Genomic DNA, 48,269 nt, shown 5'->3' with positions numbered 1-48,269 from the left:
AGGTTCATCATCGCGTCGGTCATCGGTGGTCCTTCAGGTAAAGGGTTGGTGTAAGCAACCAGACCCTACCGGAAAGCGCCGATGACTACCGCGCTACTCAGCTACACCACGTCCCGGGACACGACCTGTTGATCCGCGATCAGCCGCAACAACTGCCTTGATTTTGCTCAATAATACTATCGACTAGAACTCGGACCAGTCCTTGGAAACTGCGGCATTGCCGCTCGACAGATAAGACTTTGCCGCACTTTTGAGCTTGGCCTGCAAACCCCGCGCGCCGCTGGCCGCAGGTTCCGCCCGCTGCGGCGCCGTCGCCCTTCTCTCCTCGATCACGAAGATATCGACGATGGTATCAAGCGCATTGGCCTGCGCCTCGGTCTGCTCGATAGCCGCATTGGTTTCTTCAACCAAAGCCGCATTATGCTGGGTCATCTCGTCCATCTGCCGCACCGCGATGGCGACTTCCTCAATCGAGGACGCCTGCGAGCGGCTGTCATTGGCGATGGCCTCGAGCAGGCTGTTGTTGAGCCGTGCCGCCTCCAGCATCGAGCGCAGCTTGGCCGCCGCATCAGCCACCAGGCGCGAACCGCCGGTGACCTCATTGGCGCTTTGTTCGATCAGCACTTTGACGTCGGACGAGGCGCTCGCAGCGCTCTGCGCCAGACGCCGCACTTCCACCGCAACCACCGCAAAGCCCTTGCCGGCATCGCCGGCGCGGGCCGCTTCCACCGAGGCGTTCAGCGCCAGCAGATTGGTCTGGAAAGCGATATCGTCGATCAGGCCGATAATGTTGGAAATCTTGCCCGAGGAGGTGGTGATCCGCTCCATCGCCGCCGTTGCCGCATCCATCACCTGCCCGCCTTCCTCGGCGGTCCGGGTGACGACGCCGGCATTGGTGCTGGCCTCGCGGGCGCGGGTGGCGTTCTGCATCACCGTTGCCGCCACCTGCTCCATTGCCGCCGAGGTTTCCTCGATCGTTGCGGCCTGCTTGGTGGTGCGTTCGCTCAAGTCATTGGCGCCAGCCAGAATTTCCCCGGTGGCAGACTTGAGCGAGCGCGAGGTGGTGCGCAACTGCGTCACCACCTCGGTCAGCTTGTCGCCCACGGCATTGACGTCGGTCTTGAGCTTGGCGAAGGCGCCCTGATACTCGCCCTGCATCCGCTTGGTCAGATCGGTATCGGCCAGCGCCGCCAGCACCTGGCCGGTTTCCCCGACGCCGCGATCAACCGTTGCCACCAGGCTATTGACGCTGGCAGCCAGCGTGCCCAGCGCTGGATCGGTAAAGTTGGCCTCGATCCGCTGCGAGAAATCGCCTTTCAGCGCCGCGCCGACCACTGTGGTGATGCTCTGGTTCAGCGCATTGGCGTCAGCGACGCGCTCTTTATTGCTGCGCGCCGATTCTTCGCTCTGCGCACTCAACTGCGTCTGGTCGATCATGGCGGCGCGGAACACCGATACAGTCTCTGCCACGGCCGCCATTTCCGACAGCCGCTGTTTCTCGTCAACCTTGGCCGTGACGTCGCCATCGGCCAGTTGCCGCATCGACTTGGCCAAAGCGGTCAATGGCCGGATGATCAGCGTCCGGCCCGCCCACAAGGCGCCCAGCGCCAGCATCACGGTGAACCCAATGCCGCCCCAGTTGACCAAAGTGGCCATGGTGGACACGGCGGCAGCTTTCTCGCTCGCGGCGCCGTTCGCCGCTTCGATGGCGTCAGCCACGCCCGACATCTTGGTTTCAAGAGCCCCAAAGGCCTCTTCAAACTTCGGCAATTGCGCTTGTGCTGCCGCTAGATCGCCGCCGCTGGCGGTCCCAACAATCGCTTCAGCTTCCTTGAGATAGGCGTCGAGCGGCTCCTTGACGGAATCCAGCGCAGTCCGCGCGGTTTCGGGCAGGGTAAGGCCGGCCTGTGCGGCAACGGCGGCGCGGAAGGCATCGCCATATTCCGTCACTTCCCCTTTGGCCTCGGTCGCCATCGCGGCATCGGCAGTCGAGGCCGCATAAAGCGCCCGATACACCACGCCCCGCATCGAATCGTGGAACATGTCGGCGCTCATATGCTGGCGCATCGACACCATCAGGGTGTTGGATTCGGTCAGCACCGATTTATAGGACTGGCTGACCAGCATGCCCGGTCCGGCAAAGAGGACGCCCATGGTCAGGATAGCACCACAGGTGGTCAGCAACAGAGTTTGAAACTTGATCATCTTGACGCTCCGGCGCGATCAATGCTGCGTGCAAGAACTGCTCTGCACATCAAATCCGGCCCATTGGCCATGCAGCCGGATAAACATCGTTGTACCTAACCGTACAGGGCGTCGATTAAGGATCACTGAAACGATTTGTTAGCCATAAGCACAAAATGGCCGCGCCAACGAAAAAGGGGCGCCAAAGCACCCCTTTTTGCAACAATTCGGCGCCTGTGGGCTAGAATTCAGACCAGTCCTTGAGCGCCGCATTACCCTGACTCAGATAGGATTTTGCCGCTGTCTTGAGTTTGTCCTGCAATCCGCGGGCCCCCTTTTGGGGCGCTTCGACGGGCTGCGGGGCCAGCGCCGCCTGACGGCCTGCACCCTGCTGCCCATCCAGCGAGAAGATGTCGACGATGCGATCGAGCTCGGAGGCCTGCGCCTCGGTCTGCTCGATGGCCGCGTTGATTTCTTCGACCAGCGCCGCATTGTGCTGGGTCATTTCATCCATGGTGCGGACCGCGGTGTTGACCTCATCGATCGAGGACGCCTGTTCGCGGCTTTCCTTGGCAATGCCGTTCATCAACTCATTGGACGACCGCGCCGCCACCAGCATGGCCTGCAGCTTGTTGGCCGCATCCGCCACCAGGCGCGAGCCGCCCTTGACCTCATTGGCCGACTGCTCGATCAGCACTTTGACTTCCGAAGAAGCGCTGGCGGCCGATTGTGCCAGCCGGCGCACTTCGACGGCGACCACGGCAAAACCCTTGCCGGCGTCACCGGCCCGCGCCGCTTCCACCGAAGCGTTCAGCGCCAGGAGGTTGGTCTGGAAGGCGATATCGTCGATCAGTCCGATGATGTTGGAGATCTTGCCCGACGAAGCGGTGATCCGCTCCATCGCCTCGGTCGCCTGATGCATCACCGCGCCGCCCTCTTCGGCGGTCTTGGTCACGGTATTAGCCACGTCGCTGGCGCCGCGCGCCCGCTCCGAATTCTGCAGCACCGTCGTGGCCAATTGTTCCATCGTCGCCGAGGTTTCCTCGATCGTCGCGGCCTGCTTGGTCGTGCGTTCGGACAGATCATTGGCGCCGGCCAGAATTTCGCCGGTCGCTGATTTGAGACTCCGCGAGGTATCCTGCAACTGCCCGACGATATCGGTCAGCGTTTCGGCAACGCGATTGGTATCGGCCTTGAGCTTGGCAAAAGCCCCCTCGAAGTCGCCATGCATGCGCTTGGACAGGTCGGTATCGGCCAAGGCCGCCAGGACTTCGCCGGTTTCGCTGACACCACGATCCACCGTCGCCACCAGATTGTTCACCGAGCGCGCCAGCGTATTGAGTTCCTCATCGGGGAATTCAGCCACCACGCGCTTGGAGAAATCACCCGAAATGGCAGCGTCCACCACCGCGCCAAAGGCGCGCTGCAGCGTCTGCATCATGGTAGCGCGATCTTCGCGGGTGCGAATGACGCCGGCAGCTTCCGCCTCGGTCATTTCCGCCACCTTCAGCCCGCTTTCGCGGAACACTTCGACGGCACGGGCCATGGCGCCGATTTCATCGCGGCGGTTCGAGCCCTTGACGTCGATATCCAGATTACCCTGCGCCAGGGTTTCCATGGTCGCGGTCAAAACCGAAAGCGGCCGGCTGATCGAGCGGGCGAAGAAATATCCAAGCACTGCCGCAATCGCCAGCAGCGCGCCGCCAACCAGCAGGATCATGTTGCGCATATTGGTGATCGGCGCGAAGGCCTCGGCTTCGCCGATCGCGGTCACTACCGCCCAGTGCGCACCGGCGAATTCCAGCGGCTCGGTGGTCACGATCATATTCATGCCGCGATAGTTCGAGGTCACGCCACTCGCTGCGGTGCCGGCCAAAGCCGCATCAACGATGGGGTTCTCGAACGTCGTCACCAACGCATCGTTGTCCGGCGAGAAGCGTGAATCCGAACGCATCAGATGGTCGGGACCGACGAAGAAGGATTCGCCGGTCTCACCCAGCCCATCGGACGAACCGAGAATGGTGTTGATCGCATCGGTGGAAATCTGTGCCGCAATCACGCCGACCAGTTTGTGGCGATTGTCGAACACCGGAGTGGCCATGAAACTTTCAGCAGCGCCTGCACTGGGTGCGTAGGGGGCAAAGTCTCCGAACGCCACTTGGCCGCCTTCGGCCATCGCCGCAGCCGCCTGAAACGCTTGGCCCAGCCCTGTCGCTGCGCCCGCACCGTCCGCAGCGAAATTGGTGGCAAAGTCGGCCTTCTTCATCACCGAATAGACCAGGTTGCCCTTGATATCGAGCAGCATCAGATCGGCGTAGCCATGCGATTCCATCTGCCGGCGATAGACCGGGTTGATCTTGGAATGCAGGAAATCATAATTCGAGCGCTTGGCGTCGGTAGAAACGTCGAGCAGCTGGCGCTGACCTTCGGGGTTGGGGTTGTTGGCAATATAGGCTGTCTGCAATGCCGTCAGCGCATCGACCGGCGGCTTGGCCGTGGCGAACTGCCCCCAGGTGATCGCCAGATCGCGGAACGTCACCTGCGTGGCTTCACCCGCTGCGGTGATGGTCAAATCCTTGGCGACGTCATCAAAGAATGCCTTGAGCTGGTTGGATGACTGCGTCGCCACAGTCTGGATCTGCCGACGCGACAACTCATCCACCGTTGCCGAACCAATGAGATAGCTGGCGATCCCCACGCCCGCGCTTACCAGCAGTGCCGATCCCACCAGGGCAAACGGCAGTTTCTGGGCAATCTTGAAGTTCGGCAAAAATTTCATCTCTGTCCCCCCGAAATACTGAGACTGGCGTGATCGACATTTAGCCGTTTCTTGAAAATTATTTGAAACGTTGTCGATTCGGCACTGTCCTCTTAGTCTGGAAATTGGTCCGGACTGTTACGCAAACGATACAGTTCGCGCATTAAAAACTCCTTACGTGTTTACCGCTCGCAAACGATAAAGGCCGCCCGAGGGCAGCCTTCGCTTCAACGCATCAATGTTGCTGACGTCAGGAAAGCGCGCCGATCACGGCCTCGATACGCTTCTTCATGGTTGAAGCGTCATAGGGCTTGACGATGTAGTTGTTGACGCCAAACGAGATGGCTTCCTTGACCTGCTCCTTATCCGAACGGCCAGTAGCCATGATGAACGGCATGCCCATGGTCCGCGGATGCTTGCGGATCACCTTGAGCAGCGTCAGCCCGTCGATATCTTCCATGTTCCAGTCGGAAATGATCAGATCGACATTGGCCTTTTCCAGCTTGCCCAGGGCATCGCGGCCGCTCTTGGCTTCGATGATATCCTTGAAGCCCAGTTGCGTGAGAATGTACTTGCAAATGCCCCGCATCGACTGCTGGTCATCTACGATCAGAACGCTGACTGCGCTTGCTTTTGGCATTGTTGAATTCACCTGTTCAGCGCGACGGAATTACCCGAACCACTGGGTAACACTAGGCAAGAAGCGTTACGAATGTCTCAATCGGCGGGCACAACTATTGCGGACCCGGGATTAAGCGGCGGATTTGAGACGATTGAGCGCATTGGCCAGCCGAGCCGTGATCGCCTCGACCGGAGCCTGCTCCACCACGGCGCCCTCTTCGAAGGCCACGCGCGGCATGCCGTAAACCAGCGCCGAACTCTGGCTCTGGCCAACGGTATAGGCACCCGCATCGCGCATCATCTTGAGCCCGCGCGCGCCATCACGCCCCATGCCGGTCAGAATGCAACCAACCGCCATGGCGCCAACTGTTTTGGCAACCGATTCAAACAGGATATCGACGCTGGGGCGGTGTCCGCTTTCCAGCTCGTCCTGGGTCAGGCGGCATTTGAGTTGGCCCGAACTGCGCTCGACGCGCAAATGATAATCGCCGCGCGCCACATAGGCGTGGCCGCGTTCCAGCGGCATGCGGTCCTGCGCTTCCACCACCTTGATCGCGCACAGCTCATCGAGCCGCGCCGCAAACCGGCTGGTGAACCCTGCCGGCATGTGCTGGGCAATCACGATCGGCGGGCAATCGGTCGGCATACCGGTCAATACGGCGCGGATGGCTTCCACCCCGCCCGTCGACGCGCCAATGGCGATCAGCGACCCTTCGGGAGCAGCCGCAGTGCGCACTGCAACCTTGGGCGTATCGGCGCGCTGCGAACGGCCGCCGACATCGGACTTGGCGGCGGCACGGATCTTCTCGCGCAGCCCGGCGCCGAAGGCCTCGATGCCCCCGGTCAGGTCGGCGCTTGGCTTGGCAACGAAATCCACCGCGCCCAGTTCCAGCGCCAGCAGCGTTTCGCTGGCGCCCTTGGTGGTCAGGGTCGACACCATGACGACGGGCGTGGGCCGCAACCGCATCAGCTTGTCGAGAAATTGCAGCCCGTTCATATTCGGCATTTCGATATCGAGCGTCACCACATCGGGGTTCAGCGTCTTGATCTTTTCACGCGCCTCGATCGGGTCGGTGGCGGTGCCGACCACGGTGATGTCGCCCTCGCGGCCCAGCATGCGGGTCAGAACTTCGCGGATAAGTGCCGAATCGTCGACGACCAGGACCTTGATGCTCATGCTGCTTCTCGCTTCTGCGGTTTTGCGCGGTTTTGATAGATGGTCTTGCCGACGAGCTTGAAGCCCTCGCCGCCAGAACCCAGGTTTTCCGAGTGGCCGATATAGAGGAACGCTTCTGGCGCGAGCAGGCTGTTGAACCGACCAAACACCGCGCCCTGCGTCGGCTTGTCAAAATAGATTGCCACATTGCGGCAGAAGATGGCGTCGAACGGCCCTTTGACCGGCCATTGCTGCATCAGGTTGAGCGGCTTGAACGACACCAGGTTGCGCACCGCATCGGGTACGCGGATCATGCCATCAACCGGCTTTTCGATCAGCCGCGCCCGCTGCGGCGACAGGCCGGACAGTTCGGATTCAGGATAGGTGCCGCTCGCGGCCTTGGCCAGCACGGCCGTGTCGATATCGGTGCCCAGGATCTTGAAATCCCAGCGCTTCAATTCGGGCAGCGCCGACAGCAGATCCATGCCGATCGTATAGGGTTCCTGGCCGGTCGAACAGCCGGCGGACCAGATGCGCAGGCGGCTGCCGCGTGGCTTGTCCGCGATCAATTGCGCCACATGGTCACGCAGATGGTCGAAATGATGATCCTCGCGCCAGAAACGCGTCAGATTGGTGGTCAGTGCGTTGACGAACGCCTGCCCGTCTTCGGTTTTGGCGCCTTTTTCCAGATAATCGACATAGGCATCAAAACTGGACAGCCCCAGGCTGCGGACAATCTTGGACAGGCGCGACACCACCAGGGTCCGTTTGGCATCGCTCAGCGAAATACCAGCGACCGAATAGACGCGGTTCTTGATCCGCGAAAATTCCCGTTCGCTGAGAGAAACTTCTCCCTGTTCCATGCCGTCATACCCCAATCGCGCCAGGCGCTCGACCAATTGTCAGGAGGCACGGCTGGCGGTGATCCCCACCGCACGCCCCGCCGCATCGCCAAATTCGGCCATCCGTGCATCAAGCCGTTCCAGCGTGTCGCCGCCCCGGGTCATTGCCAGCGCGATAGTGTCGGTTTCATTACTTAGATTGCGTAAATGAATCTCGAGATCGGCAATCATTTTTTGCAGCAGCTGGGTTTCACCCACGCCGGTATCAGTCGTTGCGCGGCCGCGACTGACCACGGCGCGAATATCCTTGGCCGAGCGATTGGTCAGTTGCGCCAGCATCCGCACTTCATCGGCGACCACCGCAAACCCCGCGCCTTTGTCACCGGCCCGTGCCGCCTCGACAGCAGCATTGAGCGCCAAAAGATTGGTGCGGAACGAAACATCCTCGATCGCCGCCACCATCTTGTCGATCTCGCGGGTCATCTTGTCGAAATCCCCCACTACCGCATGGGTGCGCCGCGCCGCCAGATCCGCTTCGCCGGCCAGATTTTGGGCTTGCCGGCCGATGGTCCTGGCCTGCTTGATATTGCCGGCGCCTTCGGCAAACTGCTTGCCTGCCTCGCCGGCGTCTTTGCGCGAGGATTGGGCCAGAGCGGTCATCCGCTCGGCCTGGGCCTGGAAGCCTTCGACCAGCCGGCCGATCGCCACTAGCTTGGCTTCGGCGCCTTGCCGCAATTCGGTTTCATCGACCCGCGCCGCATCCAGCGCCTCGATCAGATCGTGCAGCGCCCGCACCTGCGTCCCCAGCCCGGAATTGCGCCCCAGCGCCCTGGTTGGTTCGCCCGCAGCCAGCCGATTGAGATCGCCGACGCTGTGGTCGATGGCCTCGAGCCCGGCATTGAGCGCTGCCAGCGCCGGACTGGTTTCGGCCATGTCGGCTTCAAAGCGGAACCCGGTCTGCCCCGCCGACAACGCCGTGGCAAAAGCATCCAGATCATCATCTTCGATAAAATGACCAGCCGGGATCAACTCCAGCAAGTATCGGGCCGTACCCACGGCGCGCCGCCGCACTTCAAAGCGCTTGCCGGCCAGTTGAATCAGCGACTCTTCGGCCGATCCGCCACCCGAGGCCAGGTAGCCAGCGCCAAACAGGCTATCAAGCGTATGGCCCTCGCTGATTTGTGGCGCCAGCCGGATGACGCCGCTGCTGGCCGCCAGAATTGTGCCACCATCGGCCACCAGCAGTACCGGTTGCTGGATGGCGGCAATGCCCGCCTTGAAATGATGTGCCCGTTCCAGCCGCTGTCCCAGCCGCGTCACAATCTCGGCAATGGTGAAGCGCTCGCCCACAATGTCATTGAGCCCGGCCGCACCGGCAATCTGCGCCAGCATCGCGCCATGCTGCCGATCCAGCAGGCTGGCCATCCCGAACGTAAACGCCGCGGCCACGGCAAACAGCACACCGCACGCCGCAAGCGCAGTAATCGTTGGACCAACGCCAACCAGCAAGCCAGCCGCAGCGGCGACGGCAACCAGCCACAGGCCACAAGCGATCAACGCTAGGCGCAAATGCTGCATGGCGCACGAAATCTGAAAATCGATAAAATACCGGTTGGCATGGTGCCCAACCTAGCCCCGGAATGGTTAACCAAGTCTATAAAAACCGGGCCGGCCGCTAACACTTTGATAGCATTGATTGCCCGAATGTTAACGTGATGTGGACGCCAATGGTGCGCTAGAACAATTCGATATCGTCGTAGACTGGTGCAACCACGGCGGCCTTGCGCACCGTCAATGCAATTTCTTCCTTGGCCACGCTGGCGCCCGCTTCGCTATCCAGGCGCTTGACGAATGCCCGGCCCGAATGCGGCTTGAACAGCACCCGGCGGGCATAATTGCCACCGAGATCTTCGCTGGACATCGAATAGCCTTCGGCATGCAGGAATTCGCGTACGAACTCGATATTCTTGGCCCCGACATCGTCGAGCGCGGCATTGATCTTGCCGCCGCCGAATACCTTGATTTCAAGATTGGACTTCTTGCCGGTGCCCTTGCTCAACACCTTGTTGATCAACTGCTCCATGGCGAAGGCGCCATAACGGGCCGATGCACCGTAACGATCCTTGGCCGAACCCGACTGCTCGGCGAGCAGGAAGTGGTTCATGCCCCCGACATTGGCCACCTTGTCCCGCACGCAGGCAGAGATACAGGAGCCCAAAACCGTCGAATAGGTGAGATCGGTTTCGTTGGAAACGTGGCAATCGCCCTGATGCACAGTCGTGACTACGCCCCGGTCGAACTCAGGCGGCAGAGAATTCGGCGTTGCCATTTTTTATGTCTGAACCCCAATGCAGCTCTGACCTGATGGTAGCCGCAAACTCGTTAGCCAATTGCTAACCACGACGATGAAGGTTTCTGGACTATGCATTTATGGCAAGGAGAGCTTTAGATTTGTTCGGATAGTCTGCTTCGGACGGGGGCTAGGAATCTACGAATGTCACTTCAGAAACTTGCACGAGAGCTGGACGAGACGGCGCGGCAGACCGCCGCCATGGTCGAAGGCATCAGCGATGCACTCGAAATGCTGTCCAGTAAATCAGTTGATGGCGATAGCGCCCGCATCCAGGCGATCCAGATGATCGTCACGGCGCTGCAGGGCCAGGACCGCATCGAGCAGCGTTGCCACAATATGGCACTGGCGGTGCGCCAGTTCGATCTGCTGCCGCTCACTGCAACCGAAGATGTGTATGACGAGATTTGGTCCAACCTGACCCTTGATGAACTCCGGGTTCCGTCGCTGTCGGGCATCGCTGCGCACTCGGCCCACGGCGACGCCGAACTATTCTAGCCTGCCCTCCCCCACAGGAGTCCAAAGGCGCCGCAAGGCGCCTTTTGCATTTCGGGGTCGCATGGCGGCGAATTGCCGAGGCGAGTATCGGAGTCCTGATCGCTGCAACGGCCATCTTTGCAACAAGGATGCCTGACCCTGGGATTTTACCCTTTAGACCCTAAAGCTGCCCTTCCCCAAGTGGAGTCCAGGGCCATATCGTGAGTCTGGCTGGAATGCCTCAAACCGCCGGTCGGCACCTCAATCGTTGAACTGGGTGGTCGGTTTCGTTCAATGGGGACGATGGCGCTATGGCGGCCAAATCATCAAATAGTCGAGCAAAACATCTTAAAAATCATACGGTTCGCAGGCGTCCAAAGGTTGTATTAACGCCCGCCACCTTATGCTTGCACGCAAAGAGGGAATGACTGAAGTGGTCCAGGTTGATGTGTTCTCACTCGCCGCCGCTGTCACCGCGTTGCTGCTGGCGGCCGCGCTGCTCGTCGCCTATGCGATCAATCGCCGGCTGAGGGCCTTTGTCTGGTGGGCGGGCAGCTTTGCCCTGCTGGCCCTGTGGCTGGCGACCGCGACACTGCGTCTCAACACTCCGGTCGTCCCGATCCTGTGGCTCAGCTGGGGGAGTTTTTACGCGGCGGCGTGTCTTGTGGCCTATGGGCTGCATCGCGAAGGCGCCACGCCCAACAGCCCTGGTGGCCGCATGCTGGCCTGTGGCGCGCTTTTCGTGGCGATGGCGATCCTGCTGACCGTGCTGCATGCACGGCCACATCACTGGTTTCTCATTGGCCCCCTTCCCACGCTGGTTTTCATGGGCTGGTCGGCCGTGCTGGTCTATCGCGCTCGTGCCTGGGGGCATGGGCTGACCCTGATTGCTGGTATCGCCATCGTCATCCTGCTGTCGCTGATCCATCCGGGTGGGCTGGCGCGGGCCCTGTCACCGGATCGGCCGCCATCGGCGCTGCGCGGCAGCTTTGGCGACGGGGTCGATCCTGGCGCTTCCATCTCCCTCGATCCGCGTGAGGCGCCAAGTGGCATCCTCGATTTTGCGCCGCCGCCAGGCCCGCATCCGCCGGTGGAGCAACCCCTGGCGGCGACGCTGATTACGGTGGTGGCGCTATTGGCCATGGCCGTGGCATTGGTCCTGCGCGACATGCTGACGGAGCTCGACCGGATGCGGGAGCGCTCGAGGATCGACGCCATGACCGGCCTGCTCAATCGAGCGACGTTCGAAGAAGCTGCCACGGACCTTTTGTGGGAGCCCGGCCGCCGTCCGATCTACCTGATTCTGTTCGACATCGACCATTTCAAGCGGATCAACGATACGGTCGGGCATGCCGCGGGTGACCGGGTTATTGCCGTTCTAGGCAGGCTGCTGCGCGACATGGCGGTGCCGCATGGCATAGCAGGCCGAGTGGGCGGCGAGGAGTTTGCCGTAATTCTCCCGGACAGCGATCTGGGCGCAGCGCGGCAGTTTGCCGATGCGATCCGTGCTGAGCTTTCGTCCGCCGATTTTGGCGACGACATTGGCTGGGACGTCACGGTGAGCGCCGGCATCGCCAGGCACCTGACCGACGAAAGCCTGCATGGCCTGACCGCCCGGGCCGACAAGGCCCTTTATGCTGCCAAGGAACGCGGGCGCGACACGGTCATTGTGGCGCTGGACGTTCTGGAGGAACGCAATAGACAGAGCCCGAGTATCAGGCTCGCTGCCAACGCGGAACACGTCGGACGCTAGCTGTCTACGCTGCAACCCATGCGTCCGCCTTGCGGCTGAGGATCAGCGCAACTTCATTATCGAGCACGCCGCTGTCGTCGGTAAAGCCTGATCGATGGCCTATTGAAACGCTTCCAGTTTCGCCTCGCTGGCCTGTCAACGGGCGGATAGGCATGGGCGTCCGCGTGAGCGCCGACAATTCAATTGCAGCTGGCAACCGAGCCGGGCGCGTCGGTGTCCTTCCCCTTGCATATCGCAATCAATGCTCTATAGTGAACTACATGGTTCAGTTTTATCAAACGCACTTCGATGCCTCATTCGCCGCGCTCTCGGACGTGACCCGACGCGGCGTTTTGGAACAGCTGGGGCGTGCAGACGCCTCGATCACCGACCTTGCCGACAAGTTCCACATGACCCTCACCGGCATGAAAAAACATGTCCAGGTGCTGGAGCGGGCGGGACTGGTCACGACCGAGAAGGTCGGGCGTGTCCGCACCTGCAGGCTTGGGCTGAGCCGGTTGGAAGAAGAGGCACAATGGATCGAGAGGTATCGCCAGCTTTGGGACGAGCGCTTCGACGCTCTGGATCAGGTTATTGAAGAACTCAACAGGAAAGAAAAAATCGATGGACGCGATAAATAACAACGGCGCCACCGCAGGCCGCACGCATGTGGAACGGACCACCGAGCTTGAGCTGGTGGTCACCCGAACCTTCGACGCCCCACCCCACATCGTGTTCCAGGCGTGGAGCAAGCCCGAACTGTTCAAGCGCTGGTGGGCACCCAAATCGATTGGCGTCCCCCTGCTGTCCTGCGAAATGGATGTTCGCACCGGCGGCAAATACCGCCTCGAGTTCGGGCTGGAGTCGGGCAAGACCTTTGAGTTCTACGGAAAATATCTTGAAGTGGTCCCAAATGTGCGGATCGTCTGGACCAATGACGAGGGTGCGCAAGGTGCCGTGACCACGGTGACCTTCGAGGAAAATGGCGGCAAGACCAATCTGGTTCTGCGCGACGTCTATCCCACTAAGGCATCCCTCGACGAGGCCATGGTCTCCGGCGCCACCGGCGGGTTCGAAGAGCAGTTCGCCCAATTGGACGAGTTTCTGCTCACCTCGGCGTAAGCCTCCGACTGCCATGACGATGCCGACGAGAACCCTGCGCTACACTGCGCGGGGTTCAGCTTTGAGGTGGGTCGGAACAGTGGATATTGGACGCCCCAAGCTCTGCCCGGTCAAGGCCGGGCTTGCCAATTTACCTGCCTGGGACCAATCTCCCTCAGCAACAGGTTCAGCGGTGCCCGCCAGTATTCTTGGTCGGCAACGGAAATGGGAAACTTCAAATCATGATCGTTGACGATGAGATGACCGCCGCAGCTCAGCCCGGGCTTTTGGGCCGCCGCTCATTTCTGTTGGGTTCCGCCGCCCTCGGGGCGTTGGCGCTGGCCGGTTGCAAGACCTTCGGTGGCATCAGCCTTGCCGAAGCGGAAAAGATGTACGGGTCGGCGCCGGACGAGAGATTCCCGATCCCTGCCGTCAACATGAACAAACTCGATTCGAAGTACTATCGCCAGACCGTGCGCTACAGCAGCAAGGAAGCGGTCGGTACGATCATCGTCGATCCCCGCAATCACTATGTCTATCGCATTGAAGGCGACGACAGCGCCACCCGGTACGGTGCCAGCGTCGGTCGCGCTGGCTTCCTGTGGAGCGGTGACGCCTATATCGGGCGCAAGGCCGAATGGCCGGTCTGGACCCCGCCCAAGGAAATGATCGCGCGACAGCCCGAGGCCGCCCAATATGCGGGCGGCATGAAGCCCGGCCTGGATAATCCGCTCGGCGCCCGTACGCTCTATCTGTATCAGAACGGGGTTTACACCCTCTACACGCTCTACAGCACCAGCCACCCCGAAACGATCGGCAAAGGCATTTCCAGCGGCTGCGTCGGCCTGCTCAGCCAGGATATGATCGACCTCTATTCACGCACGCCCGTGGATACCAAGGTGATCGTGCTCAAGGCGTAAGCGCCGGAAGCCTGTCGTTGCAGCCATGGCAGTTGTGCCGGTGGTAGCAGCCCTCCCCTCGAGGGGAGGGCGCTGTCCCCGGCGGTCGTTCACGCCACGCTCTTCACTGGCCGTGCATTTCCGGGATCGGCATTTCCTCGAGCACCAGGATCTCGCAGTCCGGCGCCCAATGCAGGTGGTGGTGGTCCTTGACCAGGCCCAGCGCTTCATCCATCGAGCTTGCGGCCATGATCGACATGCCGATGATGGTGCTGTCTGTCGGCTTGGCGCCGGCTGGCGTAACGCGCATGGCGTGGCCGAGCGGGCGGCCCGGATCGATCAGCGCCGAACCGAGCTTTTGCGCCCAGCTGATCCACATCTGCATGCCCTTCATCGCTTCTTCGGGCGTTGCCTGGGCGAAGCGTTCGGCCACCGACAGCGGCGCCTGATACAATACGATATAACGTCCCACGATCTCTCTCCTGTCAGGACGGAGAGGATGGCTCTCCGTCCGTATTGCGTGCGGCATCTGCCTGCACGACATCGCCAATGCCCTGCAGCGTCGCTGCAACGGCCTGCAATTGTTCGTCGCTGAACTGGCTGACGACGCGCCTGGACCACTCCAACTGCCGCAGATAGAGCGCGTTGAGCACGGCAAGCCCCTCCGGCGTCACCTCAAGCAGAAAGGTCCGCCGGTCATCTGGCTTCGCGCTGGCCATCAGCAGCCCTTCCTTGACCAGCGCATCGGCCAGCCGCTGCACGCTCTGGCGCGCATGGCCGATGTCTCGCGCCAGCTCAGCCACGGTTTGCGCGCGATAATAGAGGCGCCCCAGCACCTGCCATCGGGCGCTGCTTTGCCCGACCGGCGCAGTGATGCTTTCCCCGGCCTGCATCAGCAGTCCGTTGAGCCGAAAAATGCTCTCCGCAAATTTTGTCCAAGCGTCCATCGCCCGCCTCGATCATTCGACATTGTTATATTGACAGCGTGCTGTCAATATATTTCTGCGACCGGAAAACAAAAGGGCGCCCGAAGGCGCCCTGTGCAGAACCGATAATGGAGCGTTTAGGCGTCCATCTTGGCGCCCGAAACCACGGCGTGCAGATCGATCAGCCCGACCATGCGGCTTTCGTGGGTGACGATGCCGTTGAGCAGTTCGGTATCGATCGAATTGCCTTCTGGCACATTGTGGATATCGTCGCGCGACACGGTCAGAATGTCCGACACCGCATCGACCAGGATGCCGACCCATTTATCGCCAACGCTCATCACCACCACGACGTGGTTCTTGGTGGGCGAGGTCTGGCCGTCGCCAAAGCGGGCGCGCAGATCAAAGATCGGCACGATAGTGCCGCGCAGGTTGATCACGCCGCGCACGAATTCGCGGGTATTGGGGAGCGGTGTTGCACCATTCCAGGCGCGGATTTCGCGCACCGTGGTGATTTCCACGCCATACGTCTGCTCACCGATCGAAAAGGCGATCAGCTGCAGCGAATTCTGGGCGGCAATGGCTGACTTGTCGGCCATATCGTCCCGCAAACCAAGGGCTTCCATTTTTCTGCCTTCCTCCACCTTTTCTGGGTGGCTACGCGTTACAAGCCGCTAAGCGGCAGTCTAGACTAGGCGGCGATCAGGCCGCATTCTTGTGGACGACGGCGGTCTTCAGGCTCTGCACGTCCACGATCAGCGCGACATTGCCGTCGCCCAGGATCGTGCCGCCGGCAATGCCTTCGACCCGCTCGAAATTCTCTTCCAGGGATTTGATCACCACCTGCTGCTGGCCGATGATGTCATCAACGATCAGCGCCACCTTGTGGCTGCCTTCGGCTTCGCACAGCACTACGAAGCGATTGGCCTGCTCGGTCTCGGTTTCCATCGCAAAGCGCTGGGCCAGATCGATCACCTGCACATATTCGCCGCGCACCTGCAGCACCAGCCCGCCGCTTGGCACGCGCTCGAACGAAGCGCGGCTGCACTGGATGGTTTCCACGATCGAAGACAGCGGCACCACATAGGGCGACACGCCAACCTTGACCAGCATCACATCGAGCACCGCCAGCGTCAGCGGCAGGCGCAGCGTCATGCGGGTGCCCCGGCCGGTCCAGGAACGGACATGTACCGAGCCACCGATTTTCTTGATGTTGGACAGGACCACGTCCATGCCCACACCACGACCGGAAATATCGCTGATCGCCTCGGCCGTCGAAAAGCCGGGCGCAAAAATCAACTGGTCGATCTGTTCGTCGCTCGGCTGCACGTCGGCTGCAACGATACCCTTGTCGCGCGCTACCTGCAGCACGCGCTCACGATTGATCCCGGCCCCGTCATCTTCGACGATGATCAGGATATTGCCACCGGCCTGCTCCGCAGAAAGCCGGATGGTGCCGGTTTCGGGCTTGCCGGCCTTGAGGCGTTTTTCCGGGCTTTCGATACCATGATCGGCCGAATTGCGGATCATGTGGGTCAGCGGATCGCTCAGCTGCTCGATCACCGTCTTGTCGATTTCGGTGTTCTCGCCGATGGTTTCCAGCTTGATCTTCTTGGCGGTCTTCAGCCCCAGTTCGCGCACCAGGCGCGGCATGCGGGAGAACACCGATTTGACCGGTTGAGCGCGGATCGCCATCACCGAGTCCTGCAGGCCACGGGTGGTCTGCGCCAGAACTTCGAGGCCTCGCACCAATTCGGTATAGCGGGCCCGCAGCGTCTCATCCATCTGCTGGGTCAGCATCGACTGGGTGATCACCAGTTCGCCCACCATGTTGACCACGCGGTCAACCTTGTCGAGATCGACGCGGATCGACTGCACGCCAATGCTGCGGCGTTCGCCCTCTTCGCTGCCTTCGGCCGGGCCGGCGGCGGGCGGTGCATTGCGGGCCGGCGCGGCAACGGCGGCAACCGGCTGAGGGATCGCAAACTTGGTCGGCACGATGGAATCGGCCAGCTCAGCAAAGCTCAGCGACGGCGGTTCTTCAAACGCGTCCTGCTCGGCCACCGCGACTGGCGCGACAGCAATCGGGGCAACCGGTTTGGCTGGCTTAACAGGAGCCGCAGCCACGGGGGCCGGCGCAAAATCGGTCAGCCCAGCCATTTCATCGTCGCTTAGCGACAGGAAATCTTCGATCGCCGGATCAAGCCGGTCATCGCCCTTTGCCGCGGGCGCTTCAACGGCCGCCGAAGCACCGGCACCAAGCTGCACCACGGAAATATCGCAGTCGCCTTCGACAAATTCGAACACTTCACGGATCGCCGCTTCGGTTGCGGTCGGCGATACCAGGGTAATTTCCCAGGAACAATACACCGCAAACGGCTCAAAATCAGACAGAGCCGGAATTTCACCAAGCACGACACGCACCGACATCTCGCCGATCACCGCCAGTTCGCGGAACAGCAGCAGCGGATCATTGGCCCGGGCATAAAGCGCGCGATGCGGGGTAAAGCGGATTTCCCAATGACCGGCATCAGCCGCCACGGGCTCGTCGTCAAAACTGTCCGTGCTGAGCGGCGCGTCGAAGGTGACCGGGCCAGCATCCTCGGCCTTGTCCAGATTGACCATGATCGGCACGAATTCGATATCAAACTCGTCGATCCCGCCTTCTTCCTCATCGGATTCGGCGGCTTCGCCGCGCACCAGCACGTCAAAGCGGCGCTTTTCTTCCTGGCCATAATCGGCGGCCAAAGGCTCACCGGTCCGGGCGGCGCCGACAAAATCGGCGATCAGATCATTGGCGCGAATGCACAGCTTCACCACGTCGTCGGTCATTTCGACCCGGCCGTCGCGGACATAGTCCATCAGCGTTTCATAGGCATGCGCAAACCCGACCAGGGCCGAGAACCCGAAGGCGCCCGCGCCACCCTTGATCGAGTGAACCGCGCGGAACGCCGCGTTGATCCGATCGGCGTCGCGTTCGCCGGCCTCGATGGCAATGAACTGTTCCTCCAGCTCGGTCAGGAGCTCGGAGCACTCATCGAAATAGGTCGCTTTGAAATCGTCGAGATCGCTCATGTGCGGCTCACGCGGCCTTCAAACTTAAGGAATTAGTGGACGACGCGATGGATAACGCTGATCAGTTTTTCCGGGTCGAACGGCTTGACAATCCAGCCGGTGCCGCCCGCCGCCTTGCCCTGGTCCCGCTTGTCCTGGGAAGTTTCGGTGGTCAGGATCAGGATCGGCAGGCTCTGGTGATTACCAGTGGCGCGCACGTTCTTGATGAACTCGATGCCATCCATGACCGGCATGTTGATGTCGGTAATGACCACATCCACACTTTGGGTTTTCAGCACATCCAGCCCCTGCTGACCGTCTTCGGCCTGCAGCACCTCAAACCCGGCATTGGACAGGGTATGGTGCAGCATCGCCAGAATGGTCCGCGAATCGTCGACAGTGAGAACACGCAAAGCAGTCATCCCTTTATCATTCCCTCGAACTGCGCAGCCAGGCCAAGCCTGTCTATGGCCGCAGTCATCGCCCCGCTCGGGCTCTTAATTGCAAACTCGAAATGGTTGCGCCGGGCCGTTTCGGCTGCGCTGATCAGCATGAACAAGGCATTGGTAGAAACGCGTTCGACGCCGGCAGCCGCGATATTGACCGCGCCTTCTTCGATGGCGTCGAGCAGGCCGTCACGGATGCCATCCAGCGAATCAAGATCGACGACCGCTGGTAGTTCGACGGTTTTTGCGACGGTCTTGGACATAGCGATGAACGGCCCCCGGAGATTGCTCCGAGATACAGTTTCCATTGTAACGGTTTAAGAAGTGCTAACCTTGCGCCCAGATTTTGCTTTGGGCGGCTGGAACACCCCCAATTCGTTGCAAGCCGCGCCGATCTTGGACCATGCCATGACCCCGGACGCTGTTTCCATGCCGCTGCCTTGGTGCTAGAGCCATCCCAACGATGCGCTTGCGCGCAACTCCAGCCCGACCAAGAAGCCAGATGACCACCAATATCACCCTCACCGGGCTCGCCCGCGACCTCAAGGCCCGGGCCGATGCCGGCAAGACCATCCGCGTCGGCGTCATCGGTTCGGGTGAAATGGGCACCGATCTGGTGACGCAAGGCTCGCTGATGCAGGGCATCACCATCGCCGCCATCGCCACTCGCCGCCCCCATACCGCCCTCGATGCCATGAAGATCGCCTATGGCGAGGACAGCATGGGCCGCGAAGTCGATAGCCCGACGAGGGCCGGCGAAGCCATCGAAGCCGGCAAGATCGCCATCACCTCGGCGGAAACCCTGGTTACCACGCCGCAGATCGATGTGGTCATCGACGCTACCGGCAAGCCCGGCGTTGCCGCCGACTATGACCTGATGGCGATGGAACACGGCAAGCATCTGGTGATGATGAATGTCGAGGCCGATGTCACCATCGGCGCCTATCTCAAGCAGCAGGCCGACCGGCTCGGCGTGATCTATTCGGTCGGCGCCGGGGACGAACCCAGCTCGTGCATGGAGCTGATCGAGTTCGTCTCGGCGCTTGGGCTGCCTATCGTTGCCGCCGGCAAGGGCAAGAACAACCCGCTGCGCCATGACGCTATTCCCGACGAATACCGCGAGGAAGCCACCCGCCGGAACATGAACCCACGCATGCTGGTGGAGTTCATCGATGGCTCCAAGACCATGGTGGAAATGTGCGCTATCGCCAATGCCACCGGCCTGGTGCCCGACGTTCCCGGCATGCACGGCCCCGCCGCCGACCGCGACCAGATGGCCAAGGTGCTGATCCCGCGCGAAGATGGCGGCGTGCTGCACAAGATGGGCGTCGTCGACTACACCGTCGGCAAGGGCGTCGCCCCTGGCGTCTTCGTCATCGTCAAGGCCGAGCATCCGCGCATCATCGAGCGCATGGACGACCTCCATATTGGCCATGGCCCCTATTACAGCTTCTTCCGCCCCTACCACCTGACCAGCCTTGAAGTGCCGCTGACCGCCGCCCGCATCATGCTCTACGGCAAGCCCGACATGGTGCCGCTGCCCGTGCCCGTGGCCGAAGTCTGCGCCGTCGCCAAGCGCGATCTGAAGCTGGGGGAAACCTTCGATGCGATCGGGGAAACCTGCTATCGCAGCTACACCATGACCGTCCCCGACGCCCGCGCCGCCAGAGCGCTGCCGGTCGGCCTGCTCGAAGGCGGCAAGGTGCTGGCCCCGGTCAAAAAGGGCGAACTCATCACCCGCGCCAATGCCACCCCAGACACCACCACGCGCCTGTTCGCCCTGCGCCAGTTGCAGGACCAGATGCTGGGCTGGAACTAACCATGCGCCTGCTGGTCACCGGCGCGCTGGGTAACGTCGGCCAAAAGGTGATGCGCGCCTTTCCCGGCAGTATCGGCCTCGACATCCGCCACGGCGCTGATATCACCGCTGATCTGTCCACCATCGACTATTCCCATCACCAGATCGCCGCAGCGCTTTCCTGCGTCGATGCTTTGGTGCATCTGGCGACCAGCGCCGATCCATACGCGCCAGCCAGTGTGCATTGGCAGGCCGTCGCCAATGCCGGTCGCCTGCTGCAGGCGGCGGAGCGCGTGCCGGTGCCGCGCATCGTGTTGGCCTCATCGGATTGGGCGGAGCCCAAGAGCGACGCTTTACCCTCAATGCCTATGGCCATTCCAAGCGGGTGTTCGAAGAAATGGCGGCCATGTATGCCCAATCCACTGCCCCGGCAGTGGCCCTGCGCATCGGCTGGGTGCCACACGATCCCGCCAGCGTCCTTACCGCCGAGAAGTCTCTCGCCGACAACTACTGGGACGACGCCCGGCTGATCGCCGAAATCCGCGGTGCGCTGGGGCTGGGCAATTTCTAAATGGCTGGTTGACGTCGCGCCCACCAGACAGCACCTCCCCCGTGACGGGGGAGGATGGGAGGGGTGTGCGGAGCCTGGATATTGTGGCTCTCCGGCTCCCATCCCTGATCCCTCGTGCAAGCGGGAGGGCGCCGACTGAACAGCAAGTGCCAACAAATTCCCGCTTGACGCCATCTACAATTTATTTCATAACCAAATCGTTCTAAAACACTTCGGTTATAAAATGACCCTCTCGCAGCAGCTCGATGCCACCTTCCTGGCCCTTGCCGACCCCACCCGTCGCGCCATCCTGGCCCGGCTGGCGCAGGGCGAGGCATCGGTTGCCGAACTGGCCGAACCCTTTGCCATCAGCCAGCCGGCGGTATCCAAGCATCTCAAGATCCTGGAGCGCGCCGGGCTGATTTCGGGCACCCAAAGCGCCACCCGTCGGCCGCGCAAGCTCGAGGCTGCGCCGATGGCGGAAGCTGCCGGCTGGCTCGATAAGTACCGCGCCTTCTGGGAGCAGAGCTACCAGCGTCTCGATAGCCTGCTGGACATTCTGCAGACCCCGCTCAACCCTGACGACAAGCCCAACAAGAGGACCTAAGGCGATGCCTGAGCCCCTGATCATCACCACCCCGACCGACCGCGAAATAGTCGTCACCCGTCGGTTCGACGCGCCTCGGGATCTGGTCTTTCTCTGCTACACCAAACCCGACCTGCTGCGCCGCTGGTATGGCCTGCCGGACTGGATCATGACCGTCTGCGAAATCGACCTGCGCGTCGGCGGCAAATGGCGGTTTGCCACCAGGGCCCCCAACGGCTTTGAAATGGCCAGCAGCGGCGTCTATCGCGAAATCGCTGCGCCCGAACGGATCGTCAATACCGAAACCTACGATCAGGATTGGACCGGCGGGGAAACCCTTTGCACGCTGGTACTGACAGAAGCCGACGGCAAGACCACCTCCACCCTCACCGTGCTCTACGCCAGCAAAGAAGCGCGCGACGGCGCGGCCGCGTCCCCAATGGCCGAAGGCATGGAAATCGGCTTCAAGCGCCTCGACGACCTGCTGGCCAGCAACCCGACCTGACCGACCAAGCAACACCGACTTCTGTCCCGCCGGCGCGACGTGCCGACGACCGAAACCTGCTACCCTCAACCCAAGGAGACCGTCATGTCCAAACTCACCCCCTGCCTGTGGTTCGACGATCGCATCGAAGATGCCGTCAATCTTTACGTCGAGCTGTTCAAGGGCAAAATCCTCAGCCTCAACCGCATGCAGGACGGTCGCGTGTTCACCGCCAGCTTTGAAATTGCCGGCCAACAGTTTCAGGCCCTCAATGGCGGCCCGCTTTATAAATTCACCGAAGCCATTTCCTGGACGATTGACTGCATCGATCAGGCCGAAGTCGATTTTTACTGGGACGCCTTGATCGCTGATGGCGGCGAGGAGAGCCAGTGTGGCTGGCTCAAGGACAAGTTCGGCATGTCCTGGCAGGTCATCCCCCGCGCGCTGGGACAGTGCCTGGGTGGGTCCGACCGTGCCGGTGCCGATCGCGCCATGCAGGCCATGCTCAAGATGCGCAAGCTCGACGTCGCCGGGCTGGAAGCCGCCTACGCCGGCAAATAATGTCCGAATGGTCGGGCGGGACTTGATCAAAGACCCGCCCCGGCTTATTTCCTGACAAACCTAGTCAGGAAAATCCAATGTCCGATCTTGCCGCCGCCCGCGCGCCACAGCGCGTCCGCCACGAAACCCGCATGCGCCTGCTCGATGTGGTGGGTGTCGCAGATATTACCCCGTTGATGCGCCGCATTACCCTGAGCGGCGATCTGGTGGGGTTTGTCTCGGCTGGCCACGCCGATCATATCAAGGCGTTCTTTCCGACGCCGGGCACGGACCCCGTCGTTCCGGTGCTGGGCCCCAACGGCGCCGAATTTCCTGAAGGCACACCACGTCCGCAGATGCGCGACTACACGCCGCGCTATTTCGACAAGGCCGCCAATACGCTCGATATCGATTTCGTGCTGCATGGCGATGGTCCGGCCTCAAGCTGGGCGGCGCAGGCCACCATCGGCCAGCAACTGCTGATCGGCGGGCCGCGCGGCTCGATGATCGTGCCGCCTGCCTATGACTGGTATCTGCTGGCCGGCGACGAAACTGCCCTCCCCGCCCTGGGCCGCCGCATCGAGGAATTGCCCAAAGGCGCCAACGTGATCGCCGTGATCGAAGTCGACAATCTCGCTGAGGAGCAGCGCTTTAAAACCAAAGCCGATCTGACGCTGATCTATGTCCACCGCAACGGCCAGCCCGCCGGCACCACCGCCCTGATCCTGAATAAACTCCGCGAGCTGCAATTCCCCGCAGGCGAGGCGCACAGCTACATCGCCGGTGAAAGCGCCATGAGCCGCGCCGTGCGGCAATTTTTGGAAGCCGAACGCGGCTTTAATCCCGAATATATCCGGGCCGCAGGCTATTGGGTGCTCGGCGAAGCCGACGCCCACGAACCGCATTGAAGCCACGCCCTCGGGCACACCTAACCCCGGATCACTACCTTGCCCTTGCGGCCGGGTTCACCGCTGGCTTTGGCGGCGTCCTTGGCATCGGCCAGATCGAACACTCCATCGACCGCCAGTACCAGGTGCCCACGCGCGGCAGACTGCACCAATTCGCCAATCATGCCGCCAATCGCTTCGGGCGTAGCGCGTGACCGCGCTCCCCAGAAGCCGCGAACGCTGGCCTGCTTGAACAGCAGATTGGCCGAACTGAGCTTGATCGGTCGCCCTGAAAGATTGCCGAAGGAAATGATCTCGGAATATTCGGCGGCCACGCTGAGCAACGCTTCCGGACCATCGCCGCCAACGGAATCGAGGCCTCGAATGATCGGCGCGCCGCCGGTGATCGCCTTGACCTGCTCGCGCCAGTCGTCGCTTTCCGTCGAAACCGTATTGGCAATGCCCAGAGCCGCCATTTCCGCGACGCGGGCATCGCCGCGCACCAGATTGACCACATGCGCGCCGTGCTCGGTGGCAAACTGGTTGAACAGCTTGCCCACCGCGCCATTGGCCGCATTCTGGATGATCCAGCTGCCTGTGGGCACATCGAGATCGGCCAGCAGCATCTTGGCGCTGAGCGGCATCGAGATCAGTTGGCACGCGGTTTCGTCGCCAACGCTGTCGGGCACCGCAAACAGCCGCGCAGCCTGACCAATGTAATATTCGGCCCAGGCCTTGGTCGTTCCGCCCATCACCCGCTGGCCGACCTTGAGATGGGTAACGCCCTCGCCCAGCGCATCGACAACGCCGACCGCTTCGGTGCCCGGCACGGCCGGCAATTCGGGCTTGATGCCATAGGTGCCAGCAATGGTGGACAGATCATGGTTGTGAATGGGCGACATCGCCATGCGCACCCGCGCTTCGCCCTTGCCCGGCTGTGGCAGGTCGCGTTCGGCCAGGGTCAGAACCCGGGTTGGGTCGCCAAATTCGGTATAAAGGACGCTGCGCATGGATCACCTTTGGTCATGAACTGACCATCTGGGACCTGAAATGGGCCATTACAACGGCGACCTCGCATTTTGCGCGCGCCAGCGACAAGCTCACATGAAGCAGAGCGCGACCATCACTGCAGCAACGCCAAAAACCGTTGGCGACACTGTCTGCGCGGTAAACATCTGCCAGGTCGCCAGTGCGCCAACCGTCAGCAGCCCGCCACTCATCGCCCGCTTGATCGCTTTCACCGCACTATCCCCGAACTTGCCTGCCCATTGCCCCGATGTAACCTGGCAACTGCTTGGCAAGCGCCAAGACAAAGCTCGCAATTTTAACAAAATTGTCGACATCGCCAGCAAGCGACGGCGCCAGGGTCTGGCCAATGCCGCCGATCGCCGCTATGGCTGAGCCAACACGGGGGGCAATCATGACGACCAAAAAAGTTCGCTGGGGCATTCTGTCCACCGCCAATATCGGCATGGCCAAAGTCACGCCAGCCATCATGAAGTCGGCCCATTCCGAGGTCGTCGCCATCGCCTCGCGCGATCTGGCCAAGGCACAGGCCGCGGCCGCTGAATTGGGCATTGCCAAGGCCTATGGTTCCTACGAAGAGCTGTTCGCCGATCCCGATATCGACGCCATCTATAATCCGCTGCCCAACCATCTGCATGTGCCGATGAGCTTGGCGGCAGCCAAGGCCGGCAAGCATGTGCTGTGCGAAAAGCCCATTGCCATCACCACCGCCGAAGCCGAACAGCTCCGCGCCATCCCACCCGGCATCGTGTTTTATGAAGCCTTCATGGTGCGGTTCCATCCACAATGGCTGCGCGCCCGCGACATCGTGCGGTCCGGCGAGCTGGGCGAAGTTTTGGCGATCAATGCGGTCTTCACCTATTTCAACGCCGACCCCGGTAATGTGCGCAACCAGGCCGATATCGGCGGTGGCGGCATTCTCGATATCGGCTGCTACCCGATCACCATCGCCCGCTTCTTGTTCGATGCCGAGCCAACCCGCGTAGTTTCGCTGATCGAGCGTGACCAGCGCTTCGGCACCGACAAGCAGGCCAGCGTCATCGCCGATTTCGGCAATGGCCGTCAACTTAGCTTCATCTGCTCCACCCAGCTCACCGGCCACCAGCGCGTGACCGTGCTCGGCACCAAGGCCAAGCTCGAAGTGATCATCCCGTTCAACGCTTTGCCTGATGAGCCTTCTGCCATTACCATCGACATGAGTTCGAATCTGGATGGGTCACTGGCCCGCCGCGAAATCCTGCCCGCCTGCGATCAATACACCGAACAGGCCGAGGCCTTTGCGCTGGCGGTGCTCGGCGAGCAACCCTTGCCGTGGGGCCTCGACACCGCAATTGCCTCGATGAAGGTGCTCGACGCCATCGTTGCCAGCGAAAAATCCGGCGGTTGGGTCAAGGTCTAGCGACCCGACCCGATCAGCCGCTCGCACAATTGCTCGATCCAGCTGCGCACCCTCGCCTCGCTGCCGGCGGTGCGGGCAATGCCGCCTGCTGCAGCCAGCAGCATTTCTGTAAGTTCGGCCGGCTCCGCTACCCCGGCCTCAGCCAGCGCAGCGGCAATCTCCGCCCGCACCCGCAGGTCATGATCACGGAATTTATCGGCGGTGCGGGTGTGCGCGCTGTAAAGCTCGTCGGCATGTGGCGAGCCGTCCAGCAACCGGGCTGCCGCGCCATATTTGCCGGCCAGTGCCTTGCCGATCCGCTGCGCCACGCCCCCTTCAGTCTGCATGCCGCTATCATAGGCCGCGAACATGTCGCGCATCAGGCCCTCGACAATGCCGGTGAACACTGCGTCCTTGTCAGAAAAATGGGCGTAAAGCGTCGGCTTGGCGATATGCGCCTGCCGCGCGATCGCTTCCATGGTCGTACCGCGCAGCCCGTTGCGCAGCACCAGGAACCGGGCCGCATCCAGGATGCGGTTGCGCTTGTCGCGGGCTCTATCGTCCAGTTGCTCAGTCACGTCGCATCCACTCTTGAACTAATTGAACGATTAACATACATATCGTTCAATTGATAAGGAGAACTTCATGTCCGATCGTGTCCTGCTCACCGGCGTTTCCGGTTTCCTCGGCGGCCATGTCGCCCTGCAATTGCTCAACGCTGGCTACACCGTGCGCGGCAGTGTGCGCAATCTTTCCAAGGCCGACAAGGTCAAGGCGACGCTGAGCCGGGCCGGCGCTGATATTTCCCGGCTCGAATTTGTGACGCTCGACCTGCTCAGCGACTCCGGCTGGGATCAGGCGATGACCGATTGCCGCTTTCTGCTGCACACCGCCTCGCCGTTTTTCGTTGAAACTCCCAAGGACCCGCAGGAGCTGATCCGCCCTGCCGTCGAAGGCACCGAGCGGGCGATCAACGCCGCGCTCAAGGCCGGGATCGAGCGCATCGTGCTGACCTCCTCGACCGCTGCGGTGCAATATGGCCACGGCGACGACAAGCTGTCGATGACCGAGGCCGACTGGACCAATCTCTCGAGCAACCACGCCACCGCCTATGCCCGCTCCAAGACGCTGGCCGAACGACGCGCCTGGGAACTGATGCAGGCAGCCGGTCGTCACGATGATCTGGCGGTGATCAATCCTTCGGTGATCCTGGGACCATTGCTCGACGATGACGAGGGATCATCCTCGGTGCTGATCAAGCGCCTGCTCGATGGCAAACTACCGGCGACGCCGCGCTTCACCTTCTCCATTGTCGATGTACGCGACGTGGCCGCCCTGCATGTCGATGCCCTCACCAATCCCGCTGCCGCCGGCCAGCGCTGCATCGCCGCCGCCGGGATGCTGAGCATGAGCGAACTGGGCCAGGCGATCAAGCCGGCCTTCCCCGGCCGCCGCATTCCCACCCGCAATCTTCCCGATTGGCTGGTGCGCATCGTTGCCCTGTTCGACAGCGATATTGCCGGCGCCGTCAACGAATTGGGCAAGCCGCAACGCGTCGTCGGCAGCCGCGGCCCGCTGCGGCTCGGTCGCGCCCTGATCAACCCGGTCGACGCCGCCATCGCCACCGGCAACAGCCTGATCGAGCATCACCTGGTCTGAACCGAAGTCGCGCCGCTTCCTCTTGCAACGGCGCCGATTTCTGCTCATATCACTGCCGTCGGAGAGGGGCTGTAGCTCAGTTGGGAGAGCGCGTCGTTCGCAATGACGAGGTCAGCGGTTCGATCCCGCTCAGCTCCACCACCCGACGCTACAGCGCTATGGGCTCTGATTTTTCTTGGATTTACTGAGTTTTTGTCCCCCACTTCGCAAATGGGTAGAGTTGCCCGGGTCAGGTCGCTAGTGATTTCATTGATCCGTCAAGCGCTGTGCCGGGTTAGCCAATGCCCTGTGTCAGAAGCACGGTCTTGATCTCAAATGGCCGGAACGCGATTTTGACGTCCGTCACGCCCTGGCCCAGCGTGGCCGTGACCTGCTCGAGCAGGTCTGTTTCGGCAAGGTCGGCGGCGCTCGATAGCTGAAGCCTGCAGGTTCCCGGTCGCCCCTGCGTCTCCCAGAGGCGCAGGACAATGGCCTTTCCTGTCGCGTCCGACTTGACCGTTTCCACGCAGATCTGGTCGGTATCAAGGGTGACGAGTGGCAAAGGAGCGCCGTCTGTGCCGGATGTGCCGGATGTGCCGGCCAATAATAACAGCGGATTGTTGAAGGCCACGGCGGCGTTGTGGACGGCCTGTAAATCGCCGGCATGGACGAGGATCGCATAGCGGAAGCGGTGAACGCCCTGATCCGCCTCGGGCCACGGGAAGATGGGCGACTTGATCAGCGTTAGCCGCAACATGCTGCCCCTGGCGTCGTAGCCATATTTGCTGTCGTTGAGGGCCGCAACGCCGAAGCCGGCCTCCGAGAGGTCCACCCAGCGGTGCATGGATGTTTCAAAGCGGGCCTTGTCCCAACTGGTATTGGCGTGGGTGGGACGAGCGAGATGGCCGAACTGGGTTTCGGCACGGGAAATATCAGTGCGCACATTGAGCGGAAATGCCGTCTTGAGCAGGGTCTGATGCTCGTGCCAATCGATGAAGCTATCGAATTCGAGCTGGCTGGCGCCCGCTTCGAGCGAGATGACTTGCACGATGCGGGAATTCTCATAGACCCATTCAAAGCGGATTGCGGCGCGATAGGGGCCGGTTTCAACGACTTCGGCACTGACCAGCGTATCGATCGGCCAGCACTTGTCCTCGTAGAAATCGTCGATATCCCAGGCGTCGAAATCGAGCGGAATGTCCTGATAGGCGGTGAAAGCATTGGCGGGCTTGCCCGCCATGATCGCCTCGCGGCCCGTCGCCAGGTTGCGCAGCGATATCAGCCGCCCCTTGGCGTCGAATTGGGCGCGGAGTACGCCGTTGTCGAGATGGGTGCCGGACACGGACAGGGCCGATGGCGCAAGGATCGCGGCGCCACCGGTAAGCTCGACCAACTGACCGCCAAGTCCCGGCACTGCGCGCAGCGGTACCACCGCACAGGGAACACCATCGGCACGCACGATTGTCTGTGCCGCAAGCGTTTTTTGGCCAATCACGACGGAGCCTGTTGTGGCCGGAACCAACAGCAGGCCGTCGCGGGCCATGCTGGCGCTGTTCAGGGCCAGATGGCTGCCTTTAGGGGCAAGGCAAGCGGCCAACTGGTCGCGTAGCACCTCGACAGCGGCGAAAAAGGCCGCGTATTCGCGGTCGGTGTCATCATAGACCGCACCGATCGAGGTGCCCGGCAGGATGTCGTGGAACTGGTTGAGCAGCACGCATTCCCACAGTTTTTCAATGGCGGCAGCGGGATACTCGACGCCGTTCTGCCGGGCGAGGACCGCCATCAGTTCAAGATCATGCAGGGCGATTTCTGCGAAGCGATTATTGCGCTTGTTCTTGGCGATCGAGGTCAGCGTGCCGCGGTGGTATTCGAGATAGAGTTCACCCACCCATGTCGGAAAGGCCTCGGGTTCGCGCTCCATGCGGCCAACCAGGCGCTCGAAATACGGGCCCATCGGTTCGTGCCGAACCTTGGGGCAGCCGGGAATGCCCCGCTCCATGCGGCGCACGTTCTCGAGCATGCCGCGCGTCGGGCCGCCGCCGCCATCGCCATGGCCATAGACCATGAACAGCTCGTCATGCAGGCCCTGCTGGCTGAAGCGTTTCCAGGTGCCCATGACGTGGCTGGGCACCAGATCGGGGCAGTAGGTGGTGTTGATGCCGTTGTATTCGTACTTCTGGGTGGTGAGGAAATACGCCGGCACCCTGGTGCCGTCGATGCCCTGCCAGAAGAAGATTTCGTTGGGCATGCGGTTGGTGTCGTTCCAGCTCATCTTGTGAGTGATGAACACCTCAAGGCCCGATTGAGCCATCAGCTGGGGCAGTGCGGCGGTATAGCCGAAAGTATCGGGCAGCCAGACGATCTTTGGCGTCACGTTGAACGTCTGCTGATGATACCGGATACCCTTGATGATATGGCGCACCAGCGACTCGCCCGAGGCGATCACCACATCGGGTTCCAGCCAGAGCGCGCCTTCGATCTCGAACTGGCCGGTGGCCACCTTGGCTTTGAGGCGTTCGAACAGCTCGGGATAATCCTGGTCAAGATAATCGAGCAGCAGGCCCTGATTGTACATGAAGCGATAGTCGGGAAACTGCTCCATCAAGCTGAGCGCATTGGCCATCGAGCGCGCCATCTTCTGGCGAGTTTCGCGCACGCGCCACAGCCAGGCGACATCGATGTGGGTATGCCCGGTGGCAACGATTTCAGGCATGGCATCGGCATCAGCCTCGGCATAGAGCCGATCGGCACGGGCCTGCGCGGCAACCAGACTTTGCGCAAAGCGCTCGGGATTGCCGGGACGGAAATCGATGAGATCGAGAGCGCTATCAATATGGCGCAACAAACTGGCACGGCGAGCGTCATCGTCCTTGAGCAGGCGGGCGACATCGAGCGGCACCTTGAGATCGTAGTAGACGATCTCAGCCAACCGGTCATGCACCATCAGGTCGATGCCAAAGCCGAGCTGGCGGCGGTTTTCGATGGTGCCGGCCTCGATGAGAATATCGAAACTCTGGCCAGCAACCGCAGCGGTGGTCAGCGGGAACTCGCGGTGATTGCCGTCGCCGCCCTGCACGATCCTGCCATCGATGCGGGTGAGCAATTGCGGGTCGCTGCGGCCCATGACCGAGCCGAACTGCGCCTGGATGCGCGCGAACAGCGGTTTGCCATCGAGCGCCGGCGGGATCGTGACCACGCCGCCAAACCAGTAATAACCATCGGGCTCGCCCCACACCAGATTGGCATCGACGTCCTGCCAATGCTCTCGGTTTTCGCTAGCGGCGGTGGCACGATCACCGTTTTCGGCGCGGCGGAAGCGCAGCGGCACCTCAACCCCGGTGGGCACAAAGATGCGTTCACGGAGGACGGCGAGCAGGCGGTCGAGCTTGGCGATACGAGGCATGGCTAGGGGCTATTCCGGTGTGACGGGCAGAAGAGGGAGCCAAGGCTTGGGTGCAATCCGGAGGTTGGCTCCCTCTTCTGGCACATGGCCCGCCGGTCAAAAAGTGACGGGCCGTGTTCTATTCCTTCGCGGCGCCAGCCATCAATCCACTCATCAGGGTTTTTTGGAGCGCGATGAAGATCGCCAGCATCGGCAATACCGAAAGCACCGAGATCGAGAGCAGGCGCGGCCAGTCGATACCGAAGCGCCCCACTGAGTTGGCCAGCGCCAGTTGCACGGTCCATTTGTCCTGTTCGGTGATGATCAGGAACGGCCACAGATAATCGTTCCAGCGCCAGACCAGGTTGAACGCCAGCAGCGTACCGATGGCCGGCAGTGCCAGTGGAACCACGATACGCAGCAGGATGCGCCATTCCGGCGTCTTGTCGATACGGGCGGCTTCCAGCAGGCTGTCGGGGATGTTGACGATGTACTGCCGCATCAGGAACACCCCGCTCGGTGTAGCAGCCGGGGCGATGATCAGCCCGGCCAGCGTATTGAGCAGGCCCAGGTCGCGCAACACCAGAAACACCGGGATCAGCACGATCTGCAGCGGCACCATCAGCGCCGACATGATCAGCAGAAAAAACACCGTGTCGCCGGCGAACCGGAATTTTGCCAGCGCGTAGCCGGCCATCACGCTGATGGTGACGGACAGGAATGCCGACAGCACCGACACAATGGTCGAGTTTAGAAAATACTTGCCGAAATTGGCCCGGCTCAGCGTGTCGGCATAGCTCTGCACAGTCGGGTTCTGCGGCAGCAGCGAGGGCGGCCACTGGAAAATTTCGGCTTGCGATTTGAGCGAGCTGAGCAGCAGCCAGACCGGTGGCAGCAGGAACATCACCAGCACAACGGCAATAGCGACATAACGCCAGGGATTGTTGGTGGCGATCATGAACGCTTTCTCGCAAAACGCAGTTGTAGGATGGTCAGCACCATCAGGATAACGAACAGCACCGCCGATTGCGCCGCCGCCATTCCGGCCTGGTCAGGCTTGCGGAAGGCGGTCTCGTAAATGTTCTGGATCAAATAGACGGTGGCGCGTCCGGGGCCGCCGGTGGTCAGCGACACCACCAGCTCATAGACCTGGAACGCGCTGATGATGCCAAGCACGAACACCACCACCAGGCTGGGTTGCAGCAGCGGCAGGGTGATATGGGTGAACTGTCGCCATTTGGAGGTATTGTCGATGGCGGCGGCCTCGTAGAGGTCCTTCGGAATGGCCGTCAGGCCAGCGATCAGCACCATCATATTGAAGCCGGCACCGCCCCAGACCCAAACGATGATGACCGCGATCTGCGCCAGCAATTCATCTTCGAGCCACGGCACGGCGTCGATCCCCAGCAATGACAGGCCGTAATTGACCAGTCCGCTATTGCGCCCGAACATCCAGGCCCAGATCACCCCGATGATCAGCATTGAAATCATCGACGGGAAGAAAATGATGGTCCGTACAAAGGCGTAGAACTTGGTCTGCGGCGACAACAGCACCGCCAGCCCGAGCGAGACGACCACCAGCAGCGGCACGGCGACCACGACAAACACCAGCGTTTTGATCAGCGTGGTCCGGAAATTGATGTCGTCGAGCAGGTGAACGAAATTGGACAGCCCCACAAAGACCGGATGGGTACTTTCCACTTGCGGCACCACGACGATGCCGCGCTTGAACAGGCTCATCCACAGGCCCTGGCCCAATGGATAGAGCGTAAAGGCAAAGAGCAGGGCGATCGTGGGCAGCAGCAGCAGGTAAGGCCAGGCCGCATAACCCAGTCGGTTGAGCCAGCGTCCTGCCGCCGGGGTTTCCCCCGGCGGCCTTGCTGCGATGGTTCGATCGCCCGTGCTCATCGTATTACTGGCCCGCCGCGACGGCGGCTTCCGCCGCGGCGCGAATGCTGGCAACAGCTTCCTTGGTGGTGATCTGGCCAGCATAGGCCTGTGTCACGCCGGCCTTGATCGAGTCCCATGTCGCCTGCATCTGCGGCCAACCCTGATCGGTTGCAGCATAGCGCGGGCTCTTGTCGAGTTCAGCCTGGAAGCCAACCACGGCCTTCTGGGCGTCTTCGCTGGCGTATTGCACCGCCGGCGCCTTCTTGTTGGCCGGGAGCAGGCCAAAAGTCTTGGCGTATTCGGCCTGGATGTCCGGGGAGGTCATCCAGGTGACGAAGGCTTCGGCTTCTTTCAGGTTCGGGCTGGTGTTGAAGGCCACCAGATAATTGCCGCCCACATTGGAGGAGGAAACGGTGCCACTGGGGGTAGGACCGGCCACCCACTTGAACTTGGCATTTTCGGCAAAATTGCCGATCTGCCAGCTGCCCGACATATAGGCCACGGCCTGCTGGTTGATGAACATGTCGACCGGGCTGTCCGAGCTTGCGCCTGACCACAGGCCGGGCGGCATGTAGTCATTGGCCATCTTGATGAACTGGTCCATGGTTTTTTCCCAGCCTGCATCGTCCATCGCCACGGTCACCGGTTCCTGTTCGGAGAACACGTGGTTGCCGTATTGGAACTCATAGGTCAGGAACCGGTGCGCCGAAACGTCCCAAACCAGCGGGAAGCGGATGCCGGCCTTTTCCGAAACTTCCTTGATCTTGGGCAGGGCTTCGTCCCAGGTCCAGCCGGCGGCCGGAATTTCCACGCCGGCTTTGGCAAACGCATCGGCATTGTAGTAGATGCCGACAGCCGTCACATCGAGCGGTGCGGCGATCACCTTGTCGCCGAGCTTGGCGCCGTCGGCCCAGCCGGCGACGAAATCGTTGATCCAGTCCTTGCCGTTCACTTCGGCCCAATCGACCAGGAACGGGCGGATCACCGGCTCCATCGACGAGGTCAGCGACACATCGGGCATGATGCCGGACGCTGCGTATTGCTGGAACTTCTGGATCATGCCTTCATAGGGCGTGATCTGCAGATCGAACGTGGTCTCGGGGTGGCTGGCGGTATATTCGTCAAGAATGGTGCGCAGCTTGGCTTCCTGCTCGTCGCCATCCACATACCAGACCAGTTTGAGTTGGGCTGCAAACACCGGCGACATCAGCGCGGTGGTCAGAGCCAGGGCAATAGCGCCCGCTTTCATCAGTTTCATTTAGTCCCTCCTGTTGTCCGCGAACGGACGTTTGCGTTATCCCTCGTGTGGCGAACCGATGGCGTCGCGGTAACGTACCGCGACGTCTGCCGGCAGGCCGCTCCATCCCTGGAGCAGCGATCCCCGCCCATAGGGCGGTGAATAGTATTCGACGGCCCCGGCCCAGCCGCTGTCGAGGCATGCCTGCCACCAGCGGGTCAGGGCATAGCGGGCATCACCCAGTCCACGCCGCAGGCGCTCCTCGGCATAGATGCCATCGAGATAGGGCCAGTCCGAACCATTGTGATAGCGGAAGGCGAAGGCCGATTTGGAGCGGGTGTCCTTTGGCCGCTTGTACGGCGGATAGGCGCAGAGCACGCCCCAATCCCCATAGGGCTGGGTAGTGTTGTGCCGCGACTCCAGTGTGGTGCGCGCCGTCTCCAGTGCCGCTTTTGCGCCATCTGCCGAGACCGCGTCGTAGCGCAGCAGGGTCAGCGTATCGGCCATCACATGGTCTTCGACAAAGCCATCGCTGTTGCGGAAATCGGCATAGGTGCCGGGCTGCTCCACCCAGAGCGCCGCCTCAATATTGGCGCGTGCCGTTTTGGCCAGCGCTTCTGCTTCGTTGCCAAAGACCGGGTCAACGCTACGACCCATCTCCGCGACGGCGTCGAGGGCCCCTACCCAAAGGCCGAGATTGTACGAGACGTAGCCCTCGCGATAGACGTTGTCGGCCCAATCGCGGTCATTGTTGGGCTTCTTGGGCAGGCCATCGGGTCCGGACATCCGGACATAGCGCTCGATAATGGCCTTCAGCAGCGGCCAGTGCGCCTTGGCCTCGGCGATATCGCCACTGGTGCGGACATAATCGCCCACGGTCAAAACGAAAAACAGAGGGCTGTCGAAATGGTCGCTCCACCAGTCGCCGGCGCGAGCGTGTTCGAGCACGTAAGGGTGGGTGGATTTGCGGAACACATCCCAGGCAGCAGACTGCGCCGGACCGGAAAGAATGACCGCGCTGGGTGCTTCGCCATCCGGTTGAACGCCTTTGGCGAGCAGCCTGATCTGTCCGCGCACCGCCTCGGGCGCCAGCGCCAGCAGTGGCTGCAATGTCCAGTAGCCGTCGCGATAGTAGGTTCTGGCTGGCGAACTGTAGCCCTGCCCGGCAGCAAGGCCCGCGAACTGCCCATGCCGATCCTGACGGATGCTCGACAGCGCCGCGTGCGTGCCCTGGATGACCATGGAGCGCAGCAGCGGGTCGGCCTTGGGCAAGCGGTCGCAACGTTCAACATAGGCTCGGGCTTCGGCAATGATTGCATCGACCGCAAGGCCAAGCGCTGCTTCGGCCTCGGCCAGATCCGCACCTGCCGCGATCACCAGATCGTCGCCACGCTGTTCGAGCGCCAATGCGCCCCATGCCAGTTCGAGCCACCGCCGATTGCCCTTGCGGCTGGCTTTGGCGGGTGCATCACCGGCAGCAGGCTTGTGCCACCAGGAGGCCTTGGTTGATGGCGCGAGGCGCCTGAGCATGGTGCCGGCAATGACCATGACCGGAGCCGATTGAGCGACATAGATGCCGCCTTGGGCAGCCTCGATCAGGTTGGGACCATAGCGATACGGCGCCGCCAGCCCCGCAAAAGAAATCGTGGCAAGCGTTCCCACGCCCCAGACGGCGACGGTGATACGTCCATCCGGTTCGCAGTCTGCCTGCAGGCGCGGCGCCATGATCGGCAGCAGCACCGGCGTATCGGTGCCCGCCATGCCGTCGGCCAGCGGCCACATCGTCTTGCCATCAGCGCGATAGCTCATTGACCGGCTCATCGCCCTGCCCCTTCGGAAATTTCACCCTCGGCGGTTGCAACCAGCGCCAGCTTGGCCAGGTGGCGTGCCTGCGCCAACGCCCCGATCACACCGGCACGGGCGCCCAACTGGCTGGCACTCACCCTGCAAGGAGTCTGCACAAGTTTGCCAAGCCAGACGCTGACCTGTTCGGCCACCCCGGGCCGCGCCCCGATGCCGCCGCCGAGCACGATCACGCCGGGGTCGAGCAGCGCGACAACGGCCCCCAGACCCACGGCCAGATTGTAAAGACTGGCGTCTATGACTTTTGCCGCCATCGGCTCTCCCGCCTCGGCGCGTTCGAAAATAATGCGGACCGAACTCGCCTGCCCGCCAGCCTGCGAATAGCGGGCCATAATCCCGCCAGTGGACACTGCGGCCTCGTACGCGCCACCCGGATGGGCAGCAGCAGCGGCCAGCGGATCGGTGCCGAACGGCATGGTGCCGATCTCGCCGGCCGCCCCGTGCGTGCCACGAACAATGCAACCATCCACGATCAGGCCAATGCCAATGCCGGTGCCGAGCGCGGCAAAGGCGAGCGTGCCGGAGCCGTTGTCACCTTGGGCGAGGTACTCACCATAGGCGGCAATGTTGACGTCATTCTCGACAAAAACCGGCAGGCCCGTGGCCTCAATCAACGCCTTTGCCAACGACTGGCCGGCGGGAAACCGCACATGGGGCGACAGGCTGACGCTGCCGTCGGCGGCAACGACGCCGGGCACGCCGACAACGATCTGGGCGATCTGGGGCCTGGAGATGCCACCTGCGACCAGCAGCTGCTCGACCATGGCCGATATCTGTTCCAGCGCACTGCCCGAAGCAGCACTTTCCGTCGGCGCCTCACGCTCCAGCAGGATTGCTCCATTGGCGGTGCCAATGGCGCCTAACAGCTTGGTTCCACCCAGATCGAGTCCGATCACCAGACCGCCAGCGGGCGACGACCCGGCAAGCCAGCCGGCGTCAGACAGCAACGCCTCGGCCTGTGCTCCGGCCTCTCCACTGGTCTTTTCGGGGTTGGCGAGCGCGGCATCGATGGCGCTCAGCAGGCTGGAACGAGACACTCTACCCTCAATTGGTTCGTAAGCATGACGAATGAAATAGGTTGGCGGCGCATTGTCAAGCGCGTTGTCGCGAACCGCTCGGGGCAAGGACAGCGGGCACGCACTTGACACTGTGGCTAAACACGCCGAGTTAGGCAGGGTCCGGAACCAATCGAAATTGCCGCCCGTGAACCAGCGTTTCACCACCTCGCCCGTCCTGCGTCAGCTTTCGGTTCGTGCTGTCATGGAGCGGCTGCTCCGCGATGGGGCGGCCTCCCGCGCCAGCCTGTCGCGCTCGACCGGGCTCTCCAAGCAAACCATTTCCGAGGTGATGCTGGTCTTGGCCGAACGGGGCTGGGTGCGCGAAAGCGGCATCATTTCCGGCGGAGTCGGGCGCACCGCCGTGCGCTACGCCATTGATGCCCGCGCCGGTTTTGCACTGGGCCTCGATCTGGGCGCCAGCACCCTGCGCGGTGTTCTGTCCGACATCAGCGGCACCATCGTGGCCGAACATGAACTTGCTGCGGATGGCCGGGGTGGCCAGCTCGCCGTACAGGCACGCGCGCTCAAGGCCAGCCTGCTCAAGGCCGCCGATGCACCCGCCGACCGGGTGCAGATCGCAACAGTGGCAACGCCCGGTGTGATGAACCCGCAGGGTCATCTCGATCTGGCGCCAAATCTGCCCGGCATCCGTGCTGTCGATCTCGCTTCGCAACTGCGCGACGCTCTCGAATGCCAGGTGATCTTCGAAAATGACGTCAATGCCGCCGCGCTGGGCGAGTATTGGGAAGCCGGCGAGAACGCCGACAACCATTTCGCCTTCGTGTCATTGGGCACCGGCGTCGGTCTGGGCATTCTGATCGATGGCAAGCTGTTGCGCGGCAGTGGCTTGGCGGCCGGTGAAATCGGCTATCTGCCGCTGGGGGGCGACCCCTACGCAGCGTCCAGCCTCGACCGCGGCGCGCTTGAAAGCGCCATCGGCGCCGTTGGCATCAAGGAGCGCTACCAGCTGTTGTCCGGCGATGGCGCAGCCTCGATGCGCGACATCTTTGATCGCTTCAATGCCGGCGAAGCAGCGGCTCGGCGCACGATTGAGGAAACCGCCCGCATCGCGGCCCTGGTCGTGCTCACCATTACCTCGGTGGTCGATCCGGACCGTGTGGTGTTTGGCGGCAATATTGGCGCGCGCCCCGAACTGGTCGCCTTGATCGACGCCATGATGCCCAAAGTGCAGCGCCGTCCGATCCGGGTGGAGGCCGGCCGCCTCGGTCCGCGCGCCACGGTGCTGGGGGCCACCGCCATATCTTTGGGCGAAATGCACAACTCGCTCTTCTCGTCGCTCGAATTGCCCGGCCGCATTGGCCTGCCTACCCTGCGCCAGTAGCGGCGCCTCGCGATTCATTTCGTTCGTCATCTTGACGAATGAAAAGCGGTAGGGCAGTTTTCCCAACAGCATTCTTGCAGGCGGGAGCCTGCCTTGTCCGCAGAAAGAATACACAAATGGCTTCCTTGCAGCTCGACGCGGTGCGCAAATCCTTTGGCGAGACCGTCATTATCAAGGGCGTTGATCTTGAGGTGAAGGATGGCGAATTCGTTGTCTTTGTCGGGCCATCGGGCTGCGGGAAGTCGACGCTGCTGCGCCTGATCGCCGGGTTGGACCAGGTTAGTGGCGGCCATATCCGCATCGGTGGGCGCGATGTGGAAAACCTGTCGCCGGGCGAGCGCGGCATCGCCATGGTGTTCCAGTCCTACGCGCTCTATCCACATATGACAGTGCGCGAAAACCTCTCCTTTGGCCTGCAGAACTTCAAGCTGTCCAAGGCCGAAATCGAAGCCAAGGTGCTCGAGGCCGTACGCATGCTGGCCATGGAGCCCTATCTCGAACGCTACCCGCGCGATCTGTCGGGCGGCCAGCGCCAGCGTGTCGCCATCGGCCGCGCCATCGTGCGCGATCCGCAGGTCTTTCTGTTCGATGAGCCGCTGTCCAACCTCGACGCGGCGCTGCGCGTGCAGACCCGCGCCGAGATCACCCGCCTGCATCAGCGCCTCAAGGCGACCATGATCTATGTGACGCACGACCAGATCGAAGCTATGACCATGGCCGACCGCATCGCCGTCCTCAATGCCGGCCTCGTCGAGCAGTTCGGTTCGCCCGAGGAACTGTTCATGCGTCCGGCCAACAAATTCGTCGCCCGCTTCATCGGCTCGCCCAGCATGAACATTTTCCCGGCAATTCTCAAAACGGCGGGCGCGACAGCCGAGATCGAGGCCACCGGGTTCGGCGTTCTCGCAATTCCGGTTGATACTGCGGGTCTGCTTGCAGGCGCGGCGCTCGAAATCGGCATTCGCCCACAGCATCTGCGCCTGGTCGATGGACCCGGTGCGGCCTTCACAGTCAACTACGCTGAAAGCATCGGCACCGAGACCTACATCTATGGCGCCATGGCCGGCACCGCCGACGAAATCATCCTGCATATTCCCGATCACCGCAAATTCGAGCCCGGCCAAACCCTGTCGCTTGCCGTCAGTCCCGAACTGGTCCACGTGTTCCGCACCGACACCAGCGCCACCTTGCCGGCGCTTAAATGAGCCTGATCACGGCGACGGAGGCGCTGGCCACCGCCACCATCCAGTCGGCCATTGATGCGGCCGCAGCCGCCGGCGGCGGGCGGGTTACCCTGGCCGAGGGGGAGCACAACACCGGGGGGCTGGTGCTGCGATCGGGTGTCGAGTTGCACCTCGCGGCCGGCGCAGTTCTAAAACCCGTCCCCGACTACGATGCCTATGCCGGCAACATCTCCGGGGTCATCGCCGAAGGGTCTGATCGCGCCATCCTTTATGCCAAAGGTGCCACCAACATCGCCATCACCGGCCCTGGACGCATCTTCGCGCCCGGCCAGGCCTACATCGTGGGGGAGGACTCCAGCGTCGGCACCTTCACCCCGGCACAGCATCGGCCGCGCGTGCTGGTGTTTGAAAATTGCCGTGACGTGCGGCTGGACGGCATCACGATCGAAGACTCCCCGATGTGGACGCTGCATCTGGTGGCCTGCAAAACCGTGTCGGTGACGCGCGTCACCGTGATCAACAACGAGCGCCTGCCCAATACCGATGGCCTGGTGATCGACAGTTGCAGCGATGTGATCGTTGAAAATGTCTCTATCGCCACGGCCGATGACGGCGTCTGTCTCAAGACATCGAGGCAAGGCGACACCATCGGGGTGTGCCGCAATATTACCGTCCGCAATTGCCAGGTGGCCAGCCAGAGCTGCGCTCTCAAGCTGGGCACCGAGAGCTTCGGTGACTTCGACAACGTCGTTTTTGAAGACTGCCAGGTACTGCGCTCAAACCGCGCGCTGGGCATTTTCTCGCGCGACGGCGGCGCCATTACCAATGTGCGGTTTTCCCGGATCAGCCTCGATTGCCACGAAACCGCCGATGGCTTCTGGGGCTCCGGCGAGGCACTGACCATCACCCTTGCCGATCGGCGCGCTGATCGGCCGGCGGGGTCCATCAGCGGCATCGTCTTTGAGGACATTACCGGCTCCATGGAAGGCGCTTTGAACATCGTCTCCACAGGTCAGGCACAGATTTCCGACGTACGTTTGTCACGTATCGAAATCTTCCAGCGACCGGGCAAGCTCGGTACCGGACGCTACTGTGACATGCGGCCAACCGCGGCCGATCTCGCGCCAGCCGGCCACCTTGCCGGGCGGGCAAACGCCTGGATTCGCGGCCAGGACGGCGCCATCATCGGCCTTGTTCCCTATCCCGGCGGCATGCCGGGCCTATACGCGCCCGGCATTTCCGATCTGCAGTTGCTCGGTGTTGAGATCCATCGACCAAAGCAACTGCCCGAAGGCTGGAATGACGCGGTCATCATCGTCGACTGAACGATTTCCGGCGTCCGCCTCGTCTCAACCGCGACGGGCGGCGTCGATCCTGGCGACGTCGATTTTCTGCATGGTCATCATCGCGTCGAACGCGCGTTTTGCTTCGGCGCCGCCGACGGCCATCGCCTCGGTCAGGGTGCGCGGCGTGATTTGCCAGGAGACGCCCCATTTATCCTTGCACCAGCCACATTCACTTTCCTGACCGCCATTGCCAACGATAGCGTTCCAGTAGCGGTCGGTTTCCTCCTGGTCGTCCGTAGCGATCTGGAACGAGAACGCTTCGCTCTGCTTGAACGTCGGGCCGCCATTCAGACCCATGCAGGGGATACCGCAGACCGTAAAATCGACCACCAGCACCGCGCCAGCCTTGGTGGATGGATTATCGCCCGGGGCGCGGTGTACGGCGCCGACCGAACTATCGGGAAAGACCGCCGCATAGAAGCGGGCTGCGCCCTCCGCGTCGTTGTCGTACCAGATGCAGATGGTGTTCTTGGCGATAGCCATTGCGTATCCCTTCACTGCAAAGCCGATTATGGCGTGGTTCAGGCCATTCCGGATTGATCGGGCGCCAGTGCTGCGCTCAATCTCTAAAATGCATTCGCACCTCACGGCGTTCCGCGCCCGGATCAAATCCATGCCGGCTCAAGCTCGAGGGGGCGCTTGCCACCCACGCCAAAGCTGCTGTTGATACTTGTCCGGATATCCCAGCGACCCAAATCACTCTACCGTTGGATTTGGATGCCGCCCGCAGCAGCCAAGGGGCATACAGTGCTTGCGCTCGTTGAACGCTATCTGAAACAGATCCACGACATCCGCACCGATGCCGATATTGTGCTTGTGCTCGGCAATCTGGCCGAAAGCCTGGGCTATCGCAGCGGCTACCTGCTCGAATTCGGTGATGAACCGGGCATCATCAATCTCTGGGACAGTGACCGGGTTCGCTTTGACTGGTGGACCGCCGTGACCGCTGGCGGCACCCGTTCGATCAGCCGTTCGCTGGCCGAAATCGTCTCCCAGGGCGGCGTCCAGTCGCTGCGGGTCCCTGATGACGACCCGCGGGCCGGCGTCGCCCGGCAATATGATTTTTTCATCTGCACCATCGTCCCGATCACGCTCGATCACCAGACCAAGGGCATAGCCAGCTTTTCCGGCGAGCGAGTGCTCAACCCTGCCGAAACCATGACGCTGCAAGTCATCTGCTTCAATCTGTTCTCGCAGGTGCGCTCATTGCCGCCGATCACGACGCTGCGCCCAGTATCGCTGACCCCGCGTGAACAGCACGTGATGAGCCTGTGCGCCGAAGGCATGACCTCCGAGGAAATCGCGGCGGCGCTGACCATGTCGCCCCGCACGGTCAACCAGCACGTCGATAACATCGCCGCCAAACTGGGAACCCGGAACCGCACCCATACTGTCGCCGAAGTGATCCGGCGCGGGCTGTTCTAGCGCGACCGCGCCGAAGCGATCACCACCGGGCTCCAGTCGAACTGCTTGTCGAACGGATAGGTCTTGCCACTCTTGTGCAACCGTTCCAGCCGCTCGACGAACTGGTCGACCACGCCGGGCGACAGTGCCATCAGGCTGGGATTGGCCAGCGGCCCCAGATCGGGTGACAGATAACCCGATTTGACCACGATGATTTTTGCCAAGCGTGGATCAAGCCCGAGCCTGGTAAAATCGGCAATGTTGTGGAACGGACGCCGCCGCGCGGTGATCACCAGATCCACCCCATCGATCCGCAGCACCGCCTCGCGCAACCGTGGCTCCGGCGCATCGAGCAGGAACACCACTTCGGCAGTTACCTTGGCCGGCGTGCTCGACGGATCAAGACTGCCGCCAATGGTCAGCTCAACCATCGCCTCGACCCCGGCCGCATAGGCGGCTTCCGTGGCCGGCGCATCGGCAATGCCGGCAAACACCACGCCCTCTGCGCCCTTGGCCAGCAATTCGCTCAGCACTTCGGCCCTGTCGCCGACGCCGCCGCCGGTGGGATTATTGCCAGACTCTGCGATCACCGCCGGTGTGGTCTGCGCCGTCATCGCCCAATCGACGCATTCGGCAATGCTGCCGGTCTTGGCGCCGAACACGAACTGCGCGCGGATGTCCCAATAATTCTGCGCCAGCACTGCTGCAGCCGTTTCCATCGCGGCCCGATTGGTGCCGGTGATCACCGCGCACGCCGTGGCGCGCGGCTCATCGGCCCACACATAACCAACCTGAAACGACGCATCCCAGATGCCCGCTGGCTCTTCGACCTGATGCAACTGGGTGTAAAAACTGCGCGCCGGTTCATCCTGCGTGCTGGTGCGTTCGCCCGGCAGCAGCACTGGCACCGGAGCCCAGACGATCGACGGCTTTTCGCCATTGCGCAGCGCCCGCACCAGCATGGTCACGGCCCGGCGCATGGTGTCGGGGACGTCGATATGGGGCGCCGTGCGATAGGTGGAGAACATATCCAGGTTATCCACGATCTGCTGGCTGACATTGCCATGCAGATCATAGCTGGCCGCAATCAGCACCTCCGGCCCGACCACGCCGCGCACTGCAGCAATGAAATCGCCCTCGGCATCAAACAGCCCCTCGACAAACATCGCGCCATGCATGGCCAGATACACCCCATCGAGCGGCAGCGCAGCGCGCAGCCCGATCAGGATTTCGGCCTTCCAGCGCTCATAAATGCCGCGCTCCACTGGCCCGCCGGCAATGGCGCGGGCGTGCATTATGGTGATGAACTCGGCCGGAAAATGCGTCAGGAAATCGAAATAGCCATCCTTGAGCATCGACGGTCCACGCAGCACGCGAAAATCGGCTTCGCGCGCCAGTACCGGATTATAGGTCGAGCACTCAGTGTGTAGCCCGGCAACGGCAATGCGCATCATAAAACTCCCGGTACATTGGCTTGAGGATCGGCGATCTGCGGCCGGCTCGGCACCAGCCGACCGGTCGTGACCAGGCTCAGTGCGAGCACCGGCAGTAGCGCGGCCAACCCGATGCGGATCGCCACATGTTCGGCGATGAAGCCGATGACCGGCGGCCCGACGAGGAAGCCAACCAGGGCAATGAACGACAGGATCGCCACATTGCCCGACGAGGCCCGGTCGGTCAGGCTCGCCGCCGCCGTCACCGCCAGCGGGAAGCCAACGGAAACCCCGAGCCCCACGATCCCGAAACCAATCAGCGCGATCATCGTCGTCGGCGCAACCAGCAAAATCCCGACGCCCACCAGCGCCAATAGCCCAAAAGCTCGCGCCAGCGTTACCCCGCCAAACCGTTTGCGCAGGGAATCGCCGCCGAACCGGCCGGTGGCCACGAGGAATGCAAACACCGAATAGCCGATACCTGCTTCCGCCGGTGGCGCGCTGAACGCATTGCGCAGGAACACCGCCGACCAGTCGGCCATGGCGCCTTCGGTTATGGTGATGCCGAACACGAACGCACCAATGCCCAGCAGCGCCCAACTTGGCGGGCTCCAGGCCGAACGCTGTTCAGCCGCCGCAACGTGCTGCTCGGGCCCATAGTCATGCAGCTGGCCGGCGATCAGCAGCGCAATCGGCAGTGAAACAATCGACACCCCCATGATCGCCCAGCGCGCTTCCACGCCGGCGCCCGCCAGCAGCGAACCAATGACGCTGCCCGCCATGATGCCAAGCGACCAGCAGCCGTGCGAGGTGCTCATGATCACCGAGCCGGTTTCCTTCTCGACCCGGTCGGCCATGACATTAAGGCCCAGCTCGACAAACGAGATCGACGATCCGGCCAGCATCAGCGCCACGAACAGCACCGGCAGGCTCATGGCGAAGCCCGGCAGGCTGATCGCAATGCAATACAGCATAAAGCCATAGACAATGGCCGACTTCGCCCCGATCCGTCCAACCAGCGGCCCGGCAAACGGCAATGTCAGCAGCGTCCCGCAGGGCAGGCCGAGCAGCGCGATGGCCAGCGTTGCCGGCCCGAGGCTCAGCGCATTCTGCACATCCGGAATACGCGGCAGCCAGCTGCCGAAAGCAATTGGCTGCATGAAAAAGATCAGCATGGTCAAACGCTGAGGGGTGAAAAACGATGGCATGATTTACCTTTTCGAGTCCGAGGAGTTAAGGACCCATTGGCTCTCAGTCGTCACCCTCCCCCTTGCGGGGAGGGATCAAGGGTGGGGGTCGGCTGGCCCATATATCGGGGTTCCGCACACCCCCTCCCAACCTCCCCGTCGAGGGGGAGGTGCGGGACCGGTATGCGCTTAAACCTTAATTGGCGTACCCATTGGGAACGGCAGATACCCGATAAATCCTGTCAGCTTCCACACGCTATCAACCCGCCGGCAGAAATACACCGTCTGCCAGTTCAGCACGTCCTTGCCGCCGTTGCCGAGCGCGATCTCGCCATCGAACTGTTTGTGCGCCACCGCGATATCGCCGTTGATTTCGATATTGGTCAGCGTCGTGGCGCGATTGATGCCAGCGGTGACGTCTTCGGCATACTCGACCTTGGCGCCCTCGGCGGCCTGGCGCAGCCATTCACGCCTATAGGCATCCAGCGTCGGGAAGCTGATCTTCCAGCCGTCGGGGTTGTCCGACTTGGCGCCATCGATGCCCAGAAAGCCTTCCTTGACGAAATCGCCATCCACCAGTGACCAGTCGCCGGCGACATAGGCGGTGATGTCGCGCTCCACCAGCATGGTCCAGATGGCGCTGCGATCGGCATCCTGGGGGAACGGATTATTGAAAATGCTCATGGTCGTTGCAGCTTTCGTGTGTCGGGCGCGAGGGCTAAGGTGATGCTGTGCGGGTCCCCGCAGACCCCTGGCCTGCGGCTGGTGATTTTGTCTGAAATTTTCATTCGGAGCACTGTGCCGGTCAACAGGCGACAGTGCCAACCTAATACCAAAATAAACATCGACGCCTTTTGTCGAGGTTTGTCCACACTCTAAATCACATTTATGCGCCAGTAAACGCCCAGATTTTGGGCGTTTGTGCCTATTTTTCGCGCAAATTCGGGGTGGCTTAAATTGGTATTGAATTGGTTGCGAAATAATGTTGACATGAGGAACGAGACGATCCTAGTCTTGAAAATAGTTTACAGAACTCCACACCATTCCAGCAAGAGAATGGCGGACTAAAAACAGGGTGCGGGCATTCATGCGGGTTGGCATTATCGGCCTCGGCTATCGTTTGGGTTATCTGGCGCGGGTGTTCTCCGCCGCCCGTGACGATTTCCATGTCGTCGCCTATGTTGACCCTGCGCCGGCCGGCCTGCCCTATGCGCAGGAACATGGCGTTTCCGTCGGCAAGTCCTATGAATCGCTCGATGCCATGCTTGATGGCGAACAGCTTGACCTGCTGATGGTCGGCTCGCCCAACCACCTGCACCTTGAGCACATCCGCATCGGGCTCGAGCGCGGCCTCAAGATTTTCACCGAAAAGCCGGTGGTTACTTCGGTCGAGGATACCATGGCGCTGGGCGAACTGATTGCCCGCTTCGGCTCCGACAATCTGATGGTTGGCCTGGTGCTGCGCTATGCCCCGCTCTATGTCGATCTGCGCAAGGCGCAGGCCGAAGGCCTGCTGGGCGATATCACCTCGATCGAAGCCTCCGAGCACATTCCGCCCTATCACGGCGCATTCTTCATGCGCGACTGGCGCCGCTACGAGAAATACTCGGGCAGCTTCATGCTCGAAAAATGCTGCCACGATATCGATCTCTACAATGGCGTCATGGGTTGCCGCCCCAAATATGTCTCGAGCTTTGGTGGCCGCCGCACCTTCATTCCCAAGAACGCCCCGGCCAAGACCGGCATCAACGACATGGAAGTGTACCATCGCAAGCCCAGCGGCTGGATGGGGTCGGACAAGGTGTTCGACAGCGATGGCGACATCATCGATTTCCAGACCGCCATGGTGCAGTATGAAAACGGCGCCGCGCTGACCTTTCACACCAATCTCAATGTCCCCGACGATTTCCGCCGCTTTGCGGTGATGGGCGCCCAGGGCATGGCCGAAGGCGACTTCATCCGCAATTTCCTGCGCGTCACCGATAGCCGCACCTCGGATCGTCTGGTCGACACCACCTACAAGACCTCGGGCCTGTCCCAGCACTATGGCGCTGACGAACAGATGGCCGAGGACATTCTCAAGCATATGCTCGAAGGCGTACCGCTGCCGGTTTCGGTGGTGGATGCGCTCGAAGCGGGGCTGCTCGCCTTGACCATGGATCAGGCGATGCGAACCCGAACCGTCATCGACATGACCCCGATCTGGCAGCGCTTCGACGCCGCCCTCGGCAAGCACCGATAGGAGCGCCGCCATGACAGGGAACCGCAATGCTTCATTGTTCGCCTTCGCCCTGCTGGCTCCCGCCCTGCTCTACATCATCGGGATCGTCGCCTATCCGCTGGTCGATACGGTCAATCTCAGCTTCACCAATGCGGCGCTGAAGCCGACCTATAGCTGGGTTGGCTGGTTCAATTATCAGAAGATCTTCAAGGCCAATTTCGATCAGGTGATCATCCGCACCTTCATCTGGACCTTCTTTTCGGTGCTGATCAAAATGGTCATCGGCACTCTGGGCGCCACCATGCTCAACGCCGCCGTCCCCGGCCGCGCGCTGTTCCGCGTCTTGACCATGCCGCCATGGATCGTGCCGATGGCCATCGGCATCTTCATGTGGGGCTGGATGTATAATGGCCAGTTCGGCATGATTTCCGGGCTGCTGCAGAATTTTGGCCTCACCCACGGCCCCGTCGCCTGGCTGGCTTATGGCGAAACCGCGTTCTGGGCCACCATCGTCACCGACGTATGGATCGGCGTGCCGCTGGTCACCATCTACCTGCTGGCCGCCATGCAATCGATTCCGCGCGATCTCTACGAGGCTGCCTGGACCGATGGTGCCGGCCGCTTTTATCGCTTCCGCCGCATCACCATTCCGATGATCGTTCCGGCGATGGTCACCATGTCGATGCTGTCGCTGATCGCCACGTTCAACTCGTTCGACATCATCTGGATCCTGACCCGTGGCGGCCCCACCGGCTCTACCACCACCATGATCATCGACACCTACAAGACCGCCATCGGCTCCTACAAATATGGCGAAGGCGCTGCCCGCGCCGTCATGATCTGTATCTTCCTGTCGCTGTTCTGCCTGGCCTATTTCCGCGTCGTCGGAAAGATCAATACCGGAGAAAAGGCATGACCGAGATCGCCCCGATCGTGCCGCGCAGGAAATCCGGCCGCGCCCCCAAGCCGATGATCGACCGCTACAAGTGGTACGAAATGATCGGCATCTATGCCGGCATTGCGGTGTTCCTGTTCTTCGTGCTGGCCCCGTTCATTGAAGGTTTCATGGTCTCGCTGAAGCCGTTGTCGGCGCTGTTTACGTCGCCCTACAGCTTCTGGCCGTCCAATGGCTCGCTGACCGCCTATTTCACCATGTGGGAATCGGTGCCCGGCTTTGGCCGCTATATCTTCAATTCGCTGTTCATCTCCTCGGTCGCCACCATTATCGTGCTGATCCTGGTGGTGCCCGCAGCCTATGCCTTCGCCCGCTTCCCGTTCCCGGGTCGTGG

Annotated in this window: 46 protein-coding genes, 1 tRNA gene and 1 pseudogene; 22 read left to right on the top strand and 26 right to left on the bottom strand. The window is 61.8% G+C overall.

Going from position 1 to position 48,269, the window contains the following annotated elements; translation table 11 throughout:
• Window positions 1–183: 183 nt before the first annotated feature.
• From ABIT12_RS15570 to ABIT12_RS15540, 7 genes are all read right to left on the bottom strand, one after another.
• Window positions 184–2,205 (bottom strand): methyl-accepting chemotaxis protein, encoded by a 2,022-nt coding sequence (locus ABIT12_RS15570; protein ID WP_348042023.1) that lies wholly within the window; start codon window positions 2,203–2,205, stop codon window positions 184–186.
• A gap of 220 nt (window positions 2,206–2,425) precedes the next feature.
• Window positions 2,426–4,963: a methyl-accepting chemotaxis protein gene (locus ABIT12_RS15565; protein ID WP_348042022.1), complete on the bottom strand. Its 2,538-nt coding sequence runs from the start codon at window positions 4,961–4,963 to the stop codon at window positions 2,426–2,428.
• A gap of 229 nt (window positions 4,964–5,192) precedes the next feature.
• Window positions 5,193–5,582 (bottom strand): response regulator, encoded by a 390-nt coding sequence (locus ABIT12_RS15560; protein WP_348042021.1) that lies wholly within the window; start codon window positions 5,580–5,582, stop codon window positions 5,193–5,195.
• Between the two features lie 111 nt (window positions 5,583–5,693).
• On the bottom strand, window positions 5,694–6,740 hold the full coding sequence (locus tag ABIT12_RS15555) for a chemotaxis response regulator protein-glutamate methylesterase (protein WP_348042020.1): 1,047 nt from the start codon (window positions 6,738–6,740) through the stop codon (window positions 5,694–5,696).
• Window positions 6,737–7,582, bottom strand: coding sequence for a protein-glutamate O-methyltransferase CheR (locus tag ABIT12_RS15550; protein ID WP_348042019.1), 846 nt, complete (start codon window positions 7,580–7,582; stop codon window positions 6,737–6,739). The genes ABIT12_RS15555 and ABIT12_RS15550 overlap by 4 nt, the downstream gene beginning before the upstream one ends.
• Window positions 7,583–7,621: 39 nt before the next feature.
• Window positions 7,622–9,139, bottom strand: coding sequence for a methyl-accepting chemotaxis protein (locus tag ABIT12_RS15545; RefSeq protein ID WP_348042018.1), 1,518 nt, complete (start codon window positions 9,137–9,139; stop codon window positions 7,622–7,624).
• Window positions 9,140–9,296: 157 nt separating this feature from the next.
• Window positions 9,297–9,890, bottom strand: coding sequence for a hypothetical protein (locus tag ABIT12_RS15540; RefSeq protein ID WP_348042017.1), 594 nt, complete (start codon window positions 9,888–9,890; stop codon window positions 9,297–9,299).
• A gap of 165 nt (window positions 9,891–10,055) precedes the next feature.
• Between ABIT12_RS15540 and ABIT12_RS15535 the strand changes: the two genes are divergently transcribed.
• From ABIT12_RS15535 to ABIT12_RS15515, 5 genes are all read left to right on the top strand, one after another.
• Entirely contained in the window at window positions 10,056–10,409 is a 354-nt protein-coding gene (locus tag ABIT12_RS15535; RefSeq protein WP_348042016.1) for a hypothetical protein, read from the top strand.
• Between the two features lie 403 nt (window positions 10,410–10,812).
• Window positions 10,813–12,141 (top strand): GGDEF domain-containing protein, encoded by a 1,329-nt coding sequence (locus ABIT12_RS15530; RefSeq protein ID WP_348042015.1) that lies wholly within the window; start codon window positions 10,813–10,815, stop codon window positions 12,139–12,141.
• A gap of 260 nt (window positions 12,142–12,401) precedes the next feature.
• The gene (locus tag ABIT12_RS15525) at window positions 12,402–12,761 is read left to right on the top strand and encodes a metalloregulator ArsR/SmtB family transcription factor (RefSeq protein WP_348042027.1); all 360 of its coding nucleotides are present in this window, start codon (window positions 12,402–12,404) and stop codon (window positions 12,759–12,761) included.
• A complete protein-coding gene (locus ABIT12_RS15520) occupies window positions 12,745–13,242 on the top strand; it encodes an SRPBCC family protein (RefSeq protein WP_348042014.1) in 498 nt (165 codons plus the stop codon). The genes ABIT12_RS15525 and ABIT12_RS15520 overlap by 17 nt, the downstream gene beginning before the upstream one ends.
• Before the next feature lie 221 nt (window positions 13,243–13,463).
• Window positions 13,464–14,141, top strand: coding sequence for a L,D-transpeptidase (locus tag ABIT12_RS15515; protein WP_348042013.1), 678 nt, complete (start codon window positions 13,464–13,466; stop codon window positions 14,139–14,141).
• 103 nt (window positions 14,142–14,244) lie between these two features.
• Here ABIT12_RS15515 and ABIT12_RS15510 read toward each other — a convergent pair whose 3' ends face one another.
• The 6 genes from ABIT12_RS15510 to ABIT12_RS15485 all read right to left on the bottom strand — a co-directional run bounded on the left by ABIT12_RS15510 (window position 14,245) and on the right by ABIT12_RS15485 (window position 18,809).
• The gene (locus tag ABIT12_RS15510; protein ID WP_348042012.1) at window positions 14,245–14,592 is read right to left on the bottom strand and encodes a hypothetical protein; all 348 of its coding nucleotides are present in this window, start codon (window positions 14,590–14,592) and stop codon (window positions 14,245–14,247) included.
• Between the two features lie 13 nt (window positions 14,593–14,605).
• Window positions 14,606–15,067 carry a MarR family transcriptional regulator gene (locus ABIT12_RS15505; RefSeq protein ID WP_348042011.1) on the bottom strand — a complete coding sequence of 154 codons (462 nt, stop codon included), beginning with the start codon at window positions 15,065–15,067 and terminating at the stop codon, window positions 14,606–14,608.
• 116 nt (window positions 15,068–15,183) lie between these two features.
• Window positions 15,184–15,672: a chemotaxis protein CheW gene (locus ABIT12_RS15500; protein WP_348042010.1), complete on the bottom strand. Its 489-nt coding sequence runs from the start codon at window positions 15,670–15,672 to the stop codon at window positions 15,184–15,186.
• 76 nt (window positions 15,673–15,748) lie between these two features.
• Window positions 15,749–18,121, bottom strand: a complete 2,373-nt coding sequence (locus ABIT12_RS15495) for a chemotaxis protein CheA (protein WP_348042009.1) — start codon at window positions 18,119–18,121, stop codon at window positions 15,749–15,751.
• A gap of 32 nt (window positions 18,122–18,153) precedes the next feature.
• Window positions 18,154–18,522, bottom strand: coding sequence for a response regulator (locus ABIT12_RS15490; RefSeq protein WP_348042008.1), 369 nt, complete (start codon window positions 18,520–18,522; stop codon window positions 18,154–18,156).
• Window positions 18,519–18,809 (bottom strand): STAS domain-containing protein, encoded by a 291-nt coding sequence (locus ABIT12_RS15485; protein ID WP_348042007.1) that lies wholly within the window; start codon window positions 18,807–18,809, stop codon window positions 18,519–18,521. The genes ABIT12_RS15490 and ABIT12_RS15485 overlap by 4 nt, the downstream gene beginning before the upstream one ends.
• A 239-nt stretch (window positions 18,810–19,048) precedes the next feature.
• On the opposite strand from ABIT12_RS15485, the gene ABIT12_RS15480 reads away from it, so the two are divergent.
• Window positions 19,049–20,365 carry an NAD(P)H-dependent oxidoreductase gene (locus ABIT12_RS15480; RefSeq protein WP_348042006.1) on the top strand — a complete coding sequence of 439 codons (1,317 nt, stop codon included), beginning with the start codon at window positions 19,049–19,051 and terminating at the stop codon, window positions 20,363–20,365.
• On the opposite strand, the gene ABIT12_RS15475 is transcribed toward ABIT12_RS15480, so the two are convergent.
• The gene (locus ABIT12_RS15475) at window positions 20,362–20,589 is read right to left on the bottom strand and encodes a hypothetical protein (protein ID WP_348042005.1); all 228 of its coding nucleotides are present in this window, start codon (window positions 20,587–20,589) and stop codon (window positions 20,362–20,364) included. The genes ABIT12_RS15480 and ABIT12_RS15475 overlap by 4 nt on opposite strands.
• 83 nt (window positions 20,590–20,672) lie before the next feature.
• Here ABIT12_RS15475 and ABIT12_RS15470 point away from each other — a divergent pair, with 83 nt between their 5' ends.
• The 5 genes from ABIT12_RS15470 (at window position 20,673) to ABIT12_RS15450 (ending at window position 23,412) form a co-directional block, all read left to right on the top strand.
• Window positions 20,673–20,915, top strand: coding sequence for a hypothetical protein (locus ABIT12_RS15470; RefSeq protein ID WP_348042004.1), 243 nt, complete (start codon window positions 20,673–20,675; stop codon window positions 20,913–20,915).
• Window positions 20,916–21,138: 223 nt separating this feature from the next.
• Window positions 21,139–21,501: a metalloregulator ArsR/SmtB family transcription factor gene (locus tag ABIT12_RS15465; protein ID WP_348042003.1), complete on the top strand. Its 363-nt coding sequence runs from the start codon at window positions 21,139–21,141 to the stop codon at window positions 21,499–21,501.
• A gap of 4 nt (window positions 21,502–21,505) precedes the next feature.
• Window positions 21,506–21,985, top strand: a complete 480-nt coding sequence (locus tag ABIT12_RS15460) for an SRPBCC family protein (protein WP_348042002.1) — start codon at window positions 21,506–21,508, stop codon at window positions 21,983–21,985.
• Between the two features lie 84 nt (window positions 21,986–22,069).
• Window positions 22,070–22,525 carry a VOC family protein gene (locus ABIT12_RS15455; protein ID WP_348042001.1) on the top strand — a complete coding sequence of 152 codons (456 nt, stop codon included), beginning with the start codon at window positions 22,070–22,072 and terminating at the stop codon, window positions 22,523–22,525.
• A 77-nt stretch (window positions 22,526–22,602) separates the two neighbouring features.
• Complete coding sequence (locus tag ABIT12_RS15450) at window positions 22,603–23,412, top strand: siderophore-interacting protein (RefSeq protein WP_348042000.1); 810 nt, start codon at window positions 22,603–22,605, stop codon at window positions 23,410–23,412.
• Window positions 23,413–23,432: 20 nt separating this feature from the next.
• On the opposite strand, the gene ABIT12_RS15445 is transcribed toward ABIT12_RS15450, so the two are convergent.
• Complete coding sequence (locus ABIT12_RS15445) at window positions 23,433–24,401, bottom strand: zinc-binding dehydrogenase (RefSeq protein WP_348041999.1); 969 nt, start codon at window positions 24,399–24,401, stop codon at window positions 23,433–23,435.
• 40 nt (window positions 24,402–24,441) lie between these two features.
• Here ABIT12_RS15445 and ABIT12_RS15440 point away from each other — a divergent pair, with 40 nt between their 5' ends.
• Both ABIT12_RS15440 and ABIT12_RS15435 read left to right on the top strand, forming a co-directional pair.
• Entirely contained in the window at window positions 24,442–24,792 is a 351-nt protein-coding gene (locus tag ABIT12_RS15440; RefSeq protein ID WP_348041998.1) for a hypothetical protein, read from the top strand.
• A gap of 19 nt (window positions 24,793–24,811) precedes the next feature.
• Window positions 24,812–25,816, top strand: coding sequence for a Gfo/Idh/MocA family oxidoreductase (locus ABIT12_RS15435; RefSeq protein WP_348041997.1), 1,005 nt, complete (start codon window positions 24,812–24,814; stop codon window positions 25,814–25,816).
• On the opposite strand, the gene ABIT12_RS15430 is transcribed toward ABIT12_RS15435, so the two are convergent.
• Window positions 25,813–26,373, bottom strand: a complete 561-nt coding sequence (locus ABIT12_RS15430; RefSeq protein WP_348041996.1) for a helix-turn-helix domain-containing protein — start codon at window positions 26,371–26,373, stop codon at window positions 25,813–25,815. The two genes, ABIT12_RS15435 and ABIT12_RS15430, sit on opposite strands and share 4 nt — an antisense overlap.
• A gap of 67 nt (window positions 26,374–26,440) precedes the next feature.
• Between ABIT12_RS15430 and ABIT12_RS15425 the strand changes: the two genes are divergently transcribed.
• Together ABIT12_RS15425 and ABIT12_RS15420 are read left to right on the top strand one after the other, a co-directional pair.
• Window positions 26,441–27,454 carry an aldehyde reductase gene (locus ABIT12_RS15425; RefSeq protein WP_348041995.1) on the top strand — a complete coding sequence of 338 codons (1,014 nt, stop codon included), beginning with the start codon at window positions 26,441–26,443 and terminating at the stop codon, window positions 27,452–27,454.
• A 65-nt stretch (window positions 27,455–27,519) separates the two neighbouring features.
• Window positions 27,520–27,595: transfer RNA gene (locus tag ABIT12_RS15420), tRNA-Ala, on the top strand.
• A 133-nt stretch (window positions 27,596–27,728) separates the two neighbouring features.
• Here ABIT12_RS15420 and ABIT12_RS15415 read toward each other — a convergent pair.
• From ABIT12_RS15415 to ABIT12_RS15390, 6 genes are all read right to left on the bottom strand, one after another.
• Entirely contained in the window at window positions 27,729–30,836 is a 3,108-nt protein-coding gene (locus ABIT12_RS15415; protein WP_348041994.1) for a glycoside hydrolase family 38 C-terminal domain-containing protein, read from the bottom strand.
• Window positions 30,837–30,954: 118 nt separating this feature from the next.
• Complete coding sequence (locus ABIT12_RS15410; RefSeq protein WP_348041993.1) at window positions 30,955–31,773, bottom strand: carbohydrate ABC transporter permease; 819 nt, start codon at window positions 31,771–31,773, stop codon at window positions 30,955–30,957.
• Window positions 31,770–32,723, bottom strand: a complete 954-nt coding sequence (locus ABIT12_RS15405) for a sugar ABC transporter permease (protein WP_348041992.1) — start codon at window positions 32,721–32,723, stop codon at window positions 31,770–31,772. The genes ABIT12_RS15410 and ABIT12_RS15405 overlap by 4 nt, the downstream gene beginning before the upstream one ends.
• A 4-nt stretch (window positions 32,724–32,727) precedes the next feature.
• Window positions 32,728–33,963 (bottom strand): extracellular solute-binding protein, encoded by a 1,236-nt coding sequence (locus ABIT12_RS15400; protein ID WP_348041991.1) that lies wholly within the window; start codon window positions 33,961–33,963, stop codon window positions 32,728–32,730.
• A gap of 36 nt (window positions 33,964–33,999) precedes the next feature.
• Window positions 34,000–35,751 (bottom strand): amylo-alpha-1,6-glucosidase, encoded by a 1,752-nt coding sequence (locus tag ABIT12_RS15395; protein ID WP_407065632.1) that lies wholly within the window; start codon window positions 35,749–35,751, stop codon window positions 34,000–34,002.
• An 8-nt stretch (window positions 35,752–35,759) separates the two neighbouring features.
• Window positions 35,760–36,842 carry an ROK family protein gene (locus tag ABIT12_RS15390; protein WP_348041990.1) on the bottom strand — a complete coding sequence of 361 codons (1,083 nt, stop codon included), beginning with the start codon at window positions 36,840–36,842 and terminating at the stop codon, window positions 35,760–35,762.
• Window positions 36,843–37,008: 166 nt separating this feature from the next.
• Here ABIT12_RS15390 and ABIT12_RS15385 point away from each other — a divergent pair, with 166 nt between their 5' ends.
• From ABIT12_RS15385 to ABIT12_RS15375, 3 genes are all read left to right on the top strand, one after another.
• Complete coding sequence (locus ABIT12_RS15385) at window positions 37,009–38,205, top strand: ROK family protein (RefSeq protein WP_348041989.1); 1,197 nt, start codon at window positions 37,009–37,011, stop codon at window positions 38,203–38,205.
• A gap of 116 nt (window positions 38,206–38,321) precedes the next feature.
• A complete protein-coding gene (locus ABIT12_RS15380; RefSeq protein ID WP_348041988.1) occupies window positions 38,322–39,410 on the top strand; it encodes a sn-glycerol-3-phosphate ABC transporter ATP-binding protein UgpC in 1,089 nt (362 codons plus the stop codon).
• A complete protein-coding gene (locus tag ABIT12_RS15375) occupies window positions 39,407–40,714 on the top strand; it encodes a glycoside hydrolase family 28 protein (protein ID WP_348041987.1) in 1,308 nt (435 codons plus the stop codon). Before ABIT12_RS15380 ends, ABIT12_RS15375 begins: the two co-directional genes overlap by 4 nt.
• Window positions 40,715–40,738: 24 nt before the next feature.
• On the opposite strand, the gene ABIT12_RS15370 is transcribed toward ABIT12_RS15375, so the two are convergent.
• Window positions 40,739–41,212, bottom strand: coding sequence for a VOC family protein (locus ABIT12_RS15370; RefSeq protein WP_348042025.1), 474 nt, complete (start codon window positions 41,210–41,212; stop codon window positions 40,739–40,741).
• Window positions 41,213–41,482: 270 nt separating this feature from the next.
• Between ABIT12_RS15370 and ABIT12_RS15365 the strand changes: the two genes are divergently transcribed.
• Entirely contained in the window at window positions 41,483–42,160 is a 678-nt protein-coding gene (locus ABIT12_RS15365; RefSeq protein WP_348041986.1) for a helix-turn-helix transcriptional regulator, read from the top strand.
• Here ABIT12_RS15365 and ABIT12_RS15360 read toward each other — a convergent pair.
• The 3 genes from ABIT12_RS15360 to ABIT12_RS15350 all read right to left on the bottom strand — a co-directional run bounded on the left by ABIT12_RS15360 (window position 42,157) and on the right by ABIT12_RS15350 (window position 45,443).
• Window positions 42,157–43,590, bottom strand: a complete 1,434-nt coding sequence (locus ABIT12_RS15360) for a M81 family metallopeptidase (protein ID WP_348042024.1) — start codon at window positions 43,588–43,590, stop codon at window positions 42,157–42,159. The two genes, ABIT12_RS15365 and ABIT12_RS15360, sit on opposite strands and share 4 nt — an antisense overlap.
• Window positions 43,590–44,747, bottom strand: a complete 1,158-nt coding sequence (locus ABIT12_RS15355) for an MFS transporter (protein ID WP_348041985.1) — start codon at window positions 44,745–44,747, stop codon at window positions 43,590–43,592. Before ABIT12_RS15355 ends, ABIT12_RS15360 begins: the two co-directional genes overlap by 1 nt.
• A gap of 201 nt (window positions 44,748–44,948) precedes the next feature.
• Window positions 44,949–45,443, bottom strand: coding sequence for a hypothetical protein (locus tag ABIT12_RS15350; RefSeq protein ID WP_348041984.1), 495 nt, complete (start codon window positions 45,441–45,443; stop codon window positions 44,949–44,951).
• Between the two features lie 403 nt (window positions 45,444–45,846).
• On the opposite strand from ABIT12_RS15350, the gene ABIT12_RS15345 reads away from it, so the two are divergent.
• From ABIT12_RS15345 to ABIT12_RS15335, 3 genes and pseudogenes are all read left to right on the top strand, one after another.
• Window positions 45,847–47,001 carry a Gfo/Idh/MocA family oxidoreductase gene (locus tag ABIT12_RS15345; protein WP_348041983.1) on the top strand — a complete coding sequence of 385 codons (1,155 nt, stop codon included), beginning with the start codon at window positions 45,847–45,849 and terminating at the stop codon, window positions 46,999–47,001.
• Window positions 47,002–47,011: 10 nt separating this feature from the next.
• The gene (locus ABIT12_RS15340; protein ID WP_348041982.1) at window positions 47,012–47,896 is read left to right on the top strand and encodes a sugar ABC transporter permease; all 885 of its coding nucleotides are present in this window, start codon (window positions 47,012–47,014) and stop codon (window positions 47,894–47,896) included.
• A 53-nt stretch (window positions 47,897–47,949) separates the two neighbouring features.
• A pseudogene (locus tag ABIT12_RS15335) lies at window positions 47,950–48,269 on the top strand (carbohydrate ABC transporter permease); the annotation flags it as partial.

The organism is Devosia sp., assembly GCF_039927955.1.
Taxonomy (GTDB): domain Bacteria; phylum Pseudomonadota; class Alphaproteobacteria; order Rhizobiales; family Devosiaceae; genus Devosia.
This window is presented reverse-complemented; position numbering and strand designations above follow the sequence as displayed.

What these genes read in the sequence shown, in the direction of transcription:
- ABIT12_RS15435 (WP_348041997.1), top strand. Translation starts at nt 24,812, where the DNA reads ATGACGACCAAAAAAGTTCGCTGGGGCATTCTGTCCACCGCCAATATC.
- ABIT12_RS15530 (WP_348042015.1), top strand. Translation starts at nt 10,813, where the DNA reads ATGACTGAAGTGGTCCAGGTTGATGTGTTCTCACTCGCCGCCGCTGTC.
- ABIT12_RS15455 (WP_348042001.1), top strand. Translation starts at nt 22,070, where the DNA reads ATGTCCAAACTCACCCCCTGCCTGTGGTTCGACGATCGCATCGAAGAT.
- ABIT12_RS15555 (WP_348042020.1), bottom strand. Translation starts at nt 6,740, where the DNA reads ATGAGCATCAAGGTCCTGGTCGTCGACGATTCGGCACTTATCCGCGAA.
- ABIT12_RS15475 (WP_348042005.1), bottom strand. Translation starts at nt 20,589, where the DNA reads ATGCACACTGGCTGGCGCGTATGGATCGGCGCTGGTCGCCAGATGCAC.
- ABIT12_RS15480 (WP_348042006.1), top strand. Translation starts at nt 19,049, where the DNA reads ATGACCACCAATATCACCCTCACCGGGCTCGCCCGCGACCTCAAGGCC.
- ABIT12_RS15460 (WP_348042002.1), top strand. Translation starts at nt 21,506, where the DNA reads ATGCCTGAGCCCCTGATCATCACCACCCCGACCGACCGCGAAATAGTC.
- ABIT12_RS15560 (WP_348042021.1), bottom strand. Translation starts at nt 5,582, where the DNA reads ATGCCAAAAGCAAGCGCAGTCAGCGTTCTGATCGTAGATGACCAGCAG.
- ABIT12_RS15375 (WP_348041987.1), top strand. Translation starts at nt 39,407, where the DNA reads ATGAGCCTGATCACGGCGACGGAGGCGCTGGCCACCGCCACCATCCAG.
- ABIT12_RS15410 (WP_348041993.1), bottom strand. Translation starts at nt 31,773, where the DNA reads ATGATCGCCACCAACAATCCCTGGCGTTATGTCGCTATTGCCGTTGTG.
- ABIT12_RS15465 (WP_348042003.1), top strand. Translation starts at nt 21,139, where the DNA reads ATGACCCTCTCGCAGCAGCTCGATGCCACCTTCCTGGCCCTTGCCGAC.
- ABIT12_RS15490 (WP_348042008.1), bottom strand. Translation starts at nt 18,522, where the DNA reads ATGACTGCTTTGCGTGTTCTCACTGTCGACGATTCGCGGACCATTCTG.
- ABIT12_RS15500 (WP_348042010.1), bottom strand. Translation starts at nt 15,672, where the DNA reads ATGGAAGCCCTTGGTTTGCGGGACGATATGGCCGACAAGTCAGCCATT.
- ABIT12_RS15535 (WP_348042016.1), top strand. Translation starts at nt 10,056, where the DNA reads ATGTCACTTCAGAAACTTGCACGAGAGCTGGACGAGACGGCGCGGCAG.
- ABIT12_RS15570 (WP_348042023.1), bottom strand. Translation starts at nt 2,205, where the DNA reads ATGATCAAGTTTCAAACTCTGTTGCTGACCACCTGTGGTGCTATCCTG.
- ABIT12_RS15345 (WP_348041983.1), top strand. Translation starts at nt 45,847, where the DNA reads ATGCGGGTTGGCATTATCGGCCTCGGCTATCGTTTGGGTTATCTGGCG.
- ABIT12_RS15340 (WP_348041982.1), top strand. Translation starts at nt 47,012, where the DNA reads ATGACAGGGAACCGCAATGCTTCATTGTTCGCCTTCGCCCTGCTGGCT.
- ABIT12_RS15350 (WP_348041984.1), bottom strand. Translation starts at nt 45,443, where the DNA reads ATGAGCATTTTCAATAATCCGTTCCCCCAGGATGCCGATCGCAGCGCC.
- ABIT12_RS15485 (WP_348042007.1), bottom strand. Translation starts at nt 18,809, where the DNA reads ATGTCCAAGACCGTCGCAAAAACCGTCGAACTACCAGCGGTCGTCGAT.
- ABIT12_RS15505 (WP_348042011.1), bottom strand. Translation starts at nt 15,067, where the DNA reads ATGGACGCTTGGACAAAATTTGCGGAGAGCATTTTTCGGCTCAACGGA.
- ABIT12_RS15395 (WP_407065632.1), bottom strand. Translation starts at nt 35,751, where the DNA reads ATGAGCTATCGCGCTGATGGCAAGACGATGTGGCCGCTGGCCGACGGC.
- ABIT12_RS15450 (WP_348042000.1), top strand. Translation starts at nt 22,603, where the DNA reads ATGTCCGATCTTGCCGCCGCCCGCGCGCCACAGCGCGTCCGCCACGAA.
- ABIT12_RS15400 (WP_348041991.1), bottom strand. Translation starts at nt 33,963, where the DNA reads ATGAAACTGATGAAAGCGGGCGCTATTGCCCTGGCTCTGACCACCGCG.
- ABIT12_RS15355 (WP_348041985.1), bottom strand. Translation starts at nt 44,747, where the DNA reads ATGCTGATCTTTTTCATGCAGCCAATTGCTTTCGGCAGCTGGCTGCCG.
- ABIT12_RS15415 (WP_348041994.1), bottom strand. Translation starts at nt 30,836, where the DNA reads ATGCCTCGTATCGCCAAGCTCGACCGCCTGCTCGCCGTCCTCCGTGAA.
- ABIT12_RS15425 (WP_348041995.1), top strand. Translation starts at nt 26,441, where the DNA reads ATGTCCGATCGTGTCCTGCTCACCGGCGTTTCCGGTTTCCTCGGCGGC.
- ABIT12_RS15565 (WP_348042022.1), bottom strand. Translation starts at nt 4,963, where the DNA reads ATGAAATTTTTGCCGAACTTCAAGATTGCCCAGAAACTGCCGTTTGCC.
- ABIT12_RS15540 (WP_348042017.1), bottom strand. Translation starts at nt 9,890, where the DNA reads ATGGCAACGCCGAATTCTCTGCCGCCTGAGTTCGACCGGGGCGTAGTC.
- ABIT12_RS15525 (WP_348042027.1), top strand. Translation starts at nt 12,402, where the DNA reads ATGGTTCAGTTTTATCAAACGCACTTCGATGCCTCATTCGCCGCGCTC.
- ABIT12_RS15445 (WP_348041999.1), bottom strand. Translation starts at nt 24,401, where the DNA reads ATGCGCAGCGTCCTTTATACCGAATTTGGCGACCCAACCCGGGTTCTG.
- ABIT12_RS15380 (WP_348041988.1), top strand. Translation starts at nt 38,322, where the DNA reads ATGGCTTCCTTGCAGCTCGACGCGGTGCGCAAATCCTTTGGCGAGACC.
- ABIT12_RS15440 (WP_348041998.1), top strand. Translation starts at nt 24,442, where the DNA reads ATGGGCCATTACAACGGCGACCTCGCATTTTGCGCGCGCCAGCGACAA.
- ABIT12_RS15520 (WP_348042014.1), top strand. Translation starts at nt 12,745, where the DNA reads ATGGACGCGATAAATAACAACGGCGCCACCGCAGGCCGCACGCATGTG.
- ABIT12_RS15360 (WP_348042024.1), bottom strand. Translation starts at nt 43,590, where the DNA reads ATGCGCATTGCCGTTGCCGGGCTACACACTGAGTGCTCGACCTATAAT.
- ABIT12_RS15550 (WP_348042019.1), bottom strand. Translation starts at nt 7,582, where the DNA reads ATGGAACAGGGAGAAGTTTCTCTCAGCGAACGGGAATTTTCGCGGATC.
- ABIT12_RS15495 (WP_348042009.1), bottom strand. Translation starts at nt 18,121, where the DNA reads ATGAGCGATCTCGACGATTTCAAAGCGACCTATTTCGATGAGTGCTCC.
- ABIT12_RS15515 (WP_348042013.1), top strand. Translation starts at nt 13,464, where the DNA reads ATGATCGTTGACGATGAGATGACCGCCGCAGCTCAGCCCGGGCTTTTG.
- ABIT12_RS15545 (WP_348042018.1), bottom strand. Translation starts at nt 9,139, where the DNA reads ATGCAGCATTTGCGCCTAGCGTTGATCGCTTGTGGCCTGTGGCTGGTT.
- ABIT12_RS15405 (WP_348041992.1), bottom strand. Translation starts at nt 32,723, where the DNA reads ATGAGCACGGGCGATCGAACCATCGCAGCAAGGCCGCCGGGGGAAACC.